This window comes from Ochrobactrum teleogrylli (genome assembly GCF_006376685.1).
Lineage (GTDB): Bacteria > Pseudomonadota > Alphaproteobacteria > Rhizobiales > Rhizobiaceae > Brucella > Brucella teleogrylli.
Genome location: NZ_VEWL01000001.1, coordinates 632,536 through 688,825, shown reverse-complemented (window position 1 = coordinate 688,825; position 56,290 = coordinate 632,536). Strand labels below are relative to the sequence as shown.

Sequence of the window (56,290 nt, the reverse complement as noted above, 5' to 3'; positions counted from 1 at the left end):
TCCATCCACATGGGCTGGAACACCAAGCACCATTTCCTTCGGCGGATTGCCGAGCCTTTCGCGCGGCCATGCCCGGCGCACGCGTTCTGGATCGCCGCCAATGCCACCGGATGTTACGATAACGCTGTCAGCGCCAAAGGCGAATTCCCCAATGATCTCGCGGGATGATGGTTGCCCGCGCTCAACGGTGGAAGGGGCCAGCACTTCTCCGAAAACGCCGGTGACGCGTCCGTTTTCGGTGGTGATTTCATTGACGCGGTGACGGCATTTCAGGGTCACCAGTTCTTTCGCCATTGCCGTCCGCAGCCGCTGTTCGAAAGGGGCCACCACACCTGGCCCGGTTCCCCAAGTGACGTGAAAACGCGGCACGGAATTGCCATGCCCATGGGCCTCAGCGCCGCCACGTTCGGCCCAGCCGACAACGGGAAACCAGCGCATGCCAAGGCTATGTAGCCATGGGCGCATTTCTCCGGTTGCAAATTGCAGATAGGCTTCGGCCCATTTCCGGGGCCATAGGTCTTCCGGCCTGTCAAACTGCGCCGAGCCGAACCAGTCCTGCGCGGCAAGATCGAAACTGTCCTTGATGCCGAGACGGCGTTGTTCCGGCGTGTCGATCATGAACAGGCCGCCCAGCGACCAGAAAGCCTGACCGCCGATGGAATTCTCGCCTTCCTGTTCCAGCAGGATGACTTTTTTACCCGCGCTGGTCAGTTCGTTTGCTGCGGCGAGGCCCGCCAGCCCCGCACCGATAATGATCGCATCCGCATCAGCCATTCCCACATCCTCCCCGCATTTTGTGCGCATGGTGGCGGAAGCGGAAGCATCTGGCAAGAACCGGCGAAAGCCTCTCAACCAAAGAAATACGGCATGACCCAATCGGCGATCAGCTTGATGGAAAGGCCGAACAGCGTCAGTTGTACCAGCAGGAAGAAGGGACCGTCAGGAAGAAGCCGCGTCAGCTTGGCACCGGCGAAAGTGCCGATGACTGCCGACGGTATCAGCCAGAGGCCCATCGACAGGTCGAGATTGGAAAACTGCTGCAACTGCCAGTATGGCACCAGCTTCACGGCGTTGACGATGGCGAAGAGGATCGTCGATGTACCCGCGAAAACAAGCTTTTCCAGATGCTGCGGCAGCACATACATCTGAAAGGGCGGCGCGCCGGAATGCGACACGAAACTGGTGAGGCCGGTGAGAATGCCCCAGAAGACGCCACCCGGAACATCGGCCTTGCGGGCCTTTCTGCGATAGCGGGCGCCGATCCAGGCATTGAGGCAAAACAGGATGCCGACCAGCCCGACCAGCATGCCGATGAAAGTGGCGGAGAGATGCGAACTGAACACCCAGCCAATGCCGACGCCGATGATCGCTGCTGGCGTGAGGATGGCGAGATTGCGCGCTGAATAGTGATGTCGGTAGAGATAAAGCCCGAACATGTCGCTGATGACATAGATCGGCAGCAGCAGGGCGGCAGCTGTAACGGGCGAGATGACCAGCGCCATCAGCGGAACGGCAAGCGTACCGACCGAGGGCAGGCCGCCTTTCGACATGCCGACCAGAAAGGCCGCAGTGACAGCGATTGCCAGATAAAGGGGGGTATGTTCGATCATGCGGCCGCCGCTGTCGGGGATAGGCTCCGGGCAAGATGGCCCGGAGGGTCAGGAGAATGGAATTTCGTGACGGAAAATCAGGCGTGCGCCCATTCCCAATAGAGGCTGCGGGCGCGCTTGGTCACGGCACCGTAATCGAGCTTGCGGTCGTCAAAACCGATGATCGGCACAACCTTGCTCATATTGCCGGTTGAGAAAATTTCATCCGCCTGACGGAAATCTTCGATCTTCAGCGTGGTTTCATGCACCGTCACGCCTGCGGCGCGCAACAGCTTGATGACGCGCTGGCGCGTGATGCCGTTGAGGAAGGTGCCGTTTGGCACCGGGGTGAAGACTTCACCGCCGCGAACCATGAAGATATTGGAGGTCGCCGTCTCTGCGACGTTACCCAACACATCGGTCACGATTGCGTTATGAAAGCCCTTGGCCTTGGCTTCGAGCAGCATACGGCCATTGTTCGGATAGAGGCAGGCCGCCTTGGCATTGACCGGCATTACTTCCAGAAAAGGACGACGAAACGAGGTCGTGGTGATGGTGAAGCCCTTCGGCTCAACCATCGGAATGGCTTCAAGGCACAAGGCGAAATCGGTGGAAGAGGCAAGCGGCGCAACCGTGCTGCTGTCACCCTCCTCGGCCCAATACATGGGGCGGATATAGACATCCGTGCCGGGGGCGAATTTCTTCAGGCCTTCCAGCGCCAATGCTTCGATGTCATTGGCCGAAAGCGTCGGCGACAGACCGAGCGCGCGCGCGGAATCATTGGCGCGTGCGGAATGCAGGTCGAGGTCCGGCGTAACACCTTCGAACAGGCGCGCCCCGTCGAATACAGCAGAACCGAGCCAGGTCGCGTGCGAGGCCGCACCCAGAATGCGCACGTCGCCTTCGCGCCATTCGCCCTTGTAATAGGTCCACATTGCCTTCGAGGCTTGCTTGTCGGTCATTTCTCTCGTCCTTAATTCGTTTGTCTTGCGACGGTAACCCATGGCACCGGCGAGCGTGGATACGCTGTTGTCTGCTGCTGATCTGTCGGGGAAAGGTGCAGTCGGCCGGTGAGTTTTGGGTATCGTAGGATCGCTTGTCGGTGGAAACAAGCGGGAAGCGGGCAACGAGAACAGTTTTTATCGGGCAATGCCGTAAAAACGGAGAAGCCAGCCGGGTGGGCTGGCTTCCGGTAAAATTCTGAGTGAATGGCTCAGAACATCGTATTGTTATTCTTGGACGTTTCCGGCACCGCCTGGATTACGTCCCAATGTTCGACGATCTTGCCGTTATCGACGCGAAAAATATCCACGATGGCGCGACCACGATCCTCTTCATTCATTTTCGATTGGAGATGCAGGAAGACAAGATCGCCATCCGTGGCGCTACGCACAATGCGTGCGGTGGCCTTGGGATTGTCCTTGAAGCGCTGCGTGAAAAATTTCACGAAAGGCGCTTTACCGTCGGGTACGCCCGGATTGTGCTGGATATAGTTTTCAGCAAGTACTTCGGAGTATTTTTCCACTTCATGCTTATTGAAGACGCCATCGTAAAATTCAAGAACGAGTTTGCGATTGGCTTCTTCTTTGGCAATGTCCCGCGTTTGCTGGGCAAAGACTGGTGTGGAAACCGATGCAACACTGATCAGCAAGGCACTGCAAACGGCAAGAATGGATATTTTCATGGGAGAGGCCTCTTTGTTAGGCTGGGAGGAAGCCTCTATTCTAGGGCATTCTGGCGATTGGAAAAGGCCTTATTCAGCATTTCGCCAGATTCTCAGAAAGCTGGCGATCGATGCGTCGATCAGTTTTTGATTGACCTGTTCGTCGGGATCAACCGTGCCAAGCAGCAGACGGGGAAACAGAAACCCGCTGATACTGCCCAGAAAAAGCATAACCTGCGTTTCCGGGTCCTTTACATGAAACTCACCGGCCCTGGTTTTTGCCTCCAGATATTCGATCATTTTTTTCAGGACCTGGCCGGTCTGGTCCGACCGGAGACTGATTCCAATTTCCGGAATATCCTCGACGGCCTGAATCATTGCGCGCAGCAACTTGGCCATTGCCAGATCCAGAAAGCTATCCGCCACGATACGCGCGATCACCGGGAGCAGCACTTCGGGTTCAGCGTCCCATGGAGCATTGTCAAGACGAGCATGAATCTGTTGGCGCAGATCGTCGAAAGCGGCGCGGAGAAGGGTTTGCTTGCTGCCAAACCGGTTATAAAGGGTCTGGCGCGTCAGTCCGGCCTCGGCGGCCACGAGTTCCAGACTGACGGCAGAACCGTGTTGGGACAGCATCTTTCTCGTGGCGTTGAGAACCGTTTCGGTACTCACATTCAATTTTCTATCCATGTTTCTCAGGCCCTCCCACGCCCCGTGCGTTCGTCAAGAGACTGATATCACAGAAGATATTTTCACTTTACTGTAAAGTCAAATATGTTGAAGGCTAACAATTAACTGCCATTCGACTTGCCGCGTGGGAGAAAACGCGGTGTGGAATCAAGCGCGATAGACTGCTGCGCCGCCCATCATTCCGGCACCTGCGGCGGTTAGCAGGATGGTTTCGCCTTCTGCAAAAGCTTTGCTTTCATTGGCAATCGACAGCGATAGCGGAACTGTCGCAGCGGAGGAATTGCCAAAGGTTGCGATTGTCCGGACCGTTTTAGCCGGATCGATTCCCAAATTATGTGCCACAGCATCGAACATGCGCGCATTGGCCTGATGCGGGATGAAGCGATCAATGTGTGCCGATTCGATTCCGGCTTTCGCAAGCGCATTTTTGGAGGCGACGGTCATAAGATCGACCGCGCGGGAAAACACCTCGCGACCATCGCTCATCGTCATCAGAAATTGCTCTGGCGGCAAATCGGGAGAAAATGGCTGGTTGCTGCCGCCGGACGGGATCGAAATCAGGTCATAACAGCTTCCGTCGGAAGACAGATCAGCCGAGAGGATGCCGCGTTGCGGGTCTTCATCCGGCACCAGTACAACGGCTCCGGCTGCATCGGCGAAGAGGACGGCGCTTGCGCGTTCAGCGGGATTGATGCGGCGGCTCAAAATATTGGCGGCGACCACAAGGACAGGGCGTTTATGGCTGCGCACAAAGCCATCGGCCAGCGTCAGCGCATAGAGAAAGCCAGCACACGCCCCCGCCAGATCGATGGCGCCGGATCGTGCAAGGCCGAGCTTTTGCGCCAGCAGCGGCGCTGACGGCGGCAGCAGATGATCCGGCGTGGAGGTGGCCAGCAAAGTCAGCGCGACGTCTTCGCGGGCGATGGCGGCATTGTTGAGCGCCATGTCTCCAGCCATGGCTGCAAGCCCGCTCAATGTCTCGCCATCGCCTGCCCAATAGCGCGTGCGGATACCCGTGCGGCGTTCGATCCAGCCCGGTTCCAGACCGAGTTGCTGTTCGATCTCACCGTTTTCCACGCGGCGTTTTGGCACCGCATGACCGAACCCCACCATGCGGGAGGAGTGACACGAGCTCATAGTGCCCGCCCCGTCACGATGGATGCCACATCGTCAATCGCGTCGTAGAGGGCGGTCAACTCCTCGCTGGTCACACAATAGGGCGGCATCAGATAGATCACATTACCAAGCGGGCGGATCAGCAAGTTTCGCTCGCGAAACAATTTGCGCATCTGTTGGCCGGTTTCTGCGAGATAGCCGCCGGCGGGCACGGCAATATCAAGCGCGGCAATCGTTCCCGCCTGCCGAATGCTGGCAAAGCGCCGGTCGCCTGCAAATCGCGTCAGATTGTGCTCGTGAAACTCCTCGATGGAGCGAATGCGGCTCAAGACCGGCTCCTGCTGCCAGACTTCGAGATTGGCGACAGCGGCGGCGCAGGCAATCGGATTGGCGGTATAGGAGCTTGAGTGAAAGAAGGTCTTGCGTCGGTCGGTCGACAGATGCGCATCGAAGATCGCCGGGGTGCAAAGTGTTGCCGCGAGCGGCAAGGCACCGCCTGTCAGCCCTTTGGAAACGCAAAGGATATCCGGCGTGATGCGCGCCTGTTCACAGGCAAAGACGGTTCCGGTTCGTCCCCAGCCAGTCATCACCTCATCGGCGATCAGCAGGCAGTCGAAACGTTTGGCGATCTGTTTCAGTTCCGTCAGCAGGGCCGGACGATAGGTTTTCATGCCGCCCGCCCCGAGGACAAGTGGTTCGATCAGCAAGGCCGCTACGTGACCTGACCTGCAATACTCCTCGAACATATCGAGTGTGCGCTGCTCATTGCCTTTTTCGGGAAAGGGCAGCCGGTCAACGCCAAACAGCAAGGGTTCATAGGCGGCATTGAACACGCCGCGCTCTCCAGTGGACATGGTGCCGATGGTATCGCCGTGATAGCTGTGTTCCATCACGACGATACGGTCGCGCTTTTGCCCGGTATTGTGAAAATAGCCGAGCGCCATTTTCAGCGCCACTTCCACCGCGGTCGAACCGCTGTCCGAATAAAAGACGTGCTGCAGGCCGGGCGGTGCGATTTCAATCAGCCCTTCCGCCAGCTGTTCGGAAGGCGCATGGGAATATTCGGCAAAGATGATCTGGTCGAAGCTTTCCGTGGCGTCGCGGATTGCCTGCATGATTAAAGGGTGTCGGTGACCATGGGTGATGACCCACCAGGAGGAGATTGCATCGAGAATGCGCTTGCCGCTCTCGTCGATCAGATATGCGCCCTCCGTCGAAACGATGCGCTGCATCTCCGGTTCCAGCGCGTGCTGGGTGAAGGGGTGCCAGACGGTCTGCCGCTTCATGCCCACACCTCCACGAAGCTGCCGAGATCGAAATTTTCTTCGAAGGCATGCATCAATACGCCTTCGGAAAGTGACGGCAATAATGGCAGGCGACCGAGAATGCGCACACCGCTCATTTTGGCGATGATGCGCTGGGTTTCGGGATTCTCATCGCCGATAAAGGCAATGCCGCATATTGGCGTCCGGCGATGCTTCAGCGCTTCGACCGACAAGAGCGTGTGATTGATCGTGCCAAGATTGGTGCGGGCGCAGACAATGACAGGAATTTTCCACTGCGCGAATATATCGGCAAAAACCAGATCGTCCGAAAGCGGCACCAGCAAGCCGCCAGCGCCTTCGATGACCAGCGGTCCGTCGGTTGCGGGGACAGTGAGTGCGTCGGCGGAGATTGCCGCGCTGTCCAGCGCTGCCGATTGATGGGGCGAAAGCGGTGCGGAAAGCCGGTAAGCTTCCGGTAAAATGCGGCTTTGGGGCAGGCCGACGAGCTTTGCTACCGCTTCACTGTCGGTCTCCGCATCAAGGCCGGATTGCACCGGCTTCCAGTAATAGCCGTCAAGGGCGGCGGTGAGTGCGGCTGAAAAGACCGTTTTCCCGATGCCGGTATCCGTGCCGGAGACGACGAGGCGCGTTGTCATGGTCTGTCTTTCCTGATTGCGATGGAAAGCCGTTCGAACATCTCGGTGATCTGGCTTTCATTGGCATTGAGCGTGATGGATAGTCTGAGCCGGGCGGTCCCTTCCGGCACGGTCGGAGGGCGGATAGCCCTGATATCGAAACCATCGGCGCGCATGGCCTCGGCAATGCGCATGGCGCGGAAATTATCGCCGATCAGGATCGGCATGATGTGTGAACCACTGGGTTTGAGACCCAGAAGCGAAACGACCAGCGATCCAGCATGGCCGGTCAGCGTCTGCAATTGCTGACGACGCTCTGGCTCGTCTGCGATCATCCGCAGGGCCTCGCGCACGCCCGCTGCCATTAAGGGCGATGGCGCGGTCGAATAGATGAAGTTGCGGGCGCGGTTGACCAGATAGTCGCCAAGTATGGCGGGCAATTGCAGCAATGCGCCAGACAAGCCCAAAGCCTTGCCGCACGTATGCAGCACCAGCACATTGTCGCGATTTTCGAGGTCTGCCGCCAGTCCACGTCCTTGCGAGCCATAAATGCCGGTGGCGTGGGCTTCATCGATGACCAGAAATCCGTCATGGCGGGTCGCCAGTGCGGCCAGCTCTGCGATGGGGCCTAAATCGCCGTCCATAGAATAAAGGCTTTCAACGGCAATCCACGGATGGCCCTTGCCGCCCTTGCGTCGCCAGCCACTGATTGCCGTGTCGAAAGCATCGACATCATTGTGTTGCACAAAGACCGGGTCTGCCTTGCTGGATGAAATTCCTTCATGGACGCTGGCATGGATCAGCGCGTCGCAAACGATCAGATCTCCGCGTTGCGGCAGGGTCGCGAAAAGCGCCGTATTGGCAGCAAAACCAGTGCCGAAATAGAGCACTTTTTCTGCGCCGAAAAAGGCGGCTGCTTCACTTTCGAGCGCTGCATGCTCGACATGATTGCCGCGCAACAGCCGAGATCCGCCAGCACCCGCCGGGACGCCCCGGTCGAGAGCCGCAGCGATTGCGGCCCTGAGGCGTGGTGAATTGGCGAGGCCCAGATAATCGTTCGAGGTGAAATCGACGCCCTTTTGCGGGGAAAGGGTGCGCAGGCGCGATTTCCGCTCAAGACCCTCAAGCGTTGCCTGATAACGGGCGAGTGCGGGAATGCTCAACGCATCTGCTCCAGTGTCATCGGCTTGAGACCGAGCCGCCGGAAGAGCGCGCTGTCGTGATCCTCGCCGGGATTGTCGGCGGTCAGCAGCGTGTCGCCGACAAAGATCGAATTGGCCCCGGCTAAGAAGCATAGTGCTTGCGTTTCATCGCTCATATCGGTGCGCCCGGCGGAAAGCCGCACATAGGAGGTTGGCATCAGAATGCGGGCCAGCGCGATGGTGCGGATGAAATCGAACGGGTCGATGGGCGCGGCATTGGCAAGGCGCGATCCGGGGATGGGGATCAGCATGTTGATCGGCACGCTCTCGGGCGGTGTCGGAAGGCTGGCCAGTGTGACCAGCATCGAAATGCGGTCATCGACGGTTTCGCCCATGCCGAGAATGCCGCCCGCACAGACCTTGATGCCTGCCTCGCGGACATTCGCCAGTGTTTCCAGCCGGTCTTCGAAAGTCCGGGTGGTGATGATTTCAGGGTAAAACCGCTCCGACGTGTCGATATTGTGGTTGTAGTAATCGAGCCCGGCGTCGGAAAGGCGTGCCGATTGTTCCGGCGTCAACATGCCAAGCGTCATGCAGGTTTCCATGCCCATCGCCTTGACGCCTTCGACCATGGCGACAAGCATGTCCATGTCGCGCTCCTTGGGGCTGCGCCATGCCGCACCCATGCAATAGCGCGTCGCGCCGCCTTCCTGTGCCTTGCGCGCTTCCGCCAGTACGCGCTCGACTTCCATCAGCTTGGAGGCTTTCAGCCCGGTCGGATAATGCGCCGACTGGCTGCAATAGCCGCAATCCTCCGCACAGCCGCCCGTCTTGATGGAAAGCAGCCTGCTCATCTGAATGGCGTCGGGGTCAAAATGCTGTCGGTGGATTTCCTGCGCGCGGAAGATCAGCTGGATGAAGGGTAAATTATAGATAATTCTAGCAAGATTGAGCGACTCATTTTGTTCGCCTGGTGAATCAACGCCACGTTTTTGGCCAATTATCTCATTAATCTCAGTCATATAGCGGCTCTTCCCATCTTTAATAGATTTGATTCTTGATTTATCTATATTTTAGATGGGCACATTCGTGCAAGCGGCTAAAGATTGCCAGATGTCGACAGTGGTGAGCTTCTAGGGAGGGCGTCACTGGCTGGAACGCTGCGTTCCACACATCGCAAGGCTGCGGACACGAAACTGGCGAGGGAAGAATAGCGCTTCAGAGGAACCAGCCAGAACAGCTGAAGCCGCATATCCCCGCGCTCTGAAGCGCGGGGAGGGTGGGGAATTCATTTCACCCAGATGACGCGGCGCGTCTGCGGCTCAACGAGTGCCGGGCGCTGATCGATATAGACGTAGGAATAATTCGGCTGATCCGGGACGGCCACCAGTGGCACATCTTCCGGTATCACCATGCCTTCCGTCACCTCGCCTTCGATGGTGATGGGCTCAATTGGATGGCTTTCAATGAAGGTCACGACATCATCCGGCACAACGGGCACGGGAGGACCTGCATTGGGTCCTTCGTCATAATAAACCACCTGCCGGTTCTGCATCGAAACGATCACCGGTTCGCCATTCACATAGATATAGCCGAAGTCGGGATTGTCTGGGATGGGGCGCACGACAACAGCTTCCGGCACCACATAGCCCTGAGCGATATCGTCCTGAATGACAACCGGATCGACGGGATGGGCGATGACATAATCGCGTGCGGACTGGGGCACTTCGATGATGACAGCATCCTGCGCGGCGGCCAGACCGGTTGTCGCAAGAAACGCTGCCGCTGTAAGAATAAGCGCCTTTTTCATTGCATCGTCTCACTTTCTGTCTTGCCCCGCAGCGGTGGATAAACCTGCACGCGGACAATCTGTTCCCCCTGCGGCGCGCACATCGTGCAACAGGCTGCAATATTCGACCCGTCGCTAGCGATTAGGGCCATGCAAAAAGCGAGCAAAGAGGAAGGGTAAGCGTAGGACGCTCCCTCAACCATAAACTGCGTGAAATCGAGTTTCCGTTGCGACTGGCAAAAAATAGTTGGCTTTGTTGTGGTAATCCGCCGTCGTTCGGATTACTCAGACTTATCCCCTCAAGACAGACCGTCACCCGTTTCGGGCGGCTTAGAGTATGGCGTATGACCCCCAAGAGCCAAGGCTACTTCTTCACGATCCTCGCGGTGACCATTTTTGCGGCGCAGGACGGCATATCGAAATATCTTGGCACGCATTATTCGCCGATTTTCATCACGATGATCCGCTACTGGGTGTTCGCAATTTTCGTCATTCTGCTGGCCATGCGGTCTGGCGGAATCGTCAAGGTCGCTTCCACGAAGCGCCCCTTTCTGCAGATTACTCGTGGTGTGTTATTGGCGGCGGAAATCGTCACCTTCATTTTCGGCCTCAGCCGGGCCGGAATGGCCATGGCGCAGTCGGTCTTTCAGGGCGCGCCACTGCTGGTCACCATGCTTTCCGTGCCGTTTCTGGGCGAAAAGGTCGGCTGGCGTCGCTGGACGGCGATCATTATCGGCCTGTGCGGCGTGCTTTTGATCATCAACCCGGTCAACGCGCATTTCGATGCCAATATCCTGTTTTCCGTGGCTGCGACCTTCATGTTCGCGATCTATGCCGTGGCAACGCGTGCGGTGAGCAAGGATGACGACGCCATGACCAGCTTCTTCTATACGGGGATCGGGGGTGTCGTGGTGTTGACGGCGGTGGGCGTCTTCTATCTCGTACCCATCGCGCCGCATGACTGGTTTTGGATGGCCGCGCTCTGTGTTTGCGGCATTGCGAGCCATTATTGCCTTATCCGCGCTTATGACATTCTCGAAGCGGGCGAAGTGCAGCCGCTGACCTATCTCCAGCTGGTCATCGGCGCTTTTATCGCCACGCTGGTTTTCCACGAAACCCTGACATGGAACGTTATCACTGGCGCTTTCATCGTTGTTGGTGCTGGTCTGTTCTCCATGTTCCGCGAGCGGAGCCTGTCGCTGAAACGCACCACAAGCGCGACGACGCCCTAAACCAAAAATGAATTTAAAATTCCTCTGCTGCCGACGACGAAAAATAACGGGTTTCGTTGTAGCAATCTGTGATGGCGGGGATTACTCAAAACTATTCCTTTAAGCAGATTTTCACCTGTTGCGGGCGGTTTTGAGTATTGCATATGACCCCCAAGAGCCGAGGCTACCTGTTCAAAATTGCCTCCGTATCCATCTTTGCGGTGCAGAATGGCCTGTCGAAATATCTTGGCACGGCCTATTCGCCAATCTTCATTGCGATGGTCCGTTACTGGGTGTTCGCGGCCTTCGTCATTCTGCTGGCCATGCGGTCCGGGGGTATCGTGAAGGCTGCGTCCACGAAGCATCCCTTTCTCCAGATTGCCCGGGGTGTCATATTGGCTGTTGGTGTTGTCGCAGCGATTTTTGCCTTGAGCCGGGCAGGCCTTGCCGTAGCGCAAACGATCTTTCAAAGTTCGCCTTTGCTGGTCACCATGCTTTCCGTACCGTTTCTGGGCGAAAAGGTCAGGTGGCCGCGTTGGATGGCGGTCACCCTTGGTCTGGGCGGTGTGCTTTTGATCATCAACCCGGTCAATGCGCATTTTGATGCCAATGTTCTGTTCGCCGTGGCGGCTTCCTGTCTCTTGGCGATTTATGTCGTGGCAACGCGTGCGGTCAGCAGGGATGACGACACTATGACAAGCTTCTTCTATACGGCGATCGGCGGCGCTGTGGTGCTGACAGCCGTGGGTGTCTTTTATATCGTACCTATCGCGCCGGAGGATTGGCTGTGGCTGGCAGCGTGCTGCGTGTGCGGCATTGCGAGCCATTGCTGCCTCATCCGGGCTTACGAAATCCTTGAAGCGGGGGAATTGCAGCCGCTGACCTATCTCCAGCTGGTCATAACCGCTTTTATCGCCACGCTGGTTTTCCACGAAATGCTGACATGGAACGTCATTGCTGGCGCTTTCATCGTTGTTGGCGCTGGTCTGTTCTCCATGATCCGCGAGCGGAACCTGTCGCTGAAACGCACCACAAGCGCGACGTCGCCCTGATCCATAAATGAATCCGAGGTCAAATTCTCTTGAGCGGCTATGTTTCGCCGTGATCTGTGATATATGCCGTCAACGGTGGAGGACTGAGTTTACTGCTCGCAGTTTTGTGTGAGTCGTCCATTGTTTACTCGCTGATCGGCATTGTCTCGGCGAGCGAGTCCGCAGCGCTGGAATAGCCATGAGTGTCAGCCTCGAGAGCCAGAATTCAACCGCCGAAGCCGCAGCTTCGGAGGGCAAAAGCAATTTTCGCATCGTCGCACTGATTGTCGCCAGCGCCATGCTGATGGAACAGCTCGACGCGACCATTCTGGCCACGGCACTGCCGACCATGGCGCGCGATTTCAATGTCGGGGCGCCTTCCATGAGCGTGGCACTGACTTCCTATCTGCTGAGCCTTGCGATTTTCATCCCGGCCAGTGGCAAGATCGCCGACCGCTTCGGCACGCGCACGGTTTTCCGCTTCGCGATTGCAATCTTCATTCTGGGTTCCGTGCTCTGCGCGCAGGCGCCGAACCTGCCCTGTCTGGTCGCGGCCCGGCTGTTGCAGGGCGCAGGCGGCGCGATGATGCTGCCGGTCGGTCGTCTGGTGCTGATCCGCTCCGTGGAACGCAAAGACCTCATCGCCGCCATGTCGTGGATGCTGGTGCCAGCCCTTATGGGCCCCATTCTCGGGCCGCCGCTCGGTGGTCTGTTTGTGACATATCTGGACTGGCGCTGGATTTTCTACATCAATGTTCCCATCGGCATTCTGGGCATGGTTTTCGTATCGCTTTATATCGGCGAATATAAAAGCGAAACGCGTGAACCGTTCGATTTCATGGGCTTGATCCTGTCCGGTATTGCGCTCGGTGCCCTGCTGTTCAGTCTGGAAACGGCGAGCAATCCCGAAGGCGGGAACCTGGCGCTGAAACTGTTTGTGGTCGGCATTGTCTTCGGGGTTGCCACAATCGTCCATTCGCGCCGTCATCCGGCGCCGATGTTAGATTTTTCTCTGCTGCGGATTGAAAGCTTCGGAACCTCGATGATTGCGGGGTCGATCACTCGTATCACGCAGGGCGCGCATCCGTTTCTGCTGCCACTGATGCTTCAAATCGGCTTTGGCCTGTCTGCCGTTGCGGCGGGCAATATGGTGCTTGCGACTGCGCTTGGTGCGCTGGCCATGAAGGCCTTCGCGCCGCGCATTATCCGGCAGTTCGGCTTCCGGATGTCGCTGGTCGTCAATGGCATATTCTCTGCATGCAGCTATGCGATCTGCGCCTTTTTCACGCCGGACTGGCCGCACTGGCTGATCTTCATCGTGCTGGCCATGTCGGGCTTTTCCATGTCGTTCCAGTTCACTGCCTATAACACCGTGGCGTATGACCGGGTGGACGCAAAGCGGATGAGTTCCGCCAACAGCTTCTATTCAACGTTCCAGCAGCTCATGCTGTCGGTCGGCGTTTGTGTGGCGGCACTGATACTGCATGCATCCATGAACCTGCATGCCCGTGACGTGCCCGTCATCTCCGATTTCTCGACGGCGTTTCTCGTCGTCACCGGCATTTCGCTGACGGCGACCTTCTGGAACCTGCGTTTTGCCAAAAATGCAGGCGAACAGATGCGGGGCAAGTAAGCGACAACGAAAAAAGCCTCCTTGCCGAGCGTTCCCGGCAAGGAGGCTTTTGTTTAGATACGCTTCTTGTGTTCGGTCGATTATTCCTCGAACCAGATTTTTTCCGCCAAACGATAGCCGCTCATATCGCCGCCGGATGGCGTCGGGGTAAAGCCCTTGATCTTGTCCGTTGCTGCGGCAAGGTTGTCGGCAAAGAGCGGGATAAGCTCACCGCCTTCATCCACCATGATTACCTGAATGTCATGGTAGATTTTCTTGCGCTTTTCCTCGTCCAGTTCGACGCGGGCTTCAGCAAGCAGCTTGTCGAAGGCTTCGTTCTTCCAGGCGGTTTCGTTCCACGGCGCATCCGATTGCAGGATCATCGACAGCATGGCGTCGGCGGTCGGGCGAACGGCCCAGTTGGAGGCGACGAACGGGCGCTTCAGCCAGATTTCGTCCCAATAGCCGTCGGACGGCACGCGTTCCACGTCGATGGTGATACCGGCCTTGGCGGCTGCTGCCTGATAGACCTGCGCCGCATCAACCGCGCCGGGGAAACCGTTTTCGGAAACGACCAGCGGAATATTTCCGCTATAGCCAGACTTTTTGAAGTGGAAGGCCGCCTTTTCCGGGTCGTAGGCGCGCTGCGGAATGTCCTTGGAATAATACGGGTTTGACGACGAAATCGGATTGTCGTTGCCAATTGAGCCGGTGCCGCCAAGAATGCTCTTCTGCAGTTCTTCGCGGTCGATGGCGTATTTCAGCGCCAGACGTACATCATTATTGTCAAACGGTGCCGTATCGACCCGCATTGGTAGGCAATACATGGTGTTTTCCGGCGTTTTCAGGATCTGCACGCCGGGACGCGACGAAACGAGACCTACCGAGCGGGCGTCTACGCGATTGACGACATGAACCTGCCCGCTCAGCAATGCGGCCATGCGGGCGGTCGCATCGCTCATGGCGATCGTTTCGACGGATTCCACATTGGCGCGATCTGGCGCCCAATAGTTCGGGTTGCGGCGTGTCAGCGCCCGGACGCCCGGCTGGAAATCTTCCAGAATGAAAGCGCCGGTGCCGATACCCTTATCGAAATCCGCATCGAGCGGCGTGATACCAAGATGCACGTCGGTCAGAGCTGCGGGGAAGTCGGCATTGCCCTTGTCGAGCGTGATCGTCACTTCATATGGATCGGTCGCCTTCAATTCCGTCACAGCGAGCAGGAAGCCTTTGCCACCGGAATTGCTGTTTTCGCCGCGATGATGGTTCAGCGAATAGATGACGTCTTCGGCTTTCAGCTCTTTGCCGTTGTGGAACTGGATGCCCTTCTTGAGCTTGAAAACCCACTGCGATGCATCAGGCTTGGTCGCTTCCCAGCTTTCGACAAGCGCGCCGTAGAGGCGACCGTCCGGGGTCGGTTCAAGCAGGGTGTTGAAGAGCTGAAAACCCACCGAATACATATAGGCTTCCGGATAATAGGCCGGATCGAGCCGGTCTGAACTCGACGCCGTGTCGAGACCCATGATCAGATGGCCGCCCTTGCGTGGCGCGGCATCCTGCGCGCGCGCCTGACCGGGCATCCAGAAGCTGCCGGTCGCGCCAAGCGCCAGTGCACTGCCTGCTCCAAGCAAAAACTGACGGCGATTTGGGGAAAGAGAGTTGGGGTTGTGATCCGACATGGCGGGTACTCGCATTGTATGAATTGGGCCTGGGTTGCAGGCGTACTCTTGGGTTCCGTTCTATCGGGACCGCTGGTTGCATTCGTGGTAATTTTTTCTAATTTCTACGCAATTTCTGTAATAATTTTCAATAGCTATTATCATGATCCTGCGTGTACGGAGCGTTTCGCGTAACTTATGATTGCCTGCTTCCATTTGGAATTTGACTGCGCGGTAGCACACTGTCAAACGTCTGCGTGCCCGTGTTTTCTTGATCGTGCCTTTCAGGGAACCACGGCATATATGAAATGATGTGATTGAACAGTCGAATGCGCAGTTTGCCGGATCAGAACATTGTTATCGTCGGGGCAGGGCTGGTGGGCTCGGCCATTGCCTGGGGGCTTTTACGCTCTGGCATGCGCCCGCTGCTTCTTGATGGTGAAGACCTTTCGTTGCGCGCATCACGTGCCAATTTCGCGCTCATCTGGGTGCAGGGAAAGGGTGTCGGCGCTCCACATTATGCGCGTTGGACGATGCAATCGGCGCGGCTGTGGCCGACATTGGCAGATGATCTGCGTGAAGTGACCGGCATTGATGTCGCCTTAAAACAGAAGGGCGCTTTCATTTTCTGCTACGACGAGCGCGAGCTTGAAATGTACACGGGCGATGTAGAGGCCGTTGCACGTGAACTGGGCCATGACGCGCCGGAGCATGTCGTGCTCGACCACAGCGGAACGGCAAAAATGCTGCCGTCAATTGGTCGTGATGTTATCGGCTCGATCTATTCCCCCATGGATGGCGACGTGAATTCACTGCGTCTGTTTCATGCTTTGCATGAAGGCATGTTGAAGCTCGGCGCTTCCTATCAGCCGCACAGCGAAGTGACCTCGGTTACTCCGCAAGACGGCGGGTTTCTGCTGCGTGGCACTTGGGGCGAAGTTTTCACCGAGCGCGTTGTCCTTGCGGCTGGCAATGGCAACCCCGTCCTGGCTCAAGGTGTCGGCTTGCATACGCCGGTGGTGCGCAGCAAAGGGCAGATTCTGGTGACGGAAAAATGTGCGCCATTCTTCCCCTATACGGCGGCGACGCTGCGCCAGACCGATGAGGGCGGTGTTATGATCGGCGATAGTCAGGAGACGCATACGGACCGGATTGCCACCAATCAGGATATCAGCGCGGTTCTGGCCAACCGGGCTGTGCGGGCCTTTCCGCATCTGGCAGAGGTCAATGTCGTGCGAAGCTGGGCAGGGTTTCGCGTCAAGACACCGGATGGCTTGCCGATCTATGAGCAGTCCGCGAGCCATCCCGGCGCTTACGTGGTCATGTGCCATTCGGGCGTGACGCTGGCAGCCAATCACGCCATTACGATTGCGCAGCAAATCGCAACCGATGCAAAGCATCTGGCGGATGATGCATTCTCCGGGCGGAGGTTCCATGTTTCGTAAAACCGACATTCCGAACGAAACCGTGTCGATTACCTTCGATGCGCGCCCGCTGACCGTGTCTGCACATGTAACGGTCGCCGCCGCCTTGCTTGGCGAGGGCATAACCAAGCTTAGAAACAGTGTCGTGGGCGATCAACCACGCGCCGCCTATTGCCTGATGGGCGTCTGTTTCGAGTGCCTTGTTACCATCAATGGCGTGCAGAACCGGCAGGCCTGCATGACACAAGTGTCTGACGGAATGATCATTTCGTCCCAAAGTGGCGCGCGCGCTTTGGAGGGGAATGATAATGGTTAGGTCAGTTTTCGATATTCACGCGCTCGATACGTTGTACGACCTCGCCATCATTGGTGCAGGCGCGGCAGGCATGGCTGCTGCTGCCGAAGCGAGCGCAATCGGCGCAAAGGTGGTGCTGTTCGACGAAAATCCCGCAGCGGGCGGGCAGATTTATCGCGGCATCGAACAGAATAGACCTGAGCGCCGACCGTTTCTCGGCAAAGACTATTGGCGCGGCAAAAATGTTCTGAAAGCGTTTCTGGCAAGCGAAACAACCTACGTGCCGCAGGCGCTTGTCTGGAGCGTCGAGCAGCGGGAAGAACCGAACGGAACCGGCGTTGAACTGCGATTGTCGGCAGGCGGCAAAAGCGGGATTGTTTATGCGCGCCGCGTCGTCTTTGCGACCGGAGCGATGGAACGCCCGATGCCCGTCAAAGGCTGGACATTGCCGACCGTGATGACCGTTGGTGCGGCGCAGATAGCATTGAAGACCGCCGGGCTCATTCCAGAAGGGCGCGTCGTGTTGGCGGGCACAGGACCGTTGCTCTACCTGTTCGCAGTGCAGCTTTTGAAAGCTGGAGGCAAGATCGCTGCCTTGCTCGATACGACACCGGTGGAAAACCGCCGAAAAGCCATGCCGCATTTGCTGTCGTTCCTCACCTCGTCCTATGGATTGAAGGGGCTTTCGCTGCTCTTGAACGTGCGAAAATCGGTGCCTGTCTTTTCCGGTGTTACGAGCATCGCCATTTCTGGAAAAGACAAGGCCGAGGCCATCGTCTTTACGGCAAATGGCAAGGAACACAGGCTTGCCGTCGATAGTGTTTTTCTGCATCAGGGTGTTATTCCGAACAATAATCTCGCCAATGCGTCCGGTTGCGCGCTTGTCTGGAACGATGGGCAGAAGTGCTTCCAACCGAAACTGGGCGAGAACGGTCGAAGCTCGGTCGAGGCGATCTATGTTGCGGGCGATGGCGGCGGTATCGGCGGTGCCTTGCTTGCTGGGGTGAGCGGGCGCATTGCGGCACTGGCCGCCTGTCAGGATATTTTTCCGGAACGAGCAGCGGGCTTGCAACCGAAGATCGATGTTCTGCGCAGGCAGGGCCGACGGTTGGGGCGGGGGCGGGGTTTCATTGATGCGCTTTATCAGCCGGGGCAGGCATTTCGCGCCCCAGCGGATCGCGGTGTGATCGTCTGTCGCTGTGAAGAAGTGACGGTGGGAACAATCCGCGATGCCGCGCCGCATGTCGTTGGTCCCAACCAGCTCAAGACCATGGTGCGCTGCGGCATGGGGCCATGTCAGGGACGTCTTTGCAGTTCCACGGTGACTGAAATTCTGGCTGAAGTGCGCAATTGCACGCCGGAACAGATCGGTTTTTATCGTCTGCGCGAGCCGGTAAAGCCGGTGCCGTTGGGCGAGATTGCCGCTTTGCCGCAAACACCAGATGCGATTTTCGCTGTGGCGGGGAAGTATCCGGAAACAGTCGAAACCCCTTGAAAAGATTGAAGATAAAACATCGGGGGATGCTTGATTTTTATTGGCTCGGTTCGGGTCAAGAAGTAAAAAATTTCTGCCCGCCGCGCGGTGGCAGTAAGAATTTGATCTTAACTTAAATAAGTAAGTATCGATTCTTTGGCATTCTGTCGCTAAACTCCCGGTTCAATATGGGCGAGAGCACGCGCCGAAAACCGCGAAAGACGGGTCTCGGGCAGAATGTGCGCGACAAAAATTAGTTAGAGCGCCGATCCGGCACTGTCGGATCGCAAGCGCTTTACAGGGGTGCGGAGTTAATCTTGGAGCTAGACCAGAACACGCTATTCTTCGCAGCGGGCTTGTGTTCACTTGCGGTGGCGCTGACGATTTTGAGTGTCTGGTATCAGAACCGGATGGACAGGTTCCTGCTCTGGGGTTGCCTGGGCATGATCCTGCTCGGCGCGGGCGCCGTGCTCAACTATTCCGGCCTCCTGGCGCTGGTTCCGTCGCTGGTCATTGCTTTCAGCGTCATGACGGTGGGCTTCGTTTTGCTGTTTGTCGGCGCAAGGCAGATATCCAGCAATCCGGTCAACAGGAAGCAACTCGTTGCATTTTCGATCATAGCGATTACCGCTGTTCTGGTGCCGATTGTCTTGGGCGTTGCCGGTATCGGCATTGCGCTCTTCAACTTCATTGCCGCATTTCTGCTGTTCATCACCGCCAGGGAATATATCTCGGTCTATGAGGAGGCCCCGGTTCCCGTTGTTGGCATGATGGTGCTTTATCTGCTGACGGCCATATCGTTTTTGCTCTGCGGTTCCGTCATTGTCTTTGACCGGCAATGGACGCTGACCAGTATGCCGAGCAATCTGGCGGAAGATTTCAATGCCATCATGGCGATCATCGGCATTACGGGGATCGGGGCGCTATCACTGACCTTCACGCAGTCGCGTGTGGCGCGTCGCCATGCGAACGAAGCGCGCACGGACAGCCTGACAGGGTTGCTCAACCGGCGGGCGCTTTACGACAGTCTGGCCATCGATGTGATGCGCATCGGCGATTCCGTAATCGTGTTCGATCTGGATGCCTTCAAGTCGATCAATGATAGCCACGGTCATACGGTCGGAGATCGCGTATTGCTGGAATTCGCAGGCATCATTCGTGCCTATGCCGGGCAGGATGCGCTCATTGCACGCATAGGCGGCGAGGAATTCGTGCTCATCCTGCGCCAAACATCCAATGTGAATGTTCTGGCGATCGCGGACAAAATCCGCAAGGCTTTTGCTTCGGCGTCTTTCGATACGACGCATGCTCCTTTCAGCACCACCACCAGCGCCGGTATCGCTTTTCTGACCGCGGCGGATACCGGGTTTGAGACGGTTTTCCGTCGCGCGGATGCCGCGCTTTATCGCGCCAAGGATCTGGGACGTAACCGTATCTGTACGGAATTGCAGATTGTAGCCTGATTATTTCTTCCAAAACGGAAGGAATTAGCTTCGTTTCACCCCGCTAATCAGGGGGCGTTTTCTCTGACAATATCCGGTTCAGTAATCAACGGTTTGAAACGAGGCATCTATACGGCGTCTCGTACTTCATGCGAACATCAAGGACAGACGCCATGCTGGTAGACGGAAAATGGACTGAAGACTGGCAGCCGGTTCAGGCCAAGGATGAGAAGGGCGGCTTCGTGCGCCAGATTTCCGGTTTCCGTCACTGGGTCACACCGGATGGCAGCGCGGGACCGACCGGCGAGGCGGGTTTCAAGGCGGAAGCCGACCGCTATCATCTCTATGTGGCCTATATCTGCCCATGGGCCTCGCGCACGCTGATCGCGCGCAAGCTAAAAGGGCTGGACAAGCTCATTTCGATCTCGGTGGTAGAGCCTGCGCTGACGGATCAGGGCTGGCGTTTCGGTGACTATCCGGGGTCCAACCGCGATAGCCTCAATGGCGCAACCTATATGCATGAGCTCTATACCAAAGCCGATCCCCACTATACGGGACGCGCCACCGTGCCGGTACTTTGGGACAAAAAGACCAAAACCATCGTCAACAACGAATCCGCCGACATCGTGCGTATGTTCAACACCGGTTTTGGCGATCTCGCCAATAACGATATCGACCTTTATCCCGAGCCGTTTCGCGCCGAAATCGATGCGCTGAACGAACATATCTATCCGAGCCTGAATAATGGCGTCTATCGGGCGGGCTTCGCCACCACGCAGATCGCCTATGACGAAGCCTTCCGCGATGTGTTCCGCACGCTTGATGAACTGGAGGCAAGGCTTTCGGCCAAGGGGCCGTTTCTGTTCGGGGAACAGTTCACCGAAACGGATATCCGCCTCTTCGTTACTCTGGTGCGCTTCGATGCGGCCTATCATGGCCTGTTCAAGTGCAATCTGCGTCGGCTGGTTGATTATGCGGCGCTCAGCGCCTGGCTGACGCGAATTCTGGTTATTCGCGGCATTCGGGAAACGGTCAACATCGACCATATCAAGCGCGGTTATTATTCCATCAAGGCGCTGAACCCCACCGGCATCGTGCCGCTTGGCCCCGATCTTCCGGGACTGGCTCCCGTCCAAATCTGAAAGCGAATGACAGACAAATGCGTTCTTTGGTAATTTTCCTTCACGGTGTCGGCAGTCGCGGCGCGGACCTCGCTTCGCTTGGCACGTTCTGGGCCGATAGCTTGCCCGGCACCGTATTTGCAGCGCCTGATGCGCCTTTTGCCTTCGATCAGGGTGGCTCGGGCCATCAGTGGTTCAGCGTCAGCGGCGTCACCCCGGCCAACCGTCCGCAGCGGATTGTCGAGGCGCGTGCGCCTTTTGATGAAACACTGACAAGGATCATTTCCGAACACGGCTTCGCCGACAAACTCGACCGCGTGGCACTGGTCGGTTTTTCGCAAGGAGCGATCATGTCGCTTGACGCTCTGGTTTCGGGTCGCTGGCCCATTGCCGCTGTGGTTGCCTTTTCTGGCAGGCTGGCTTCGCCAGAACCGTTTACGCCGACGCTTGCGACGCAGGCCATGCTTGTGCACGGCAGCGCCGATCCGGTTATTCCGGCAAGCGAATCCGAAAGCGCGAATGCGCGCCTTGGAGAGATTGGCGTGAATTCCACCTGCCATATCCTGCCCGGTGTCAGCCATACGATATCAGCCGACGGCGCCGTCATGGCAGCCGCATTTCTGCGGTCTTCTTTGAAGCTTGGATAATTTCCATATTCAGCTATTTTCTCGTTCTTAACGGTGGAAAATAGCTGAAATGGAAGCAATCGATGGATCGGCTTGACTGTGAACGCATGTTCGTGGCGGTGCTTGATACGGGCAGTTTTTCTGCGGCGGCGCAACGGCTTGGAACAAGCAGCGGTCAGGCATCCAAACTCGTTTCGCGGCTGGAAGCCGATCTGGGTGTCCAGCTTATCAAGCGTACCACGCGCGCCTTGTCGCCGACCGAGGTGGGGTACGCTTATTATGAGCGCATGAAAGGCCTGTTGCAGGACTTTGACGCGCTGGAAGCCGCGGTGCGCAATGCATCGGGCGCTCCGACTGGACGCATCCGGCTGACGGCTCCCTTGTCATTCGGAACTTTGCGGCTGACGCCCGTATTGCTGCAATTCGCGCAATCTTTTCCAGATATCCAGATTGATGTGAGCTTTTCTGATCGGGTTGTCAGTCTGGTCGATGAAGGTTTCGATATCGGGGTTCGGATCGGAAAGCCGCTCGACAGTAGCCTGATTGCCCGCAAACTGTGCGATGCGCGGGTGGTTCTGGTGGCCGCACCGTCCTACCTTGCCGAACATGGAACGCCGGTTCATCCACAGGAACTGACGCAGCATAGATGCATCATTGATACGAATTTCCGCGATCCGTATGTCTGGCATTTCGCTTCCCCACAAGGCGGCGACGGTGAGGCGGTCAATGTTGCAGGCCGGTTGCATTTTTCCAATGGCGAAGCCTGTCTCGATGCGGCCCTTGCCGGATTGGGCATAGCCCACGTCCCAACATTCATTGCCGGGCCGTCCATCCGTGAGGGGCGGGTGCAGCGGCTCCTTGGCGAGTTTGAAAGCACGCCGCTTGGCATCCATGCGGTCTATCCGCCTGCGCGCCATCTGGCGATCAAGGTACGCACCCTCGTCGACTATCTGGCGGAGAGTTTTCGCGGTGAGCCTGACTGGGATCGTGATTGGAGCTAAACAGGTTGCGCCGGCCGGAAGGCGGGCGTCTTCTCACAGACTTTAGCCTGCGGTGTCTTGTTCAAGCCAGCGCCAGTTGACGACAAGCTCTTCACGGAAAGCAAAGCGCACCAGATGCCGCACGACCACATCCTGCAACTGTGTCAGCGAAGGCTGATCGGGCGAGGTGAGGGCGATATGCAGAAATGCATCATCGGCCCGTAACCGGCAGTCGCCGATAGAGAAGCTGATCTGCCCCGCTGCCGGATCGAAAGTGACCGGCAGCTTATGCGCAAAATGCTTGGCCAATTGCTGCAAATAGCGGCTGGCATGGGCGGTCGCGATGGACGCTTCAGAATCCACGACCGTATTCGACGTATCCATCAGCTTTCCTCCACAATGCGGGCAGCTTCGTTGAGTGCGGTGACGATGGCTTCAGCGCTTGCGGCATCCATCGGTCCACGATGCAGCCTTTGGCGAACCGTCATCTTCAGACTTTTCAGCGCGTGAATGACGGTGTGCGGCATCTCGCCGTTGTTTTCGGCAAAACTGCTTATTCTGCTCAAAAGCGCATCGGCTGCGGCACGGTTTGCGACCAGAAAGGCCTCACCCTCTGCCGTGATGCGATTGAGCTTCTTGCCTGAAACGCCGGGTTCGGTGACGGTGTAGCCCATGTCGTCCAGCCATGAGAGCGTCGGATAGATCACGCCTGGGCTTGGCGTGTAAACGCCTTGCAGCCGTTCGGAAATATCCTTGATCAGCTCATATCCATGACGGGGGCGTTCGGCGATCATGGTAAGGACCAGCAGGCGCAGGTCGCCATAATCGAAAATCCGCTCACGACGGTGACCGCCTCGGCCACGTCGTTCGCCCCGATGGTCGTCATGTTCGCCATAGGAATGTTCCCCGCGATGACGGCCATGCCCACCGAAGGGACCACCCCGGTGACCGCCGCGATGATCGCCATGGCGACCGTGACGATGGCGGGTTTCTTCTTGTTCCGGATGATTTGGGCGATCCGGATCGCCATTGCTTGTGTTTGTCATGACCACAAGATAAATCCCGATATATCGAAAAACAAGATATATCGGGATTAATTTTTCGTAATGCGTTTCGGTCTGTCACTTGAACAGAAGGTCGACCTGCGCTTCGAACATGGTTGCGCTGTCGATCAGGCTATCCTGTCCGAGAAGGCCGTTATGGACGATGCTCATCCACACGGGCGCGGTCAGCAGATGCGGATAGGTTTTCAGGATGGTGCCCTTCAGCTCTCCGCGTTCTTCAGCCACGTCGATCAGCCAGCGTATCCGATCCAGAAAAGGCTCATAGACTTCCGTACGGTAAACTTCCGTGAGATACGGAAAGGCATGTCCTTCGGCGAGCACAAGCCGCGCCACAGTCGCCCGCCCCTTGTCCTCGATGGTCCGCATCACCGGGATCATGGTGCGTTTGCAATAATCGGAAACCCGCTCGTCCGCCCTGATCGGGAAGTTTTCAATCTCACCGAGCGGGTTGGTCACGATATCGCGGACGATGCCAGCAAAGAGATCTTCCTTGGTGTCGAAATAGCGGTAGGCCGTGCCTTTGGCGAGGCTGGCGCGTTCGGCGATACCGGCCATGGTCGCATTGGCATAGCCCTTGTCCAGAAACTCCCGCATCGCGGACCTGATGATCTGCCTGCGGGTGCGCGCCGTCTTCTCTGGGCTGGGACCGCGCGTTCTGGGCACCCTTGTTGCCGTGCGAGGCTCGGTCTTCTGCGCTTCAGCACGATTGGTCGTCGGATTGTTGACCATGGCTGTATTCCCTTCCTCATGGCATCGTCATGTCGAAGCAGCTTGCAAAACGATTCCAGTTGAATTGGTCTTTTTGCGTGCTCCATCTCAGTGTTGTCGCGCATTATGCCACACAGAACTATTGCAGTTTTTTGCCGGGAATACTTTACGTGCACTGTTGGCGATTAATTTTTGAAAGCGCACCTACAGCGCGATTACATAAAACTTCGAGTCCACTGCCATGACAGGAAAACTCTCTGGCAGGGCAGACCGTTCCACCACGGTAAAACCATTCTTTTCATAAAAACGGTGTGCGCCGAGAAATTTATCCGTCGTTCCAAGATAAATACGGCGAATGCCTTTTTCTCGGGCATGAGCGAGCAGGGCAGACAACAGCTTGCTGGCAGTCCCAATCCCGGAACCCCGATAGGCAGCGGCGACGAACATTTTCCGCAGAGCGGCTTCGTTGTTGCCGATATCCTTGAGCGCGATTGTTCCTACGACAAGCCCATCATGTTCCGCAACCCAGAACTCCCCGCTGCCTAACCGATAAAAGCTGTCGATGGAATTGAGGTCGGGCTGGTCTTCGGCGGTTATGGCGATGCCATATTCGTCCCGCTGGATCGGCAGGATAACGGAAAATACGCCTTCCAGATCAGTTGGTTGAAAAGGGCGAACGGAGACGAAAACGGGTGTGGTGGTGTCGGCCATAAGGGGAGCATTTCATCAAAGGAAAGGATGACGGATTGTTAGCGCAAAATCAGCTGAGATCAATCGGTTCTGACGAGTGTGGGTGTGTCGCTCCGCAGTCAGAACTTGCGATAGATAAAGCTATCCGGGATGGGAGCAGCGGCGTTTTCCTGCGCCATGGCCGTCACCGTATCGCGCAGCGGTGAGCGTACACAGACCGGATCGGTCGCGCTTGCATCACCAGCCAGCGCCATCGCCTGACAGCGGCAGCCGCCGAAGTCTATCTCCTTGCGCTCGCAACTGCGGCAGAGGTCGGGCATCCAGTCATCGCCGCGATAGGCATTAAAGGCCTCGCCATCAAACCAGATATCGGCCAGTCCCTTATCGCGAACATTGTCGAAGCGAAGCGACGGGATTGTTTCTGCGGCATGGCACGGCAGCACGCGCCCGTCGGGCGTAACATTGAGGCCAACCCGGCCCCAACCGCCCATGCAGGCTTTCGGATAGGACGAATAATAATCAGCCGGAACATAATCGATCACAAGTCGGCCTTCGAGACGCTTGCGCGCTTCAGCGACGGTCTGGTTGGCTTTGACGACCTGCTCGCGTGTCGGCAAAAGCGCCGCCTTGTTTTTCTCTGCCCAGCCGTGAAATTGCACGGTTGCAATTTCGATGCGGCGCGCACCAAGCGTCAGCGCAAGCTCCAGCATCGCGTCGAGCTGGTCCATGTTCTGCTTGTGGCAGACGGCGTTGACTGTCAGCGGAATGCCCGCCGTCGTGACCCAGTTCGCGACGGCCATCTTGCGTTCGAACCCGCCTTTATATCCGCCGATACGGTCCGCCGATGCGGCGCCGGTGCCCTGTATGGAAAGCTGCACATGGTCGAGACCAGCCTGCCCGAGTGCGTCCACACGTGCTTGGGTGAGACCGACGCCCGAGGTGATGAGATTGGTATAAAGCCCAAGCTTGACGGCAGCCGCGGTCAACTCAAGAAGATCGCGCCGCGTAGCCGGTTCTCCACCGGAAAGATGGAGGTGCAAAACGCCCATTTTGGCGGCCTGACGAAAGACCTCTATCCACTCTTGCGTCGAAAGCTCCTGCTTTACGCCAATCAGTTCCAGCGGGTTGGAACAATAGGGGCAGGCAAGGGGGCAGCGATGCGTCAATTCGGCAAGCAAAGCTATCGGCGGCGGTGCCAGCCGTTTCAGCTTTGCTTCCTGAATTACCAGATTCATGTCTGAACCTCGATCATGCGGCGGTTGGCCAGTTCCTGAACGAAGGCCAGCACATCGCTGCCGACCTGTTCGCGTGGCGCATTGAATTCCAATGCGAAAGCATCGCAGATCGCATCGATGCTGCGCACACCATCAAGCGCATTGACGATCAGGATCGCAATGTCGTCGAGCGCCATGGCGCGCTCTGGCGCCAGAAGCACGGTTTGTCCGCGCACCTCATCGACGCGCAGTCTCACACCACGCGCAAGCGTTACGATATCGGCCGGTTTGATGGCGACGCTGCCTGTCTCGCTCATGCGGAAACCCTCTTTTCTGCCAGAGCCTTGTCCCATGCGGCATTCACGCCTTGCCTGCCATCCCATGCGCCGGGCGGGGTCATGCCGGGGGCCACATAGGCCGCGTAAAGCGCATCGAGCTGCGCCCACAGCACATCCGTTTTGAAGGTCAGGGCAGCGGCCACAGCATCCTGCTTTTCCAAAGTGTCGGCATGTTCCAGCACATAGGCAAGACCATATTCGACATCGACCGGCGCTTCGTTGAGCCGCTGGCGGAAATAGGACAGCGCGTCTTCATCGGCAAAGGCATAATGCTTCAGCAGACCTGCAATGCGATCCTTATGGATTTTCGGTGCGAAGAGTTCGGTAAGCGACGATGCGACCGCATCCAGCAGCGGCTTGTCGCGGACATAGTGTACATAAGCACCCACTGCAAAGCGGGTTGCCGCCAAAATGCCCTTGCCGGACGCCACATAGTCGGGATCAAGGCCAACGGCTTCGGCCAGTTTGAGCCAGCGCCGGATGCCGCCACCTTCATGGATGCCGCCGTCGTGGTCTTCGATCCGCGAGCGCCAGGCGCGGCGCATATCGACATCCTCGCAGCGTGAAAGGAACGCCGCATCCTTCATGGGAATGCTGCTTTGATAGCAATAGCGATTGATCACCCAGGCGCGCACTTCCGTAATGGTGCATTCGCCGCCATGCAGCCGGATATGGAACGGATGCTTGTCGTGATAACGCTCATGACCGATGGCCAGAAGTCGGGCGTGAAACGTGTCCCTGTCGGCAGCGTCTTTCATAAAGCGATCTCCTTGCCGTCAAAGGCGATTTCGAACCCGTTATCCTCGACCAGCTTCCGCTCGGGGCCATCACGCCAGACCGGGTTCGTATTGTTGATATGGACATATATCTTGCGTCGAACTACCACCTTGGCGAGCGCTTTCAGGCTGCCCTCGTAGCCCGAGATGGACATATGCCCCATGCGTTGGCCAGACTTGATGCCGGTGCCGGATTTGATCATCTCGTCATCGGTGAAAAGCGTGCCGTCGAAATAAAGAATTTCGGCGCCGCTGATCCGAGCCTTGAGATCGTCGCGCAGCAGCGCACAACCCGGAATGTAATAAATCCGGTGCCTGACCGTGATGAGTTCGACGCCAACCGTCTGCTCGCCCTCAAGCGCCGTGTCCGGGTTTTCGCTTTCCATGAAGAGCGGCACTTTTCCGGGCACGGAAAACAATCGCGCCTCGATGCCGGGCACCAGCATGAAGGGCTCATTCAGCGCCACGATTTCCTGCGTTACGAAAGCCGGATCGAGCGCATTGAAAATCGGATTTGCAGCGAGAATATCGCGAATGGCAGCAGTCATCACCAGCCGGAACGGCTGCTTTTCCCGCAGCGTCAAAAGACCGGCAATGTGATCTATATCGCCATTGGTCAGGAGCACGGTCTTGATCGGACTGTCACGCAACGCTCGCGGATGCAAGGCGGGTGTGTTGATCAGTTGCTGTCGCAGGTCGGGCGATGCGTTGAGCAGCGCCCAGCTGTCGCCATCCGATGTGACGGCCAGCGAGGACTGGGTTTGAGGCACAATTCCATCCGGCAGGCCCAATCGCGCCAAACGGCAGTTTTCACAACCACAATTCCACTGAGGGAGACCGCCGCCAGCGGCGGCCCCAATCACGATTGCGCGGAACTCCGTCATGAAACTGTTCCCGCGTCTGGGGAGACAGTTCAGAACAGGATTGGTTCGTCACCGTCTGCCGGTGCATAGCGATTGATTTCCATGCCGCAGCTAACTTCGATGAACTTCGGTGCATGCCAGGACAGAGATTTCGTCATGCGGCTTCTCCTTGGTTGGACGAATGATAACATTGTACCACCTATAAACTAGGAAGAGCCGCGCCGTTTGGTAGGCCAGATCAACCCAATTTTACCACAGGCTCAGCTATGCCGATAAACGCCTTGTTCTATCTTGCGCTATCCGTTCCGCCCTTCTTGTCTTTGATCGGCGCGTTGCCGTGGATGAGATCGCGCCCGGCATAAATGCCTTCGGTTAATTCGATTGTGAGGCGATCACTGTCGCGGCGGCGAACATCTTCCATGACACGCGCGCGCTCCTCTTCATCGACGTCCAGCATTTCCAGCGCTTTTTCGCCAAGAGCCAGCGCCGATTCAAAGGTCTCGCGGATTTGATATTCGACACCCGCATTAATCAGTTCGATGGCATGTTCGCGGTCGAGGGATCTTGCCAATACCGGAACAAGCGGAAATTCCGCCTTCACCAGTTCCGCGATTTTCAAGCTGGCTTCGCGGTCGTCAACGCTGATGACGATCAGTCGCGCATGATGTGCGCCCGCAGCATGCAGTATGTCGAGGCGCGAGCCGTCGCCGAAATAGACCTTGAAGCCGAAGTCCTTCGCGTTGCGGATGGCATCGGTGTTGGTTTCAATAATGGAAATCGAACAGCTGTTTCCAAGGAGCGGCTGGCTGACGATCTGCCCGAAACGGCCAAAGCCGATCAGGAGGACGCTGGCGGACAGATTGTCTGCCGTCTCGACATCTTCCATGGAAGGCGCAGGTTTTGGCATCAGCCGGTCATGCAGGATGATCATGATCGGCGTGAGCGCCATGGAGACAATGATCGTCGCCGTCAGGATCGCATTGGCCTCGGCGTCGATGATGTTGACCGCCGTGGCAGCGGCATAAAGGACGAAGGCGAACTCACCGCCCTGCGCCATCAGAACGGCGCGTTCGACGGCTTCGCGGTTGCTGGCGCGAAACAAGCGGGCAACCGCATAGATACCAAACATTTTCAAGAGCATATAGGCGATGACCGCAACGATGATCAGCTGCCAGCTGGCCGCAATCACCGCAAGGTCGAGCGACATGCCAACGCCGAGAAAGAACAGGCCGAGCAGCACACCGCGAAATGGTTCGACATCGGCTTCAAGCTGGTGGCGGAAGGTGGATTCCGACAGCAGCACGCCAGCAAGAAATGCGCCCATCGCCATCGATAGCCCGCCGAGTTGCATGGCAAGCGCTGCACCCAGCACGACGAAAAGTGCTGCCGCCGTCATCACCTCGCGCGCTTTGGCTTTGCCGAGAATGCGGAATAACGGGTCGAGCAGATAGCGCCCGGCCAGGATCAGGCCGACGATGGAGGCAAGCCCGATGGCAATGCCGGTCAGACGGTCGGCGAGCGTCGTTTCTTCGCCGCCCGGCGCCAGAAAGGCAACGAGCGCCAGAAGCGGCACGATGGCGAGGTCTTCGAGCAGCAGAATTGCAACGATGCGGCGACCTTTCGGCAGACCCATGGCCCGCCGTTCTTCCAGCATTTGCATCACGATGGCAGTCGACGTCAGCACGAAACCGGTGCCTGCGACGAAGCTTTGCGCAACCGGATAGCCAAGCGTAAGGCCGACGATAGTGAGAAGACCGATACAGAGTGCCACCTGTGCCAGACCGAGACCGAAGATTTCACCGCGCATAGACCACAGGCGCGAGGGCTGCATCTCCAGACCGATGATGAACAGGAACATCACCACGCCGAGTTCGGCAACATGCAGGATCGCCTGCGGATCGGAAAATAGTCCAAGACCGAACGGCCCGATGATCAGCCCGGCTGCGAGATAACCGAGAACCGAGCCGAGACCGAGCCGTTTGAACAAAGGCACTGCAATGACGGCTGCGCCCAAAAGCACGACGATGGGGATAAGATCGAAACCGCCATGATGGGCGGCTTCGGCGGCGTGGGTTGCGGTTTCAGCAGCGGCCATTGGCTATTTCCTTGCCATTGCCAGCATTTGGCTGGCAAAAATGTGGGGGAGAGCAAAGATTACAAGAAGAATCGGGTGTTCCGAAGTCAATGTATCGCTACGCTTGACGAGGAGCGAGTCTCGGCATGTTCTGCACAAAGCAAATATTGCGGGGCTATGGTCTATTGAAATTATTTTTTGTAGTCTCCATGTAGTTTGTGCCCGCTAGAGGAAGCGGGCTATGGGGAGGTCCGCCGCAAGGCGGCTTTGCGTCTGATTTGGGAGGACATATGCGTAGGTTTATTCTGGCCGTAACGTCGGTCGCTGCTTTGGCAATGATGGGAGCCGGTTCGGCGTCGGCGGAAGATTACAAGCTGCTCGCGCCGGCTGCTCCGGGCGGCGGCTGGGACCAGACGGCACGCACGATGCAGAGTGTGCTTCAGGACGAAAAGATCTCCAGCAGCGTACAGGTTATCAACGTACCGGGTGCCGGTGGCACTATCGGTCTGGCGCAGTTCGTCAATCAGAACAAGGGCGACGCCAGCCAGCTGATTGTTGGCGGTTATGTGATGGTCGGCGCAATCCTGACCAACAAATCGCCGGTAACGCTGGATCAGGTCACGCCGATTGCGCGCCTGACAGGCGAATATGAAGCCATTGTTGTTCCCGCCGCATCCGATATCCAAAATCTCGGCGATCTCGTCGCCAAGCTGAAGGCCGATCCTGGTTCCGTATCCTGGGGTGGCGGTTCGGCAGGCGGCACCGATCACATCACGGCTGGCCTTTTTGCAAAGGCGGCTGGCGTCGATCCGACCAAGGTGAACTACATCGCGTTTTCGGGCGGCGGTGAAGCTCTTGCCGCTATTCTCGGCAATCAGGTGACGGTCGGTATTTCCGGTTACGGCGAATTCGACTCGCAGATCAAGGCCGGTACGCTGCGCATCATCGGCATTTCCAGCGATCAGCGTGTGGAAGGCATTGATGCGCCCACCTTCAAGGAAGGCGGCGTGGACGTCTCCATCCAGAACTGGCGCATGGTTGCTGCCGCTCCGGGCATCACGGCTGAACAGGAAGCCGCGATCAACGCCGATGTCGAAAAGCTCGTGAAATCGGAATCCTGGCAGAAGGCGCTGAAGGATAAGGGTTGGGCCGATACCTATCTCGCCGGTCCGGCATTCAAGGAACAGCTCGCCAAGGATGTCGCGGCGACTGAGACAATCCTCAAGGAAATCGGCCTCGTCAAATGACAGGGTCTCAACAGCACGATGAGCGTCGCCCTGACAGGGCGGCGCCGGATATCGCCGCTCTTGTCATCGCTTTCATTCTGGCTGCCGTTTCGATCGCCATTGCCTGGTCCACGGCCTATGGCAACGAGGTGACGAGTTACTCGCCGGTCGGCCCGAAAACCGTTCCGTATGTCGTTGCTGCAGGATTGTTCGGCCTTGCCATATGGACAGTTATCGAAGCGCTACGCGGTGATTTTCCCGAAAGAGAGCATCAGGAAATTGCCCCCATGGCGTGGATCATCGGCGGTCTGGCTATCCAGATGCTGACGATGAAGACAGCCGGCTTTTCGCTGGCCACCGGATTGCTGTTCGCGGCAACCGCACGCGGCTTTGGCTATCGCAAGTTCTGGATCAGCGTTCCGGCAGGCATCATCTTTGCCTTCGTGATCTGGTTCATCTTCGCGCGTGGTCTTCAGCTGTCGCTGCCATCCGGCTGGCTTGAACGTTTCGTCTAACGGCGAGGGCATATCATGGATACTGTAGCACTTCTCGCCAACGGACTGCTGGTGGCGTTGGAGCCATCGAACCTCCTCTATGCTCTGATCGGCGTGACGCTCGGCACGGCAGTCGGCGTTTTGCCGGGCATCGGCCCGGCGCTGACGGTCGCGCTTCTGCTGCCGGTTACCTACAAGCTGGACCCGTCCGGCTCGCTCATCATGTTTGCCGGTATTTATTATGGCGGCATGTATGGCGGCTCGACCACTTCGATCCTTCTCAATACGCCGGGTGAAAGCGCCTCCATCGTCACCGCGCTGGAAGGCAACAAAATGGCAAGGGCCGGGCGCGGCGGGCCAGCACTGGCCACGGCTGCCATCGGCTCATTCATTGCGGGTCTTATCGCCACGCTTGCGCTCGCCTTCGTCGCGCCGTTCGTGGTGAAATTCGCGCTATCCTTCGGGCCGTCAGAATATTTCGCGCTGATGTTGCTCGCCTTCATGACAGTCTCGGCGGCTTTTGGCGATTCCACCCTTCGCGGCCTCACATCGCTATTCATCGGACTTGCGCTTGGCCTGATCGGTATCGATCAGCTGACCGGACAGGCGCGCCTTGTGATGGGCACGCCGAACCTGCTCGACGGCATCAATGTCACGACGCTTGCCGTGGCGCTGTTTGCTATCGGTGAAACGCTGGCGGTGGTGTCGAAGAAGCTCGGCCCCGACGATGAAGTCATTGCCGTCAAAGGCTCGGTCTGGATGACCAAAAACGACTGGAAGCGCTCGTGGATGCCATGGCTGCGCGGCACGGCCATCGGCTTCCCGATTGGGGCCATGCCTGCAGGCGGCGCCGACGTATCAAGCTTCCTGTCCTATTCGGCGGAACGCCAGTTCTCCAAACATCCGGAAGAATTCGGCAAGGGCGCAATCGAAGGTGTTGCCGGGCCAGAAGCTGCCAACAACGCGTCGGCTGCCGGAACGCTTGTGCCGCTTCTGACGCTTGGTCTGCCGACCACTGCAACAGCCGCGATCATGCTGGCTGGTTTCCAACAGTTCGGCTTGCAGCCGGGACCGCTTCTTTTCGTGACCAATGCTTCGCTGGTCTGGGGACTGGTTGCGAGCTTGCTCGTCGCCAATCTGATGCTGCTGGTTTTGAACCTGCCGCTGATCGGCCTGTGGGTGAAGATGCTCACCATCCCGCGCCATTGGCTTTATGCAGGCATTCTGGTGTTTGCGACGCTTGGCACGATTGGCGCCAATGCGTCCACGTCGATGCTGTTTGGACTGCCGGTTTCCTTCGAACTTGGCCTGCTCCTGGCATTCGGCCTGCTCGGCTATGTGCTGCGGCGCTTTTCCTATCCGATTGCGCCAGTGGTCGTTGGTCTGATCCTTGGGCCAATGGCGGAAAAGAGCTTGCGTCAGGCGTTGCAGATCAGTCAGGGCAACCCGATGGCGCTCGTCCATTCCTGGGTGTCGGTCGCGCTGATCGCGCTCGCAATTGCCGCTGTCGTCGTGCCGATGATCATGCGCCAGCGCGGCAAGGGCGATCTTTTGAAGCAGATGGCCACCGACGAAGATTGATCAAAACAAAACAGCCCCGGGGTTCGGCCGGGGCTGTTCAAAACGCGGATACTTGATACTCTTTGCACGAAAATTATCCGTGAATTTCGCGGAACTGCTTTGCATTGATGCCGAGCGTCTCAAGGTCTTTCGCGGCAGGCTGATGACCAACGCGCACAGCAGCCGAAGCGCGGACAGCGCTACCAAATTGCGCGAATGCACGACCGAAACGATTGTTAAAACGGGCAAACATTTTTCATCTCCAGTACGGACAGTTTCTTCGTCCGTGACTTTTAAATGGCGATGAAGCGGGGCGTTTTGAAGAGAGTTCCGTGCATGCCTGCCATGCAGCACGTGCATGTGGTGGCCATCGCCATCAGGCGGTGGCTTTTCCCGCTCAATATCGTTCATCGCGAAATGAGACGTTATTGCGTGGGGTTTTCTTCCACGAGCGCAGGCGTCGGGTCGGATGTAGCGACGGCGGGCGGTCCCTCCACGCCGCGCTGGCGTTCGCGGATGAATGTGAACATGCCGGAAATGACGATCAGCACAATGCCGATCAGCATCGCCATATCGATATGATCGTGGAAGACGAAATAGCCGAACAGGATCGCCCAGATCATCTGGCTATATTGCGGCGATGCAATCGCACTGGCAGGCGCGTGATGTGCCGCCAGCATGAGCAGAATATTGGCGAGTGCTGCCAGCAGGCCATATCCAGCCAGATAGACCCATTGCATCGTATCGGGTGCCTGATAGGTCGGCAGCATCAGCGCGCCGCAGATGACGATGGGGCCGATGAGCCCGCTTGTATAAAGCGAGATGCGCTTTTCCTGTTTGCCCATCACGCGGAAAATGATGATGCCGACTGCGCCACCCATGCCGCCGGCGAGCGCACCGAGATGGCCAATGGACAATTCACGGAAGCCGGGCCGCAGAACCACCAGAACACCCGCAAAGCCGATGGCGACAGCCAGCCAGCGTCGCCACCCGACCTGTTCCTTGAGGAACACGACGGACAATATGGTGACGAATGCAGGCAACAGGAAAATCAGCGCGAAAGCTTCCGCCATCGAAAGATGTGTAAATGCGGTGACGCTGCCAACAGTCCCCATCGTGGTCGTGACCATGCGCAGAAGCCACATCTTCACATTGGTGGTTCGAAACATATCGAGCCAGCCGTCGGTGGCTTTCTTGGTGAAAGGGACGGCAAGCAAACCGAGCACTGCGCCGAAAAAGGCGGTTTCGTAGGGAGACAGCGAGCCGTCAATGAATTTGACGCAGGCATCACTGATAGCGAATGCAGCATAGGAAGCAAACGCGAGGAAAATTCCGTAAAGCATGACTATGTCCGTAAAGACGGGTCCGAAACCGCGGAGGCCGAAAAGAGGGGAGGAGGCTCTTGTCGATCCTCTAATCGATTGGAGACACATTGGCAAAAGACATTTTAGTAAAACTGCTGCTGAGCCAGTATAAATCGAGAGGTGCGATTTCGCCTTTTTCAAGGCTTGGAGCTCTCGCGAAAACGCATGCCTCATTTGCAATCATATCCGTGGTGGAAATTTAGACAAACGCCTATTTCATGCTCATCCAAACGAGGAGAGAGCAAATGAACATTCGTCAGAAATTCCAGCAGTATGTATCCCGTCGCCGTGCAGTTCGTGAACTCGGTGCAATGGACGACCATCTTCTTGCCGACATCGGCGTTTCGCGTTCGCAGATTCAGAGCGCCGTATTCGGTCGATAAGTGCTTATGGAGCGTCTTTCGAAGGATCGCCCCGCAAGTACAATTGAAATAAAGTGACAAAGCGTCGGTCTCCAGTCCCGGCGCTTTTGCTTTTTCTGCCTTGCCTTAGAGTATTTTAGCAATTTCTTTTTTGATCAGCGCATTCCAGCTGGCAATTCTATTCCTCCGATTCTTTAAAAATTCGAGCTTGCAGACGGGCGATATTAATGTCGCATGGCTGTTGTTTTGCCGTGGGATCCACTCTCTTTTCGCCGGTTTTTTCGAAATCCAATCGCATTTGGGACATTTCTGATCCCGTTTTGAGACAACTTTGAATTGTTTCTCGCATGGTCTCTCATATACTCAATCTCGCGGGGGCTGATGATGAAGAGCATTTCAAGGTTGAGATGTTCAGGCTTTGAGTGCTTCTTCATCGTCGCTCTCTTTTCAGAGCAATGACTATTCAAACGATTGTTACAGCGGCTTGGCCGTAATATTGTGTGAAAACATCTATACTGAGACTGGCATCCTTGCGCATCGGGCGATCAGATTGCTAACTGATCGCCCGATGACATAAAAGCTCACAAGGCGATGGGGCTTGCAAGATGATGGACCTCCTATGGCGCGGTATCCTGATTGGGATCGGCGCAACAGTGGTGATGGATATTTGGGCAATCGTGCTGGCAGCTATGCCGGGACAGTCTGCTCCAAACTGGGGGCGGGTTGGTCGCTGGTTTTGGCACCTTCGCAAAGGCCAGATCTTCCATGACGATATAGGCAAGGCTGCGCCCTACAAGCACGAGGTCGCGCTTGGCTGGATTGGCCATTATGGTGTCGGCGTTCTTTACGGCGTGATCTTCGCTTTCTATGGCGGGGCGGCGTGGTTCGAGGACCCTGTCTTTCTGCCCGTCTGGATCTTCGGCATATTAACGGTCGCCGCCGGTTGGTTTTTGCTGCAGCCGGGGCTGGGAATCGGCTGGGCGGCATCCCGTTTGCCGAATGCGCGTCATGTCCGTATTATGAACCTCGTCGCGCATACATTTTTTGCGCTTGGCATGTATGCGACCGCGCTTTTGCTGAAAAGCGCTTTCTAATCAGCATGTTGAAGATCGCATTCGTCGCCAAGACGGGTGCTTTTTTTTGAAGCACTTTCAAATATTTCCCCGCAAATGGGGAACTGGTGTTCGGGGACAAGTCAGTCCACACTTCATCAAGTCAATAAATAGGCATTCTCAAGGCAGAATTGTGTGCAGATCGTGTAGAGAACTGTGCATTGCCTGCAATGAGGTGTATGGGGAACCAGTCCGTCCGTGCAAAATGCGGCGGCGTCTAACATTTTGGCAATCCCAAAGGGTTGCTCCATTCTGCATTCCGTGGCGGCGCAGCAAATCTGTCCGTGGCGGAATTGGCGTGGGCACCCGAGAAACGGGCCTACTTGCCTCGGAGGAACGATGCTCGAAAAGCTGTTCAAATTACGGGAACATGGCACTAACGCGCGGACGGAAATCATCGCCGGCGTAACAACCTTCCTGACCATGTCCTACATCATCTTCGTCAACCCGGATATCCTGTCCACCACGGGCATGGATAAGAGCGCGGTTTTCGTGGCGACCTGTCTTGCGGCAGCGCTCGGCTCGATCATCATGGCTCTCGTTGCCAACTGGCCGATCGGCATGGCGCCCGGCATGGGCCTCAACGCGTTCTTCGCGTTCACGGTCGTTGGAGCCATGGGCTTCAGCTGGCAGCAGGCGCTTGGTGCGGTTTTCATTTCCGGCATCATCTTCCTCCTTCTGACGGTAACGGGTATCCGCCGCTGGCTGGTTGAAGGCATTCCGCATTCGCTGCGCAGCGCCATCGCCGCCGGTATCGGCATGTTCCTGGCGTTGATCGGCCTCAAAACCGCAGGCGTCGTGGTCGGCAACGAAGCAACGCTCGTCGGGCTTGGCGATCTGACCAAAGCTGGCACCCTGCTCGCTATTGCCGGTTTCTTCATCATCGCGGTTCTGGATGCGCTCAAGGTTCGTGGTTCGATCCTGATCGGTATTCTGGTGATTACGATTGCATCGATTGCGCTCGGCATCAGCCAGTTCAATGGCGTGTTCTCCGCACCGCCAAGCCTTGCGCCGACCTTCCTGCAGCTTGATGTCATGGGCGCGCTCCACACCGGCATTCTGCACGTAATTCTCGTCTTTGTTCTGGTCGAAGTTTTCGACGCCACGGGCACGCTGATCGGCGTTGCCAAGCGTGGCGGCCTGATCGAACCGGGCAAGCCGAACCGTCTCGGCCGCGCACTTTTTGCCGATAGCACGGCCATTCTCGGCGGCTCGCTGCTCGGTACCTCGTCCACGACGGCTTATGTCGAAAGCGCCTCCGGCGTGCAGGCAGGCGGTCGCACCGGTCTCACGGCGCTCGTCGTGGCGCTGCTGTTTCTTGCAGCGCTGTTCATTTCGCCGCTCGCCGGTTCGGTGCCTGCTTATGCAACCGCACCTGCGCTGATCTATGTGGCTTGCCTCATGATGCGCGAACTGACCGAGATTGAATGGAGCGACATTACGGAAGCAACGCCTGCCGCGTTGACGGCTCTGGCCATTCCGCTCACCTATTCGATCGCCAACGGTCTTGCCTTCGGCTTCATCAGCTATGTCGTGCTCAAGGCCTTCACAGGCAAGGCACGTGAGGTTCACCTCGCAACCTGGCTGGTGGCTGCACTGTTCGTGATCCGCTTCGCATTCTTCGCAGAATAGTCTTGCAGCGCCGGGCGTCCGCGCCCGGCGCATTTCCTGACCAGAGATGAGGAGAGAGCCTTGCAGTCGAACGATTTGAAACTTCTGGAACGACTGATTGAAGTTCTCGAGAAGGATATCATCCCGCTGACGGAAAAAGGCGTTGCCGCTGGCAACAAGATTTTCGGCGCAGCACTTTTGCAGAAATCCGATCTCTCGCTCGTTTTGGCGGAGACCAACAATGAGACGGAAAACCCGCTTTGGCATGGTGAAGTGCACACGCTGAAGCGCTTTTATGAAATGCCGGAAAAGGGCAGGTCGAACACCAAGGATATGGTGTTCTTTTCCACCCATGAGCCATGCTCAATGTGCCTTTCGGCCATCACCTGGAGCGGCTTCGACAATTTCTACTATCTGTTCAGCCATGAAGACTCGCGCGATGCGTTTTCAATTCCGCACGATCTGAAAATTCTGAAAGAAGTCTTCACGCTGGAACCGGGCGGCTATAATCGTGACAATGCCTTCTGGCATAGCCATTCCCTGCCCAAGCTCGTTGCAAGTTTGCCGGAGCCGGATCGTTCGCGGCTAGAAAAGCGTCTTGATGCCATTCGCGCGAAATATGATGCGATGTCCGGCGCTTATCAGGCCCACAAGGATGGTAACGCAATCCCGCTGAACTAAAAACTTTAGCGCGCGAAGGCCGATTATTTTTTACCGAAGCTTGACAGGCCGACGGGTTACGCCGCACATCGCTCGTGTTGCGTGATCCGGTTTTGTTTCAGCGAAGACTTTTTGACTTCGCATGCCGGCGCCAGCGTGTCGGCGAGCCTGTGAGGATATTGATGCTGCGTATGATTGTTATGGGCGTTTCGGGTTCCGGAAAGTCCACTGTCGGTGAGAAGATCGCTGCCGAATTGCAGCTGCCCTTTCTGGAAGGGGATTCCCTCCACCCCAAGGCCAATGTCGATAAAATGTCGGCGGGCATTCCGCTTCAGGATGAAGACCGCTGGCCGTGGCTGGACAAGATCGGCGAACAGCTTGCCGCAGCAAATGATGGCATCGTCGTTTCCTGTTCCGCTTTGAAAAAGACCTATCGCGACCGCTTACGCGCTGCTGCCGGTGCACCGGTTCTGATTATCTTCCTCGATGGAACATTCGAAGTTCTCCACGAGCATATGGGACACCGCACTGGCCATTTCATGCCGGTCGCCATGCTCGAAAGCCAGATCGCGACGTTGGAAAACCCGGTGGGCGAGCCGCTTGTTTTCCGGGCAGACGTTGCCGACCCGGTGGGGAAAATCGTGGCGGAAAGCCTTGCCTGGGTTCGCGCGCAGAAGCTCTGAGCCGTCCTATTTCAGCGGCCAGAAGAACATCAATGTCGGCACGGTTACGATCGCGATGATGATGGAAAGCGGCAGCCCAAGGCGGGAGTAATCACTGAATTTGTAACCCCCCGGTCCCATGACCAGCGTGTTGCATTGATGGCCGATGGGCGTGAGGAAATCGCATCCCGCGCCGATCGCCACCGCCATCAGGAAAGCTTCAGGCCTGAAGCCAAGACCAGCGGCAAAGCTGGTTGCAATGGGTGCCATGACCAGAACCGTGGCGGCATTGTTGAGAAACGGCGTCACCATCATTGCGGCGACCAGGATCAGCGCCAGTGCACCGGCGGGTGGCAGTTGATGACCAATGGTGGCGAGGGCTTCGGCGATCAGATCAGTGCCGCCTGTGGTCCTGAGTGCGTCCGATACGGGTATGAGCGCCGCGAGCATCACCAGAATAGGTCCGTCGATCTCGTCATAAACTTCGTTGAGCGGGATCACCTTAAAAAGCAGCATCGCAACCGCAGCTGCGAAAAACGCAATGGCAACCGGTACGATGCTGAAAGCGGTCGCGCCAATGGCGACAATCAGAATTGCCAGTGGTATCAGGCTCTTGCGGACATTTCCAAGCATCAGCTTGCGCCGCGCCAGAGGCAAAAGCTCGAATTCCGGCAGGAAGGTCGAAAGACTGGCCTGTCTGCCTTGCAGCACCAGCACGTCACCAAAGCGCAGGCGCACTTCGCTCAATCGTTCCGTGATGCGCTCGCCGGGACGACTGACGGCGAGGAGATTGACGTCATAGCGCGCATAAAGCTCGAGCCGTTGCGCCGAAAGATCGACAAGATGGGAATTCTTGCCGATGACGGCTTCAACCACCTCAATGTCGGTCGAGCCGCTCGTGTCTTTCGGGTCGCGATTTTCGGACAGGGTCAGCTTTCCGGCGCTGACAACCGTATCGAGCGCTTTCGGATCGCCTTCCAGCATGACGATATCGTCTTCGGCAAGGACTGTGTCGGGCAGGGGTGTGATGCGCCCTTCCTTGCGGATGATGGCTGTGACCATCGCCTCACCTTCGGCGGGACGGATCAGTTCGGATATCTGCTTGCCTACCAGTGGCGAGGATTTTGAAACACGGGCTTCGGAAGCGTAGTTCTTGATCTTGATCGCTTCGTTGAGCGAAACGTTCTCGCGGGTGCGCTGCGGCACCAGCCAGTAAAAGCACACGAGATAGACGAGGCCGACAGCGGCAAGCACAGCGCCGACCGGCGTGAAATCGAACATGGTGAAAGGTTCGCCGACCATTTCGCCGCGAATACGCGAAACGACGATATTGGGCGAGGTGCCAACTTGCGTCATCAGCCCGCCGAGCAGCGCGCCGAAGGCCATCGGCATCAGGAATGTCGAGGGCGAGACATTGGAGCGGCGGGCAAACTGAAAGGCGACAGGGATCATGATCGCCAGCGCACCGACATTCTTCACGAAGGCGGAAAGAACCGTCACGATGGCGACCAGCACGGCCAGCTGCAATCGAACGCTGTTCATTTCGGGCAGGAACCGCTGGACGGCAAGCTGCATCAGGCCAGAGCGTGCGACGCCCGCGCTAACCACCAGCGCACTGCCGACAATGATGACGATGTCGTCGCTGAAACCGCTGAACGCCTGGTCATAGGGGACGACACCGACCGCGATGGCAAGCAGAAGCGCGCAAAGCGCCACGATGTCGTATCGAAACTTGCCCCAGATAAAAGCCCCCATCATGAGTACGATCACAGCGAAGGACAGTATCTGTTGATGAGTCATTCAGTACGCATTCCCAGAAATGAGAAAATTATTCCCTTTCTGTGTAACGCATAAAATTTCAAACGGAAATTGATTATTCAAGGTGATGTAAACATTGCGCATATAAGAAAAGGCGGCGTCTTGCGCTCTGGTTGCAGAGCGCAAGACTGTTTCAATCAGTCGCCGATACGGCGGCCATTCGCATCAAAAAGATGCACGTTCTGCGCTGAAGCGCCGACCTTCACGACTTCATCGATTGCATGGCCCGAGCGTCCGGCCACGCGGAAGACCAGCGGCTTGCCATCGGAAAGCGAGCCATGGATGAAGCTTTCCGCGCCAACCAGTTCGATAGCGTCAATGCGCACATCGGCGTTGAAGCCATCTGCCGGCGGTTCTCCGGCTTCGATGATGCGAATATCTTCCGGGCGCACGCCGAGCGTGAAACTGCCTGACGGGATAGTGATGGCACTGCCCGGCTGCCACAGCGTGCTTGCGCCGCCTTCCATTAGGTTCATCGACGGGGAACCAATGAAGGTTGCCACAAAGGTCGAAGCAGGCTTTTCGTAAAGCTCGATGGGCGTGCCGACCTGCTCGATATTCCCGGCATTGAGCACGACGAGGCGGTCAGCCATGGTCATGGCTTCCATCTGGTCGTGGGTCACATAAACACTGGTGGTGCCGAGCGAACGTTGCAGGCGCTTGATCTCGACGCGCATCTGAACGCGCAGTTTAGCATCGAGGTTGGAAAGCGGCTCGTCGAACAGGAATGCCGCCGGTTCGCGCACGATGGCGCGGCCCATGGCAACGCGCTGGCGCTGGCCGCCCGAAAGCTGGCGCGGCTTGCGGTCAAGAAACTGCTCGATCTCCAGCGCCTTGGCGGCCTTAGCGATCCGGCGTTCGATCTCGTCTTTCGGCGTTTTGCGGTTTCTAAGGCCATAAGCGAGGTTATCGCGCACCGACATATGCGGATAAAGCGCATAGTTCTGGAACACCATGGCGATGTCGCGTTCGGCTGGCTCGACATCGTTGACCACACGGTCGCCAATGGCAATCGTGCCGCCGGTGATGCCTTCAAGCCCTGCGATCATGCGCAATAATGTGGACTTGCCGCAGCCCGATGGGCCGACGAGAACGACGAATTCCCCATCCTGAATATCCAGTGAAACGCCTTTGATGACTTCAATGCCGGCACCATAGCTCTTGCGGACATTATCAAGAACGATTTTGCTCATTATTTTTCCGTTTCCACGAGACCTTTGACGAACCAGCGCTGCATCAGCACGACAACGAGGATCGGCGGGATGATGGCCAGAATTGCCGTTACCATGACATAGTTCCACGGGGTGGATGCGTCGGCCCAATCGACCATGCGGCGCAGGCCGATGATGATCGTGTTCATTTTCGCATCATTGGTAACGAGCAGCGGCCACAGATACTGGGTCCATCCGTAAATGAAGAGAATGACGAAAAGCGCTGCGATATTCGTCTTCGACAGCGGCAGGAGAATGTCGCGCATGAAGCGGAACGGTCCTGCATTGTCGATGCGCGCGGCTTCGACCAGTTCTCCCGGAATGGTCAGGAAGAACTGCCGGAACAGGAATGTCGCTGTCGCCGATGCCATCAGGGGCAGTGTAAGCCCTGCATAGGTATCGATCAGGCCAAGATCGACGATGACCTTGTAGGTGGGCAGGATGCGCACTTCGACCGGCAGCATCAGCGTCACAAAAATCATCCAGAAAAAGAACATGCGCAGCGGAAAGCGGAAGAAGACAATCGCGAAGGCTGACATGAACGAGATGATGATCTTGCCGATGGCAATCGCCATCGCCACGACGAACGAGTTCCACAAGAGCCGTTCAAGGCTGACGCCGACAACGCGCTCCACGCCGCCGAATATGGCTTCGTTATAGTTCTCGATGAGATTATCGCCGGGCAGGAGCGAGATAGGCGGGCGGATGATTTCCGACGAGCTCATCGTCGAGGCGATGAAGGTGTAATAAATCGGAAAGGCGACGATGATGATCCCGATGATCAGGATCAGGTGGCCGATCAGATTGGAGATAGGGCGTTTTTCGATCATGGCCACCTCGCTCACGAATAATGCACGCGCTTCTCAACGAAGCGGAACTGGAAGGCAGTCAGGGCGATGACGATGGCCATCAGGATGACCGATTGGGCCGACGACGAGCCGAGGTTCAGATTGACGAAGCCATCATTGTAAACCTTGTAGACCAGCGTTTCCGTGGCCTTGGCAGGACCGCCGCCGGTGACGGCATGGATGATGCCGAATGTATCGAAGAAGGCATAGGTCGTGTTGACTACCAGCAGGAAGAACGAAGTCGGTGCCAGCAGTGGAAAGACGATGGTCCAGAAGCGCCGCGCGCCGCGCGCGCCATCGATTGCCGCTGCTTCGATTAAGGACTTAGGAATTGCCTGCAAGCCTGCGACAAAGAACAGGAAATTGTAGGAAATTTGTTTCCATGCCGCCGCGAAAACGACGAGGCCCATGGCCTGATTGCCATCCAGAAGCGGGTCCCATGCGATGCCGTTGCGGCGCAGTATATAGGCGAGTGTACCCATCGCCGGGTTGAACATGAACAGCCACAGCATGCCAGCGACGGCAGGTGCCACGGCATAGGGCCAGATCAGCAATGTGCGATAAAAGGTCTTGCCACGTATGACGCGGTCGGCTGCGGTCGCCAGCAACAAGGCTGCTCCCATGGCCACAAAAGCCGTCAGGACGTTGAAGACAATCGTGACCCTGAAGGAATGCAGATAGTTCGGGTCCGAGAGAACCGCGCTGAAATTTGCCAGCCCTACGAAGGTGGATTTCAGGCCGAACGCGTCTTCACGCATGAAGGACTGATAAATGGCCTGACTGGCGGGCCAGAAGAAGAACACCAGCGTCAGCGCGATTTGCGGCGCCAGCAGGAAATAGGGCAAGATCTTATTGGGGAATGTGACTTTCTGCACGGCGATTTCCTTGCAGGAAACAAAGCCGCCCACTCGATTAAGAGCAGGCGGCATTGCTTGATTTAAAACTTATTGTGCGGCTGCGATCGCATCGTTTCCACGCTTGACAGCGTTTTCTAGCGCGGTCTTCGCGTCCTGCTTGCCGCCGAGCATGGCTTCGAACTCTTCGTTCAGGATATCGCGCACCTGCGGCAGATTGACGAGGCGCACGCCCTTGGAGTTCTCGGTCGGGGCCTTGCCCATCATCTGCAGGATCGGCGTTTCGCGCCCCGGATTCTTTTCATAGAAATCCGACTTCTTGGTTTCTTCGTAAGCCGCCAGCGTCACCGGCAGATAGCCGGACTTCTCGTGCAGCTTGACCTGAATCTTGGTCTGCGACAGGAAGTTGAAGAACTGCGCAATGCCCTTGTACTGGTCGTCGCTGAGGCCAGAGAAAACCCAGAGAGCCGCACCGCCGGGAATGGTGTTCTGAGGCCCATGACCTTCATAATAAGGCAGCTGGCCGATACCGTAATTGATGCCGGATTTGACCACATCGCCGAGACCACCGGACGATTCCGTCAGCATGGCGCATTCGCCCGAGGTGAAGAGCTGCTTTGCTTCCGAGGTGCGACCGCCATAGCGGAAAGTACCATCCTTGGCGAGATCGGCAATCGACTGGAAATGCTGGATGTAGAGCGGGGAATTGATTTCCAGCTTCACATCGGTGCCGCCGAGGCCGTTTTCGTTGGTGCCATAGGGCACGTTGTTCCAGGCTGCGAAGTTTTCGGTCTGGATCCAGGTCAGCCAGGTCGAGGTGAAACCGCAAGCTGCAGCGCCGCTCGTCTTGATCTTTTTGGCGGCTTCAAACACTTCCGGCCAGGTCTTTGGCGGATTGTTCTCATCCAGACCAGCCTTTTTGAAGACATCCTTGTTGTAATATAGGATTGGCGACGAGGAATTATACGGGAAGGACAGCATGGTGCCGTCCGGCTTGGAGTAATAAGCGACGATACCCGGCAGATATTGCGACTTGTCGAACTTGAAGCCGCCCTTTTCCAGCACTTCCGCTGCCGGAACCACAGCGCCCTCTGCGCCCATCATCACGCCACTGCCAGCGTCGAAGACCTGAAGAATTGCCGGCGGCTGCTTGGAACGGAACGCGGCAATGCCAGCGTTCAACGTTTCCGGATAGCTGCCCTTATAGACCGGAACGACCTTGTAGTCGCTCTGGCTTTCGTTGAACTCCTTGGTGAGTTCGTTGATCATTTCGTTGTTGGCGCCGGTCATGCCATGCCACCAGGACAACTCGGTCTGGGCAAATGCCTGCGAACCGATGCAAAGAGCAAGCGCGCCTGTGAGCGCAGAGGTCGAGATCAGACGGGTAAGCATGTTTCCTCCTCGGAGTTGAGGTTGCGTGAATATCAGGAACAGCGAAGCCTGCTCGCGATAACTCCGGAACCTGCATTATCGTTATTACGCTTATATGAATTCAATTTTTAGGGAAGGATCAACCTTCGATTTCACCTATGTCAGAGTAAACCCGAAAATAGTAGCTATCGAAAAGAAAAAAATCGAAAGCCCCGCGAAAAATTGTGAGTGGCTGTGGATTAACTGCGGAAGTTTTATGACGTTACAGGAGACGGGTGTTGCTGTCTTGAGCAAAAAATAAAGGAGGCCCGGAAGGCCTCCTCGATACTTTGTCTGGATTTGCAGGATTGTTTTGGGTCTTATTGGCCCCAGCTGCGCTCCAGCACATCAATCCAGTTTCCATGGGCCAGTTTGACGAGGGATGCATCGTCATAACCATGTGCCCGGAAGGTTTGGATCACACGCTGAAGGTCGGCGACGCTATGCAGGCTGTTCGAGATCGTCGTGCCGTCGAAGTCCGAACCAAGCGCGATGTGATCGATGCCGATGCGGTTGACGATATAGTCGGCATGGCGCACCAGCTCGTTCAGATCGGTATTCGGGTCGCGTTTGCCATCTTCGCGCAGAAAGCCGACGCCGAAATTCAGGCCGACAAGACCACCGGTATCGCGAATGGCGTCCAGCTGCCGGTCGGTGAGATTGCGGCTTTGCTGGCAAAGCGCATGGGCATTGGAGTGCGACGCAACCAGCGGTGCATCGGACAGGGCAGCAATATCCCAGAAGCCTTTTTCATTCATATGGGAAAGATCGACCATGACCTTCAGTTCATTGCAGGCGCGGATCAGCGCCTTGCCGTGATCGGTCAGGCCCGGCCCGATATCGGGCGATGATGGAAAACGGAAGGGAATGCCATGGGCAAAAATATTGGGGCGGCTCCAGACAGGGCCGAGCGTTCGGAGGCCGGCTGCGTGCAGCACATAAAGCGCATCGAGGCTTTCATCGAAAGCTTCCACCCCTTCAATGTGAAAAACGGAAGCAAAGATGCCCTTGGCAAAAGCGTCGCGAATGTCCGCAGCCGTCCGGCAGATGCGGACCTGCCCTTCCGACTTGCGTTCGATGTTCTGCAGAATGGACGCCATGCCCAGCGTCGCCTTCATGGCATCGGGCTGGCTTGGCGTTGGCAGATTGCCGTCGGCGTCAAGCTCACGGGCAGGAGACGGAACATAGACCGCGCATAGTCCACCGCCGAGGCCCCCCTTGCGGGCGCGGGGCAGGTCGATATGCCCGACATCTTCGCCTTCCAGGAAGCGCTTTTCAGGCGTAGGCTTGTTGGAAGACCACAGGCGCAGCAGAACATCATTGTGCCCATCGAATACCGGAATCAATTGTTCTGTCGCCATGTTGGGAGTTTTCCTTCACGCTGATCATTCAGTTCAATGGCGTAGTGGACCCGCTGAGGGCAAATTGCAAACGAGTTTTCTGCGCCATGTGTCTCACACCGTACAGTGAGGCGGTCTTGCGTGGACAAGAGAATCCCATTTATCTGCGGTCGGCTACGATCCCATGCTATGGTGCTGCGATGTTTCTTGAGACAGTGAACATTCGGCATCCGGGATTGTGGAACAGCTCGGCGGCGGGGGAATTGCGCATGCAGGGAGCGTTGAAATGCAAGAGCTGTCTGACGGAGATTTTATGCCAATGCATGCGGACTGGAACGCTGCCTCTCAGGCTGCGAAGGTCTATTCGAGAAGCTGGGCGAAGGATGAGCCCGGCGGTGTGATTATCGGTTTTGATCTGGATGGGGTCAAATTCGCTTATGCGGGCGGGCTGGAAAGTCTCGCGACGGGTGTTCCCTTTACGGCCAATACGGTCGTGCGATACGCGTCCATCACCAAGCACTTGTTCTGCACCATGGTTCTGAGCCATAGCGATGTCATAAGCCTCGATGATCGTCTCGGTGATCATCTGCCGGAACTGCAAAGCCCGCTGGCAGATGTGACCGTGGGTCGTGCGCTGGATATGACTAGCGGCCTGCCCGACACGCGCGAATGCCTGACACTGCTCGGCCTTTCCGTCTATACGCAGACCGAGGCAAACCAGCTTCTGGATTTTCTCGCATCGCTGACGCGGCTCAATTTTGAAGCAGGCAGCGAAATTTCCTATTCCAATACCGGCTATCGGCTGGTGGAAGCCGCGCTGGAACGCAAAGGCTTAAGCTTTCGCGATTTCATAAAGGCCAAAGTTGCGGCGCCGCTTGGCCTTTCGATCGATGCGCCCGATCTGTGGAACGATCCGATCAAGGGATTGGCGCCGGGTTACTTTCAGGCGGGCGACAAGTGGCAATTGAGCGCTGCTGGCTTGCATCTTTCCGCTTCGGGTTGTCTGGTCGGCAGCGGCATGGCCTTGACGATCTGGGCGCAAGCGCTTCTGGAAGGCGAGGGTGCTTACAGGGGATTACTCGCAAAACTCTCTGCGGAACGCACCCTGTCGAACGGACGTCCGACCGGCTATGGTCTGGGCCTGCGCTGGAACGGCGTGGACGGACGGGCATTTGTCGGCCATGGCGGTTCGCATCCCGGTTACAAGAGCTATTTTCTGCTCGATCCGCTTGCGAAAAGCGGCATGGTTGTTGTGTCCAACCGGGAAGACGCCGACACTTATAGGATCGCGCGCGATTGTATGGCCGCCCTCTATAGTTTGCAGCTGCCCGATACCGATTGCACGATCCCGGACGGATTGTACGTTGCCGAAACCGGGTCGCTATGGCTGGAAATGCGCAATGGCGTCGCCAATTGCCTTGATGCCCAAGAAACGCTCTACAGCGTTGGTGATGGCTGGTTCTCGTCCCTTTCTGCGTCGTCGCCGGTCAAGCTGCGCTGGACGGGTGACGTGCTGGAAGGTGAAATCGGCTATGCCCCGTGTCGCCTGAATCCGGCATCGGTGTCGCCTGCCGGAAGAGAACTGGATGGCCACTGGCAGGCATCGGCTTATGGCGCCAGTTTCGATATCAGGGACGGGCATGTCATTTGGGGGATCGGTCCCACACGCCGCGCCATACCGCTGGAAGACATGGGCAATGGACGGGCGCTCTTCACGCTGCAAGACGGCCCGTGGACGCGGCGTATATGTCTGCACCAGCTCGACGGTAATCGTCTCGAACTGGTTTTGAGCCGCAGCCGCATCATGGAATATCGCCGCTGACAACGCGGTATTGTTATCGACGGCGCGGCGGAAGGGCGACCTTACCGCCGCGTCTTGCATTATGATAACCTCTTTCGAATTGATTCAGTTGTGAATGGAGTAAGCGATGCTGGAACGGATGATCGATCAAGGCGTGGGCCGCGAGCCTGCCGATATCGTGCTGAAGGGTGGCCGCTTCTTCGATCTTGTCACCGGCGAGCTGGTGGAAAGCGATATTGCAATCTGCGGGGATCGCATTGTCGGCACGTTCGGGACCTATTCCGGCAAGCAGGAAATCGACATTTCGGGGCGCATCGTCGTGCCGGGCTTTATCGATACGCATCTGCACATCGAATCCTCGCACATTACGCCGCATGAATTCGATCGCTGCGTACTGCCGCAAGGCGTGACGACGGTGATCTGCGACCCCCATGAGATCGCCAATGTTCTGGGCGCGGAGGGCATCAAATTCTTTCTCGACAGCGCGGTCGAAACCGTGATGGATATCCGCGTTCAGCTGTCAAGCTGCGTGCCTGCCACGCATATGGAAACGGCGGGTGCGGAACTGCTGATCGGCGATCTTCTGCCCTTCGCGGATCATCCAAAGGTGATCGGTCTGGCCGAGTTCATGAATTTTCCGGGTGTTCTGGCCAAAGACCCCGAATGCATGGCCAAACTCAAAGCATTTCAGGGGCGACACATCGACGGTCATGCACCACTGCTGCGCGGCAAGGACCTGAACGGCTACATTTCCGTCGGCATTCGTACCGAACATGAGGCGACAAGCGCCGAAGAAGCGCTGGAGAAGATGCGCAAGGGCATGCATGTTCTGGTCCGCGAAGGTTCGGTTTCCAAGGACCTCAAGGCGCTGATGCCGATCATCACCGAGCGCCACGCGCAGTTTCTGGCGCTTTGCACCGACGACCGCAATCCGCTGGATATCGCTGATCAGGGCCATCTCGATTATCTGATCCGCACCGCTATTGCGGGCGGCGTGTCGCCTTTGGCCATCTATCGTGCAGCCAGTGTTTCGGCGGCCCGCTCGTTTGGCCTCTTTGACCGTGGGCTGGTGGCGCCGGGACAGCGCGCCGATCTCGTGATCGTGGACAGTCTGGAAGGTTGCCATGCCGAGATCGTCCTCTCGGCAGGACGCGTGGTTTCGGAAGAACTTTTTGCCCAGCGCAAGACAATCGCCGAAGTGGGGCGCAACAGCGTGAAGGCGCAGCGTGTCAGTGCTGCCAATTTCCGTTCGCATTCCAACAGCGGCAAGACGCGCGCCATTGGCATCATTCCCGGCAAGATCATCACCGAAAGCCTCGAATTCGAGCTGAAAGTCGGACCGAAGGGTGTTGAACCCGATCTCGAACAGGATGTTGTGAAAATCGCGGTGGTTGAGCGCCACGGCAAGAATGGCAATATCGCCACCGGTTTTGTGCATGGTTTCGGGTTGAAAGCGGGAGCCATTGCTTCAACTGTCAGCCATGACAGCCACAATATTTGTGCCGTCGGCACATCGGACGAGGATATTGCAGTCGCCGCTAACCGGCTTGGCGAGATCGAAGGCGGTTTCGTCGTGGTTCGCGATGGCAAGGTGCTGGCTGAACTGCCATTGCCGATTGCCGGACTGATGAGCGACCAGCCTTATGAGGTGGTGCGGGAGGAATTGCGCAAGCTGCGCCATGCTGCCGAAGAACTGGGCTCGGTTCTGGAAGAACCATTCCTGCAACTGGCCTTTGTCGCGCTGCCGGTTATCCCACATCTGAAAATCACAGATCGCGGTCTGGTGGACGTGGACAAGTTCGAATTTGTCGGCAACTGAGCACAAGCTCAGTTTTGCTGGCGGGCGCTGAATCTGTTCGAAAGGAAACCCAGAAAAGCAAAAATCCCGGACGAAGCCGGGATTTTGATCGTTGCCTTGCTGGAAACTGGAGCGGGCGAAGGGATTCGAACCCTCGACCCCAACCTTGGCAAGGTTGTGCTCTACCCCTGAGCTACACCCGCTCGCGCCAGTTTCGACCTGAAAACGTTTCCGAAGGAAGTCGTTTCCGTCAGGCAGGCGCTATATGGACTAAGGCATTTCGGAATGCAACAGGGAAATTACAATAAAATGTCGTTTTCCGGAGATTGTCCAAAGTTCGGTTCGGGTGGTTACAGCCGTGCATGCCATGGTCTATAAACCTGAACGGAACAATTTGAATATTGAATGGAAATGGGTGGAATCATGGCTTTGTCGCCGAAGGAGCTTCTCGACTATCTGCAAAATCTCGGTATCGAGGTGACGACCGTGGAACACCCGCCTTTGTTCACGGTTGCGGATTCTCAAGGCTTGCGTGGCGAAATTCCCGGCGGACACACCAAAAACCTGTTCCTGAAGGACAAGAAGGACAATTTCTTTCTCGTGACCGTGGAGGAAGATGCCGTGGTCGATCTGAAGTCGATCCATCAGGTGATCGGTGCGGCAAGCCGCGTTTCGTTTGGCAAACCGGAAAAGCTGCTGGAATATCTGGGTGTCATTCCGGGATCGGTGACAGTGTTCGGCGCGATCAACGACCGCGACCACAATGTTCAGGTCGTCATCGATGCGGATCTGATGAAATATGATGTCATCAACGGACACCCGCTGACCAACGAAGCCACCACCTCGATCCGGCGCGAAGACCTCATCGCCTTCCTGAAATCGACCGGTCACGAACCACGTATCCTTGCAGTATCAGAAGGTGCGAAGGCAGACGCAACGGTATAGACTACGCGTCTTGAAATCCGCCGGAACAGATACAAATTGACAAGCACGAACTGAAAAGATCGACACCGGCCTTGATGCGGGGTGCATGAACAGGGCCGGAAGATATGAGGAATATTCCATGACCAGCCAGAACAATCCTTACGCCAATACGGGCGGCCAGATGACGGCAAATGTTTCTTTCGGTTCGGCGCCGGCACCCGTGGGCGGGGCGGATCTGATCAAGGATACGACGACTGCGGCATTTCAGACCGATGTGCTGGCCGAATCGCGCCAGCAGCCGGTTCTGGTCGATTTTTGGGCTCCGTGGTGCGGGCCCTGCAAGCAGCTGACGCCGATTATCGAAAAGGCCGTCAAGGAAGCGGGCGGAGCAGTCAAGCTCGTCAAGATGAACATCGACGATCACCCGTCCATTCCGGGCCAGCTTGGCATTCAGTCCATCCCGGCGGTTATCGCCTTCGTCAACGGCCAGCCGGTCGATGGCTTCATGGGCGCATTGCCGGAATCGAAGGTGAAGGAATTCATCGCCAAGATCGGCGGGCCAAGCGATCAGGAAAGCGCGATTGCCGAGGCGGTAACAGCCGGGCAGGAACTGCTTGAATCCGGCGATTACGTTCAGGCTGGTGAGATTTTCAGTTCCATTCTTCAGGCCGCGCCCGACAATGTCGATGCGATTGTCGGTCTGGCATCCTGCGTTCTGGAATCGGGCGATGCCGAACAGGCACGCGAAATTCTGGCCGCCATTCCTGCCGATAAGCAGAATGCCGTATCGGTGCGCGCGCTCGAAGCCAAGCTGGCGCTTGCCGATCAGGTCAAGCTGATTGGTGACCCGGTTGAATTGGAAAAGCGTCTTCAGGCTGATCCGCAGGATTATCAGGCGCGTTTCGATCTGGCGCAGGTGCGCAATGCACAGGGTCGTCGCGACGATGCCGCCAACGAACTGCTGGCCATCATGAAGGCCGACCGCAGCTGGAACGAGGATGGCGCGCGTAAGCAACTGCTCCAGTTCTTCGAAGCATGGGGCAATACGGACCCGGCGACGCTTTCGGCCCGCCGGAAGCTGTCTTCGCTGCTGTTTTCGTAGGCGATAAAGGCGGCGGGAAATCTGACTGTCAGGATGCTGCGCGCGTGGATTGCGCGAAGCATCCCAAAGGAGGTTGCAATGCAAGTGGGTAATGCCCGCTACAGAACGGGTTCCGACATTCCGGACCTGGTTCCGATATTTCCGCTGAAAGGTGCCCTGCTTTTGCCCGGCGGCCAACTGCCGCTGAACATATTCGAGCCGCGTTATCTGGCGATGGTGGAAAACGCGCTTGCCGGCAAGCGGATCATCGGCATGATCCAGCCGCAGATCGATGACGAAGACGACGACGAGGGCGTCAATGAACTGGACGAAAGCCTTCGTCCGCCGCTGAGCAGTATTGGGTGTCTCGGTCGCATAACGACCTATGCGGAGACCGGCGACGGACGGCTTCTGATCACGCTTCAGGGCATTTGCCGTTTCCGTATCAAGGAGGAGGTCAATTGCCGTCAGCCTTATCGCCAGTGCCGGATCATGCCGTTTCTGGCCGATTTGGAAGAGGCGCGCGACACGGCTGATATCGACCGTGAAGCGCTGCTTCGTGCCTTCCGCGACTATCTGGAAGCGCATAATCTGGAAGCCGACTGGGAAAGCATCTCCCGCGCCGGAAATGAAACGCTCGTCAATGCGCTGTCGATCATGTCGCCCTTTGGGCCTGCCGAAAAGCAGGCATTGCTGGAGGCGCCCGACCTCAAGACGCGTGCTGCGACGCTGATTGCCATTACGGAAATGGTGCTGGCGAAAGTGAAAGACGACGATTACGGATCGCGCCTGCAATGATCCGGAGGATATGAAATGGTGAATGATAAAACCGAAACCGGCAGCATCGATGTGCGCCTTCTGGAACTGCTTGTCTGTCCGCTGACCAAAGGCGCGCTGGAATATGACGCAGAGCACAGCGAACTGATTTCGCGCAAGGCAAAGCTTGCCTATCCGGTGCGCGGCGGCATACCCATCATGCTGCCATCCGAAGCGCGGACGCTCGTGGACTGAGCGTCAGCTTCGGTTATTTAATTTCTGCACAAGCCTCGATCTTTTTCATAAGTTTCATGTCTGCTGATTGTTGCCTGCCACGCAACAGGGCTCTATAACCCTCCCGGAACTTTGAAAAACAATTTCGGAAGACGCCCGGTTTTTCGTAATTGTGCATTGAAAAACAGAGGCTTGGCATTATGGCAACCAGAAAACTTCTTCTCCTGCCCGGCGATGGCATCGGTCCCGAGGCCATGGCGGAAGTCCGCAAGATCATCGCTTACCTCAATTCGGACCTCAAGCTCGGCTTTGAAACCGAGGAAGGTCTGGTTGGCGGCTGCGCTTACGACGCGCACGGTCAGGCGATTTCGGATGCCGATATGGAGAAGGCGCTGGCAGCTGATGCCACGCTGTTTGGCGCTGTTGGCGGCCCGAAGTGGGATAGCGTGCCTTATGAAGTGCGCCCAGAAGCTGGCCTTTTGCGCCTGCGCAAGGACATGCAGCTTTACGCAAACTTGCGTCCGGCCATTTGCTATCCGGCGCTCGCACATTCCTCTTCGCTGAAGCCGGAAGTGATCGAAGGCCTCGACATTTTGATCCTGCGCGAATTGACCGGCGGCGTTTACTTCGGCGAGCCGAAGGAAATCATCGACCTCGGCAACGGCCAGAAGCGCGGGATCGACACGCAGGTTTATGACACCTACGAAATCGAACGCATAACCGATGTGGCTTTTGAGCTGGCGCGCACGCGCCGCAACAAGGTCACCTCGATGGAAAAGCGCAATGTGATGAAGTCGGGCGTGCTCTGGAATCAGGTCGTCACCGCGCGTCACAAGGAAAAGCATTCCGACGTGGAACTGGAACACATGCTGGCCGACGCTGGCGGCATGCAGCTTGTCCGCTGGCCGAAGCAGTTCGACGTCATCGTGACCGACAATCTGTTCGGTGACATGCTGTCCGACGTCGCTGCCATGCTGACCGGTTCGCTCGGCATGTTGCCGTCGGCTTCGCTTGGCGCAGTCGATGCCAAGACCGGCAAGCGCAAGGCGCTTTACGAGCCGGTCCATGGCTCCGCACCGGATATCGCTGGCAAGGGCATTGCAAACCCGATCGCCATGATCGCGTCGCTGGCCATGTGCCTGCGCTATTCGTTCAATCTGGTTGCCGAAGCCGACCGTCTGGAAGCTGCAATCGCCGGTGTTCTGGACGATGGCATCCGCACGGCGGACATCTGGTCGGAAGGCACGACCAAGGTTGGCACCACCGAAATGGGTGATGCGATCCTCGCCAAATTCAAGGCGCTTTCGGCTTAATCGCCCGCTGAAGAGTTGCGAAATTGGAAAACCCGCCGGATAGTTCCGGCGGGCTTTTTCTTATTGAAATAAACGCCCGATTTGAGGCTGTAATTTCAAGGCAGACGGATAAGAATGCGTGTCATGTTGTTCACGCTTCCAAACCAAGACAAACTCTACGACGCACTGTTGGCCCGCGATGCCACCTATGAGGGCAGGGTCTATGTCGGTGTCGTTTCAACCGGCATTTTTTGCCGCCTGACTTGCCCGGCGCGCAAGCCGCGCCGGGAAAACTGCCGTTTTTTCGCTTCGGTTGCCGAATGCATGGCGGATGGTTTTCGCGCCTGCAAAAGGTGCCATCCGTTGCAGCCTGCAGCCGAAGCGGAGCCTTCCATCAAGAGATTGCTCGATGCTCTGGAAGCCGATCCCGAACGGCGATGGAGCGAAGATGATGTCGCGCGCATGGGGCTTGATCTCTCCACCGTGCGGCGCAGCTTCCGGCGACATTTCGGCATGACATTTCTGGAAATGGCGCGGCAGGAACGTTTGCGTCACGGCTTTCAGGCATTGGCTGACGGAGGCCGGGTCATCGACGCGCAGATCGATGCGGGCTTTGAATCGCCGGAGGCGTTCCGCAGCGCCTTTGGCCGTATTCTTGGTCTTCCTCCCGCAAAACTGCGCGGCGACGGTCTGTTGCGCGCCGATTGGATCAAGTCGCCGCTCGGAACGATGATTGCCATTTGCGATGCGAAAAACCTGCATCTGCTGGAATTTGCCGACCGCAAGGCGCTCTCTTCCGAGTTGAAGAAACTCTATGCGACTTCTCGTGGAGATATCGGTATTGGTCGCTTCAACACGCATGATCTGGTCGAGCGGCAGCTGAATGCTTTCTTTGCAGGCAAGTCGCCGACCTTCGATCTGCCCATGGTCTTGCATGGCAGCGCGTTCACGCAGTCCGTGTGGCGGGAACTTCAGACGATTGGGGCAGGGGAAACACGCAGCTATAGCGAGTTGGCGCAAGCAATCGACAAGCCGCTTGCGGTGAGGGCTGTTGCGCGGGCCAATGGTGCCAATCAGATTGCCATCATCATACCGTGTCATCGCGTGATCGGCGCCGACGGATCATTGACCGGCTATGGCGGCGGTCTCTGGCGCAAGCAGAAACTGATTGAGATCGAAGCGCAATATCGCTGAAAATTCGTTGGGTGTACGCAAAAACGCCGCCCTTTCGGGGCGGCGTTTCGCATTGTCGTTATTGCCGGATTAGTCGAGCTTGTGCAGATCGACGCCCTTGGTTTCCTTCACGAAGATCATGCCGATCACGAAGGTGATGGAGGCGATGACGATCGGATACCAGAGGCCATAGTAGATGTCGCCCTTGG

At 57.1% G+C, this 56,290-nt stretch carries 57 protein-coding genes and 1 tRNA gene (2 of these 58 running past the window's edge); 26 read left to right on the top strand and 32 right to left on the bottom strand.

The genetic code is table 11. From position 1 onward, the window contains the following. The 11 genes from FIC94_RS03075 to FIC94_RS03025 form a co-directional block, all read right to left on the bottom strand. Nucleotides 1-774, bottom strand: partial view of an FAD-binding dehydrogenase gene (locus FIC94_RS03075; protein WP_140023875.1) — the 5' end (the start) only. It extends 879 nt beyond the left edge of the window; the window shows 774 of its 1,653 coding nt (coding positions 1-774); it begins with the start codon at nt 772-774; its stop codon lies beyond the left edge, outside the window. A 74-nt stretch (nt 775-848) separates the two neighbouring features. Then, nucleotides 849-1,610: a sulfite exporter TauE/SafE family protein gene (locus FIC94_RS03070; RefSeq protein WP_140023874.1), complete on the bottom strand. Its 762-nt coding sequence runs from the start codon at nt 1,608-1,610 to the stop codon at nt 849-851. 77 nt (nt 1,611-1,687) lie between these two features. Beyond that, on the bottom strand, nt 1,688-2,551 hold the full coding sequence (locus tag FIC94_RS03065; protein ID WP_140023873.1) for a branched-chain amino acid aminotransferase: 864 nt from the start codon (nt 2,549-2,551) through the stop codon (nt 1,688-1,690). A 251-nt stretch (nt 2,552-2,802) separates the two neighbouring features. After that, nucleotides 2,803-3,273 (bottom strand): nuclear transport factor 2 family protein, encoded by a 471-nt coding sequence (locus FIC94_RS03060; RefSeq protein ID WP_109367240.1) that lies wholly within the window; start codon nt 3,271-3,273, stop codon nt 2,803-2,805. A gap of 69 nt (nt 3,274-3,342) precedes the next feature. Beyond that, the gene (locus FIC94_RS03055; RefSeq protein ID WP_140023872.1) at nt 3,343-3,942 is read right to left on the bottom strand and encodes a TetR/AcrR family transcriptional regulator; all 600 of its coding nucleotides are present in this window, start codon (nt 3,940-3,942) and stop codon (nt 3,343-3,345) included. Nucleotides 3,943-4,089: 147 nt separating this feature from the next. After that, a complete protein-coding gene (gene bioZ, locus FIC94_RS03050; protein WP_140023871.1) occupies nt 4,090-5,079 on the bottom strand; it encodes a 3-oxopimeloyl-[acyl-carrier-protein] synthase BioZ in 990 nt (329 codons plus the stop codon). Continuing rightward, the gene (locus FIC94_RS03045) at nt 5,076-6,344 is read right to left on the bottom strand and encodes an adenosylmethionine--8-amino-7-oxononanoate transaminase (protein WP_140023870.1); all 1,269 of its coding nucleotides are present in this window, start codon (nt 6,342-6,344) and stop codon (nt 5,076-5,078) included. Before FIC94_RS03045 ends, bioZ begins: the two co-directional genes overlap by 4 nt. Continuing rightward, nucleotides 6,341-6,979 (bottom strand): dethiobiotin synthase, encoded by a 639-nt coding sequence (gene bioD, locus FIC94_RS03040; RefSeq protein WP_124915845.1) that lies wholly within the window; start codon nt 6,977-6,979, stop codon nt 6,341-6,343. Before bioD ends, FIC94_RS03045 begins: the two co-directional genes overlap by 4 nt. Then, entirely contained in the window at nt 6,976-8,121 is a 1,146-nt protein-coding gene (locus FIC94_RS03035) for an 8-amino-7-oxononanoate synthase (protein WP_140023869.1), read from the bottom strand. The genes bioD and FIC94_RS03035 overlap by 4 nt, the downstream gene beginning before the upstream one ends. Continuing rightward, nucleotides 8,118-9,122, bottom strand: coding sequence for a biotin synthase BioB (bioB, locus tag FIC94_RS03030; protein ID WP_121538255.1), 1,005 nt, complete (start codon nt 9,120-9,122; stop codon nt 8,118-8,120). The genes FIC94_RS03035 and bioB overlap by 4 nt, the downstream gene beginning before the upstream one ends. A gap of 266 nt (nt 9,123-9,388) precedes the next feature. Continuing rightward, nucleotides 9,389-9,910 (bottom strand): DUF1236 domain-containing protein, encoded by a 522-nt coding sequence (locus FIC94_RS03025; protein WP_121538257.1) that lies wholly within the window; start codon nt 9,908-9,910, stop codon nt 9,389-9,391. Nucleotides 9,911-10,233: 323 nt separating this feature from the next. On the opposite strand from FIC94_RS03025, the gene FIC94_RS03020 reads away from it, so the two are divergent. From FIC94_RS03020 to FIC94_RS03010, 3 genes are all read left to right on the top strand, one after another. Continuing rightward, the gene (locus FIC94_RS03020) at nt 10,234-11,121 is read left to right on the top strand and encodes a DMT family transporter (protein WP_140023868.1); all 888 of its coding nucleotides are present in this window, start codon (nt 10,234-10,236) and stop codon (nt 11,119-11,121) included. Nucleotides 11,122-11,264: 143 nt separating this feature from the next. After that, a complete protein-coding gene (locus tag FIC94_RS03015; protein ID WP_140023867.1) occupies nt 11,265-12,152 on the top strand; it encodes a DMT family transporter in 888 nt (295 codons plus the stop codon). A 178-nt stretch (nt 12,153-12,330) separates the two neighbouring features. Next, entirely contained in the window at nt 12,331-13,764 is a 1,434-nt protein-coding gene (locus FIC94_RS03010) for an MDR family MFS transporter (protein WP_140023866.1), read from the top strand. An 80-nt stretch (nt 13,765-13,844) separates the two neighbouring features. Here the strand turns inward: FIC94_RS03010 and FIC94_RS03005 are convergent, their stop codons facing one another. Further along, nucleotides 13,845-15,422 carry an ABC transporter substrate-binding protein gene (locus FIC94_RS03005; RefSeq protein WP_140023865.1) on the bottom strand — a complete coding sequence of 526 codons (1,578 nt, stop codon included), beginning with the start codon at nt 15,420-15,422 and terminating at the stop codon, nt 13,845-13,847. Between the two features lie 308 nt (nt 15,423-15,730). Between FIC94_RS03005 and FIC94_RS03000 the strand changes: the two genes are divergently transcribed. From FIC94_RS03000 to FIC94_RS02970, 7 genes are all read left to right on the top strand, one after another. Then, complete coding sequence (locus FIC94_RS03000) at nt 15,731-16,846, top strand: NAD(P)/FAD-dependent oxidoreductase (RefSeq protein WP_140023864.1); 1,116 nt, start codon at nt 15,731-15,733, stop codon at nt 16,844-16,846. Continuing rightward, nucleotides 16,836-17,141: a (2Fe-2S)-binding protein gene (locus tag FIC94_RS02995; protein ID WP_140023863.1), complete on the top strand. Its 306-nt coding sequence runs from the start codon at nt 16,836-16,838 to the stop codon at nt 17,139-17,141. The genes FIC94_RS03000 and FIC94_RS02995 overlap by 11 nt, the downstream gene beginning before the upstream one ends. Further along, the gene (locus FIC94_RS02990; RefSeq protein WP_371830883.1) at nt 17,128-18,615 is read left to right on the top strand and encodes an FAD/NAD(P)-dependent oxidoreductase; all 1,488 of its coding nucleotides are present in this window, start codon (nt 17,128-17,130) and stop codon (nt 18,613-18,615) included. Before FIC94_RS02995 ends, FIC94_RS02990 begins: the two co-directional genes overlap by 14 nt. A gap of 296 nt (nt 18,616-18,911) precedes the next feature. Beyond that, nucleotides 18,912-20,057: a GGDEF domain-containing protein gene (locus FIC94_RS02985; protein WP_140023861.1), complete on the top strand. Its 1,146-nt coding sequence runs from the start codon at nt 18,912-18,914 to the stop codon at nt 20,055-20,057. 152 nt (nt 20,058-20,209) lie between these two features. Then, nucleotides 20,210-21,178, top strand: coding sequence for a glutathione S-transferase family protein (locus FIC94_RS02980; protein ID WP_140023860.1), 969 nt, complete (start codon nt 20,210-20,212; stop codon nt 21,176-21,178). Next, nucleotides 21,175-21,804, top strand: coding sequence for an alpha/beta hydrolase (locus FIC94_RS02975; RefSeq protein ID WP_268967491.1), 630 nt, complete (start codon nt 21,175-21,177; stop codon nt 21,802-21,804). Before FIC94_RS02980 ends, FIC94_RS02975 begins: the two co-directional genes overlap by 4 nt. Before the next feature lie 62 nt (nt 21,805-21,866). Further along, complete coding sequence (locus FIC94_RS02970) at nt 21,867-22,784, top strand: LysR family transcriptional regulator (protein WP_140023858.1); 918 nt, start codon at nt 21,867-21,869, stop codon at nt 22,782-22,784. A 42-nt stretch (nt 22,785-22,826) separates the two neighbouring features. Here FIC94_RS02970 and FIC94_RS02965 read toward each other — a convergent pair whose 3' ends face one another. From FIC94_RS02965 to FIC94_RS02920, 10 genes are all read right to left on the bottom strand, one after another. Next, the gene (locus tag FIC94_RS02965; RefSeq protein ID WP_140023857.1) at nt 22,827-23,147 is read right to left on the bottom strand and encodes a DUF2218 domain-containing protein; all 321 of its coding nucleotides are present in this window, start codon (nt 23,145-23,147) and stop codon (nt 22,827-22,829) included. Then, nucleotides 23,147-23,809: a PadR family transcriptional regulator gene (locus tag FIC94_RS02960; protein WP_140023856.1), complete on the bottom strand. Its 663-nt coding sequence runs from the start codon at nt 23,807-23,809 to the stop codon at nt 23,147-23,149. Before FIC94_RS02960 ends, FIC94_RS02965 begins: the two co-directional genes overlap by 1 nt. Before the next feature lie 75 nt (nt 23,810-23,884). After that, nucleotides 23,885-24,556: a TetR/AcrR family transcriptional regulator gene (locus FIC94_RS02955; RefSeq protein WP_109367262.1), complete on the bottom strand. Its 672-nt coding sequence runs from the start codon at nt 24,554-24,556 to the stop codon at nt 23,885-23,887. A 183-nt stretch (nt 24,557-24,739) separates the two neighbouring features. Continuing rightward, complete coding sequence (locus FIC94_RS02950; protein WP_140023855.1) at nt 24,740-25,246, bottom strand: GNAT family N-acetyltransferase; 507 nt, start codon at nt 25,244-25,246, stop codon at nt 24,740-24,742. Between the two features lie 98 nt (nt 25,247-25,344). After that, a complete protein-coding gene (gene pqqE, locus FIC94_RS02945) occupies nt 25,345-26,460 on the bottom strand; it encodes a pyrroloquinoline quinone biosynthesis protein PqqE (protein ID WP_140023854.1) in 1,116 nt (371 codons plus the stop codon). Further along, the gene (gene pqqD, locus FIC94_RS02940) at nt 26,457-26,756 is read right to left on the bottom strand and encodes a pyrroloquinoline quinone biosynthesis peptide chaperone PqqD (protein ID WP_109367265.1); all 300 of its coding nucleotides are present in this window, start codon (nt 26,754-26,756) and stop codon (nt 26,457-26,459) included. Before pqqD ends, pqqE begins: the two co-directional genes overlap by 4 nt. After that, nucleotides 26,753-27,535: a pyrroloquinoline-quinone synthase PqqC gene (gene pqqC, locus FIC94_RS02935; RefSeq protein WP_140023853.1), complete on the bottom strand. Its 783-nt coding sequence runs from the start codon at nt 27,533-27,535 to the stop codon at nt 26,753-26,755. The genes pqqD and pqqC overlap by 4 nt, the downstream gene beginning before the upstream one ends. Next, entirely contained in the window at nt 27,532-28,437 is a 906-nt protein-coding gene (gene pqqB / locus FIC94_RS02930; protein WP_140023852.1) for a pyrroloquinoline quinone biosynthesis protein PqqB, read from the bottom strand. Before pqqB ends, pqqC begins: the two co-directional genes overlap by 4 nt. Nucleotides 28,438-28,466: 29 nt before the next feature. Next, nucleotides 28,467-28,562 (bottom strand): pyrroloquinoline quinone precursor peptide PqqA, encoded by a 96-nt coding sequence (gene pqqA, locus FIC94_RS02925; protein ID WP_078337071.1) that lies wholly within the window; start codon nt 28,560-28,562, stop codon nt 28,467-28,469. Nucleotides 28,563-28,702: 140 nt separating this feature from the next. Then, nucleotides 28,703-30,511 (bottom strand): monovalent cation:proton antiporter-2 (CPA2) family protein, encoded by a 1,809-nt coding sequence (locus FIC94_RS02920; protein ID WP_140023851.1) that lies wholly within the window; start codon nt 30,509-30,511, stop codon nt 28,703-28,705. Between the two features lie 269 nt (nt 30,512-30,780). Here FIC94_RS02920 and FIC94_RS02915 point away from each other — a divergent pair, with 269 nt between their 5' ends. The 3 genes from FIC94_RS02915 to FIC94_RS02905 are packed head-to-tail and all read left to right on the top strand — an operon-like array spanning nt 30,781 to nt 33,791. Next, on the top strand, nt 30,781-31,737 hold the full coding sequence (locus FIC94_RS02915; RefSeq protein WP_121538273.1) for a Bug family tripartite tricarboxylate transporter substrate binding protein: 957 nt from the start codon (nt 30,781-30,783) through the stop codon (nt 31,735-31,737). Next, nucleotides 31,734-32,231, top strand: coding sequence for a tripartite tricarboxylate transporter TctB family protein (locus FIC94_RS02910; protein ID WP_109367270.1), 498 nt, complete (start codon nt 31,734-31,736; stop codon nt 32,229-32,231). The genes FIC94_RS02915 and FIC94_RS02910 overlap by 4 nt, the downstream gene beginning before the upstream one ends. A gap of 15 nt (nt 32,232-32,246) precedes the next feature. Beyond that, nucleotides 32,247-33,791 (top strand): tripartite tricarboxylate transporter permease, encoded by a 1,545-nt coding sequence (locus FIC94_RS02905; protein ID WP_109367271.1) that lies wholly within the window; start codon nt 32,247-32,249, stop codon nt 33,789-33,791. A 73-nt stretch (nt 33,792-33,864) separates the two neighbouring features. On the opposite strand, the gene FIC94_RS22355 is transcribed toward FIC94_RS02905, so the two are convergent. Beyond that, the gene (locus FIC94_RS22355; protein WP_167836079.1) at nt 33,865-34,023 is read right to left on the bottom strand and encodes a hypothetical protein; all 159 of its coding nucleotides are present in this window, start codon (nt 34,021-34,023) and stop codon (nt 33,865-33,867) included. A gap of 172 nt (nt 34,024-34,195) precedes the next feature. After that, nucleotides 34,196-35,113: a DMT family transporter gene (locus tag FIC94_RS02900; RefSeq protein WP_140023850.1), complete on the bottom strand. Its 918-nt coding sequence runs from the start codon at nt 35,111-35,113 to the stop codon at nt 34,196-34,198. Between the two features lie 266 nt (nt 35,114-35,379). Between FIC94_RS02900 and FIC94_RS02895 the strand changes: the two genes are divergently transcribed. The 5 genes from FIC94_RS02895 (at nt 35,380) to FIC94_RS02875 (ending at nt 39,562) form a co-directional block, all read left to right on the top strand. Then, a complete protein-coding gene (locus tag FIC94_RS02895; RefSeq protein WP_078336882.1) occupies nt 35,380-35,517 on the top strand; it encodes a DUF1127 domain-containing protein in 138 nt (45 codons plus the stop codon). A gap of 584 nt (nt 35,518-36,101) precedes the next feature. Continuing rightward, nucleotides 36,102-36,590 (top strand): DUF2938 domain-containing protein, encoded by a 489-nt coding sequence (locus tag FIC94_RS02890; protein WP_180917886.1) that lies wholly within the window; start codon nt 36,102-36,104, stop codon nt 36,588-36,590. Nucleotides 36,591-36,947: 357 nt separating this feature from the next. Beyond that, entirely contained in the window at nt 36,948-38,240 is a 1,293-nt protein-coding gene (locus tag FIC94_RS02885; RefSeq protein WP_121538279.1) for an NCS2 family permease, read from the top strand. Nucleotides 38,241-38,300: 60 nt separating this feature from the next. Then, nucleotides 38,301-38,900, top strand: coding sequence for a deaminase (locus tag FIC94_RS02880; protein WP_140023849.1), 600 nt, complete (start codon nt 38,301-38,303; stop codon nt 38,898-38,900). Between the two features lie 161 nt (nt 38,901-39,061). Then, nucleotides 39,062-39,562, top strand: a complete 501-nt coding sequence (locus tag FIC94_RS02875) for a gluconokinase (protein WP_109367276.1) — start codon at nt 39,062-39,064, stop codon at nt 39,560-39,562. 6 nt (nt 39,563-39,568) lie between these two features. Here FIC94_RS02875 and FIC94_RS02870 read toward each other — a convergent pair whose 3' ends face one another. The 6 genes from FIC94_RS02870 to FIC94_RS02845 all read right to left on the bottom strand — a co-directional run bounded on the left by FIC94_RS02870 (nt 39,569) and on the right by FIC94_RS02845 (nt 47,043). After that, complete coding sequence (locus FIC94_RS02870; RefSeq protein WP_140023848.1) at nt 39,569-41,341, bottom strand: SLC13 family permease; 1,773 nt, start codon at nt 41,339-41,341, stop codon at nt 39,569-39,571. A gap of 155 nt (nt 41,342-41,496) precedes the next feature. After that, on the bottom strand, nt 41,497-42,552 hold the full coding sequence (locus FIC94_RS02865) for a sn-glycerol-3-phosphate import ATP-binding protein UgpC (protein WP_109367278.1): 1,056 nt from the start codon (nt 42,550-42,552) through the stop codon (nt 41,497-41,499). Beyond that, nucleotides 42,552-43,400, bottom strand: a complete 849-nt coding sequence (gene ugpE / locus FIC94_RS02860) for a sn-glycerol-3-phosphate ABC transporter permease UgpE (protein WP_121538360.1) — start codon at nt 43,398-43,400, stop codon at nt 42,552-42,554. Before ugpE ends, FIC94_RS02865 begins: the two co-directional genes overlap by 1 nt. A gap of 11 nt (nt 43,401-43,411) precedes the next feature. Then, the gene (ugpA, locus tag FIC94_RS02855; RefSeq protein ID WP_109367974.1) at nt 43,412-44,293 is read right to left on the bottom strand and encodes a sn-glycerol-3-phosphate ABC transporter permease UgpA; all 882 of its coding nucleotides are present in this window, start codon (nt 44,291-44,293) and stop codon (nt 43,412-43,414) included. Between the two features lie 69 nt (nt 44,294-44,362). After that, a complete protein-coding gene (gene ugpB / locus FIC94_RS02850; protein WP_180917884.1) occupies nt 44,363-45,664 on the bottom strand; it encodes a sn-glycerol-3-phosphate ABC transporter substrate-binding protein UgpB in 1,302 nt (433 codons plus the stop codon). A 338-nt stretch (nt 45,665-46,002) separates the two neighbouring features. Continuing rightward, nucleotides 46,003-47,043 (bottom strand): dipeptidase, encoded by a 1,041-nt coding sequence (locus tag FIC94_RS02845; RefSeq protein WP_140023847.1) that lies wholly within the window; start codon nt 47,041-47,043, stop codon nt 46,003-46,005. Nucleotides 47,044-47,335: 292 nt separating this feature from the next. Between FIC94_RS02845 and FIC94_RS02840 the strand changes: the two genes are divergently transcribed. Then, on the top strand, nt 47,336-48,844 hold the full coding sequence (locus tag FIC94_RS02840) for a serine hydrolase domain-containing protein (RefSeq protein WP_140023846.1): 1,509 nt from the start codon (nt 47,336-47,338) through the stop codon (nt 48,842-48,844). Nucleotides 48,845-48,950: 106 nt separating this feature from the next. After that, nucleotides 48,951-50,642: an adenine deaminase gene (gene ade / locus FIC94_RS02835; RefSeq protein WP_140023845.1), complete on the top strand. Its 1,692-nt coding sequence runs from the start codon at nt 48,951-48,953 to the stop codon at nt 50,640-50,642. 107 nt (nt 50,643-50,749) lie between these two features. Here the strand turns inward: ade and FIC94_RS02830 are convergent. Next, nucleotides 50,750-50,824: transfer RNA gene (locus tag FIC94_RS02830), tRNA-Gly, on the bottom strand. A gap of 220 nt (nt 50,825-51,044) precedes the next feature. Between FIC94_RS02830 and FIC94_RS02825 the strand changes: the two genes are divergently transcribed. From FIC94_RS02825 to FIC94_RS02800, 6 genes are all read left to right on the top strand, one after another. Beyond that, on the top strand, nt 51,045-51,566 hold the full coding sequence (locus FIC94_RS02825) for a prolyl-tRNA synthetase associated domain-containing protein (RefSeq protein ID WP_109367976.1): 522 nt from the start codon (nt 51,045-51,047) through the stop codon (nt 51,564-51,566). 118 nt (nt 51,567-51,684) lie between these two features. Continuing rightward, on the top strand, nt 51,685-52,647 hold the full coding sequence (gene trxA / locus FIC94_RS02820) for a thioredoxin (protein WP_140023844.1): 963 nt from the start codon (nt 51,685-51,687) through the stop codon (nt 52,645-52,647). A 78-nt stretch (nt 52,648-52,725) separates the two neighbouring features. After that, nucleotides 52,726-53,424, top strand: coding sequence for an LON peptidase substrate-binding domain-containing protein (locus tag FIC94_RS02815; protein WP_140023843.1), 699 nt, complete (start codon nt 52,726-52,728; stop codon nt 53,422-53,424). An 18-nt stretch (nt 53,425-53,442) separates the two neighbouring features. Beyond that, nucleotides 53,443-53,637, top strand: a complete 195-nt coding sequence (locus FIC94_RS02810; RefSeq protein WP_109367978.1) for a Trm112 family protein — start codon at nt 53,443-53,445, stop codon at nt 53,635-53,637. Nucleotides 53,638-53,816: 179 nt separating this feature from the next. Next, nucleotides 53,817-54,929, top strand: a complete 1,113-nt coding sequence (gene leuB, locus FIC94_RS02805) for a 3-isopropylmalate dehydrogenase (RefSeq protein WP_078336896.1) — start codon at nt 53,817-53,819, stop codon at nt 54,927-54,929. A 123-nt stretch (nt 54,930-55,052) separates the two neighbouring features. Further along, nucleotides 55,053-56,102 carry a bifunctional transcriptional activator/DNA repair enzyme AdaA gene (locus FIC94_RS02800; protein WP_140024032.1) on the top strand — a complete coding sequence of 350 codons (1,050 nt, stop codon included), beginning with the start codon at nt 55,053-55,055 and terminating at the stop codon, nt 56,100-56,102. 69 nt (nt 56,103-56,171) lie between these two features. On the opposite strand, the gene FIC94_RS02795 is transcribed toward FIC94_RS02800, so the two are convergent. Further along, on the bottom strand, nt 56,172-56,290 hold the 3' portion of the coding sequence (locus tag FIC94_RS02795) for an MFS transporter (protein ID WP_140023842.1). Its footprint extends 1,777 nt past the window's final position; 119 of the gene's 1,896 nt are visible here — the last part of the coding sequence; its start codon lies beyond the right edge, outside the window; its stop codon occupies nt 56,172-56,174.

Bases quoted from the DNA above. Each gene is read 5' to 3' on its own strand.
- FIC94_RS03070 (WP_140023874.1), bottom strand. From the start codon at position 1,610: ATGATCGAACATACCCCCCTTTATCTGGCAATCGCTGTCACTGCGGCC.
- FIC94_RS03065 (WP_140023873.1), bottom strand. From the start codon at position 2,551: ATGACCGACAAGCAAGCCTCGAAGGCAATGTGGACCTATTACAAGGGC.
- FIC94_RS03060 (WP_109367240.1), bottom strand. From the start codon at position 3,273: ATGAAAATATCCATTCTTGCCGTTTGCAGTGCCTTGCTGATCAGTGTT.
- FIC94_RS03055 (WP_140023872.1), bottom strand. From the start codon at position 3,942: ATGGATAGAAAATTGAATGTGAGTACCGAAACGGTTCTCAACGCCACG.
- bioZ (WP_140023871.1), bottom strand. From the start codon at position 5,079: ATGAGCTCGTGTCACTCCTCCCGCATGGTGGGGTTCGGTCATGCGGTG.
- FIC94_RS03045 (WP_140023870.1), bottom strand. From the start codon at position 6,344: ATGAAGCGGCAGACCGTCTGGCACCCCTTCACCCAGCACGCGCTGGAA.
- bioD (WP_124915845.1), bottom strand. From the start codon at position 6,979: ATGACAACGCGCCTCGTCGTCTCCGGCACGGATACCGGCATCGGGAAA.
- bioB (WP_121538255.1), bottom strand. From the start codon at position 9,122: ATGACTGAGATTAATGAGATAATTGGCCAAAAACGTGGCGTTGATTCA.
- FIC94_RS03025 (WP_121538257.1), bottom strand. From the start codon at position 9,910: ATGAAAAAGGCGCTTATTCTTACAGCGGCAGCGTTTCTTGCGACAACC.
- FIC94_RS03020 (WP_140023868.1), top strand. From the start codon at position 10,234: ATGACCCCCAAGAGCCAAGGCTACTTCTTCACGATCCTCGCGGTGACC.
- FIC94_RS03015 (WP_140023867.1), top strand. From the start codon at position 11,265: ATGACCCCCAAGAGCCGAGGCTACCTGTTCAAAATTGCCTCCGTATCC.
- FIC94_RS03010 (WP_140023866.1), top strand. From the start codon at position 12,331: ATGAGTGTCAGCCTCGAGAGCCAGAATTCAACCGCCGAAGCCGCAGCT.
- FIC94_RS03005 (WP_140023865.1), bottom strand. From the start codon at position 15,422: ATGTCGGATCACAACCCCAACTCTCTTTCCCCAAATCGCCGTCAGTTT.
- FIC94_RS03000 (WP_140023864.1), top strand. From the start codon at position 15,731: ATGCGCAGTTTGCCGGATCAGAACATTGTTATCGTCGGGGCAGGGCTG.
- FIC94_RS02995 (WP_140023863.1), top strand. From the start codon at position 16,836: ATGTTTCGTAAAACCGACATTCCGAACGAAACCGTGTCGATTACCTTC.
- FIC94_RS02990 (WP_371830883.1), top strand. From the start codon at position 17,128: ATGATAATGGTTAGGTCAGTTTTCGATATTCACGCGCTCGATACGTTG.
- FIC94_RS02980 (WP_140023860.1), top strand. From the start codon at position 20,210: ATGCTGGTAGACGGAAAATGGACTGAAGACTGGCAGCCGGTTCAGGCC.
- FIC94_RS02970 (WP_140023858.1), top strand. From the start codon at position 21,867: ATGGATCGGCTTGACTGTGAACGCATGTTCGTGGCGGTGCTTGATACG.
- FIC94_RS02965 (WP_140023857.1), bottom strand. From the start codon at position 23,147: ATGGATACGTCGAATACGGTCGTGGATTCTGAAGCGTCCATCGCGACC.
- FIC94_RS02960 (WP_140023856.1), bottom strand. From the start codon at position 23,809: ATGACAAACACAAGCAATGGCGATCCGGATCGCCCAAATCATCCGGAA.
- FIC94_RS02955 (WP_109367262.1), bottom strand. From the start codon at position 24,556: ATGGTCAACAATCCGACGACCAATCGTGCTGAAGCGCAGAAGACCGAG.
- FIC94_RS02950 (WP_140023855.1), bottom strand. From the start codon at position 25,246: ATGGCCGACACCACCACACCCGTTTTCGTCTCCGTTCGCCCTTTTCAA.
- pqqE (WP_140023854.1), bottom strand. From the start codon at position 26,460: ATGAATCTGGTAATTCAGGAAGCAAAGCTGAAACGGCTGGCACCGCCG.
- pqqD (WP_109367265.1), bottom strand. From the start codon at position 26,756: ATGAGCGAGACAGGCAGCGTCGCCATCAAACCGGCCGATATCGTAACG.
- pqqC (WP_140023853.1), bottom strand. From the start codon at position 27,535: ATGAAAGACGCTGCCGACAGGGACACGTTTCACGCCCGACTTCTGGCC.
- pqqB (WP_140023852.1), bottom strand. From the start codon at position 28,437: ATGACGGAGTTCCGCGCAATCGTGATTGGGGCCGCCGCTGGCGGCGGT.
- FIC94_RS02920 (WP_140023851.1), bottom strand. From the start codon at position 30,511: ATGGCCGCTGCTGAAACCGCAACCCACGCCGCCGAAGCCGCCCATCAT.
- FIC94_RS02915 (WP_121538273.1), top strand. From the start codon at position 30,781: ATGCGTAGGTTTATTCTGGCCGTAACGTCGGTCGCTGCTTTGGCAATG.
- FIC94_RS02910 (WP_109367270.1), top strand. From the start codon at position 31,734: ATGACAGGGTCTCAACAGCACGATGAGCGTCGCCCTGACAGGGCGGCG.
- FIC94_RS02905 (WP_109367271.1), top strand. From the start codon at position 32,247: ATGGATACTGTAGCACTTCTCGCCAACGGACTGCTGGTGGCGTTGGAG.
- FIC94_RS22355 (WP_167836079.1), bottom strand. From the start codon at position 34,023: ATGTTTGCCCGTTTTAACAATCGTTTCGGTCGTGCATTCGCGCAATTT.
- FIC94_RS02900 (WP_140023850.1), bottom strand. From the start codon at position 35,113: ATGCTTTACGGAATTTTCCTCGCGTTTGCTTCCTATGCTGCATTCGCT.
- FIC94_RS02895 (WP_078336882.1), top strand. From the start codon at position 35,380: ATGAACATTCGTCAGAAATTCCAGCAGTATGTATCCCGTCGCCGTGCA.
- FIC94_RS02890 (WP_180917886.1), top strand. From the start codon at position 36,102: ATGATGGACCTCCTATGGCGCGGTATCCTGATTGGGATCGGCGCAACA.
- FIC94_RS02885 (WP_121538279.1), top strand. From the start codon at position 36,948: ATGCTCGAAAAGCTGTTCAAATTACGGGAACATGGCACTAACGCGCGG.
- FIC94_RS02875 (WP_109367276.1), top strand. From the start codon at position 39,062: ATGCTGCGTATGATTGTTATGGGCGTTTCGGGTTCCGGAAAGTCCACT.
- FIC94_RS02870 (WP_140023848.1), bottom strand. From the start codon at position 41,341: ATGACTCATCAACAGATACTGTCCTTCGCTGTGATCGTACTCATGATG.
- FIC94_RS02865 (WP_109367278.1), bottom strand. From the start codon at position 42,552: ATGAGCAAAATCGTTCTTGATAATGTCCGCAAGAGCTATGGTGCCGGC.
- ugpE (WP_121538360.1), bottom strand. From the start codon at position 43,400: ATGATCGAAAAACGCCCTATCTCCAATCTGATCGGCCACCTGATCCTG.
- ugpB (WP_180917884.1), bottom strand. From the start codon at position 45,664: ATGCTTACCCGTCTGATCTCGACCTCTGCGCTCACAGGCGCGCTTGCT.
- FIC94_RS02845 (WP_140023847.1), bottom strand. From the start codon at position 47,043: ATGGCGACAGAACAATTGATTCCGGTATTCGATGGGCACAATGATGTT.
- FIC94_RS02840 (WP_140023846.1), top strand. From the start codon at position 47,336: ATGCCAATGCATGCGGACTGGAACGCTGCCTCTCAGGCTGCGAAGGTC.
- ade (WP_140023845.1), top strand. From the start codon at position 48,951: ATGCTGGAACGGATGATCGATCAAGGCGTGGGCCGCGAGCCTGCCGAT.
- FIC94_RS02825 (WP_109367976.1), top strand. From the start codon at position 51,045: ATGGCTTTGTCGCCGAAGGAGCTTCTCGACTATCTGCAAAATCTCGGT.
- trxA (WP_140023844.1), top strand. From the start codon at position 51,685: ATGACCAGCCAGAACAATCCTTACGCCAATACGGGCGGCCAGATGACG.
- FIC94_RS02815 (WP_140023843.1), top strand. From the start codon at position 52,726: ATGCAAGTGGGTAATGCCCGCTACAGAACGGGTTCCGACATTCCGGAC.
- leuB (WP_078336896.1), top strand. From the start codon at position 53,817: ATGGCAACCAGAAAACTTCTTCTCCTGCCCGGCGATGGCATCGGTCCC.
- FIC94_RS02800 (WP_140024032.1), top strand. From the start codon at position 55,053: ATGTTGTTCACGCTTCCAAACCAAGACAAACTCTACGACGCACTGTTG.